The 57,671-nt window shown below is 46.2% G+C and carries 46 protein-coding genes (1 of these 46 running past the window's edge); 31 read left to right on the forward strand and 15 right to left on the reverse strand.

Translation table 11 applies throughout. From position 1 onward, the window contains the following. Positions 1 to 961: 961 nt before the first annotated feature. The 17 genes from V1L65_RS14420 to bglB all read left to right on the forward strand — a co-directional run bounded on the left by V1L65_RS14420 (position 962) and on the right by bglB (position 24,779). Positions 962 to 1,876 carry a cation diffusion facilitator family transporter gene (locus V1L65_RS14420; protein WP_331699887.1) on the forward strand — a complete coding sequence of 305 codons (915 nt, stop codon included), beginning with the start codon at positions 962 to 964 and terminating at the stop codon, positions 1,874 to 1,876. Positions 1,877 to 2,345: 469 nt separating this feature from the next. Next, positions 2,346 to 3,113 (forward strand): NlpC/P60 family protein, encoded by a 768-nt coding sequence (locus V1L65_RS14425; protein ID WP_432501396.1) that lies wholly within the window; start codon positions 2,346 to 2,348, stop codon positions 3,111 to 3,113. 170 nt (positions 3,114 to 3,283) lie between these two features. Next, the gene (locus V1L65_RS14430) at positions 3,284 to 4,402 is read left to right on the forward strand and encodes a Gfo/Idh/MocA family protein (RefSeq protein ID WP_331699889.1); all 1,119 of its coding nucleotides are present in this window, start codon (positions 3,284 to 3,286) and stop codon (positions 4,400 to 4,402) included. A 2-nt stretch (positions 4,403 to 4,404) separates the two neighbouring features. Further along, positions 4,405 to 5,538, forward strand: a complete 1,134-nt coding sequence (locus V1L65_RS14435; protein ID WP_331699890.1) for a mandelate racemase/muconate lactonizing enzyme family protein — start codon at positions 4,405 to 4,407, stop codon at positions 5,536 to 5,538. 1 nt (position 5,539) lies between these two features. Next, positions 5,540 to 6,472 (forward strand): Gfo/Idh/MocA family oxidoreductase, encoded by a 933-nt coding sequence (locus tag V1L65_RS14440; protein WP_331699891.1) that lies wholly within the window; start codon positions 5,540 to 5,542, stop codon positions 6,470 to 6,472. A 72-nt stretch (positions 6,473 to 6,544) separates the two neighbouring features. After that, the gene (locus tag V1L65_RS14445) at positions 6,545 to 8,344 is read left to right on the forward strand and encodes a sensor histidine kinase (RefSeq protein WP_331699892.1); all 1,800 of its coding nucleotides are present in this window, start codon (positions 6,545 to 6,547) and stop codon (positions 8,342 to 8,344) included. After that, entirely contained in the window at positions 8,325 to 9,863 is a 1,539-nt protein-coding gene (locus V1L65_RS14450; RefSeq protein ID WP_331700014.1) for a response regulator, read from the forward strand. Before V1L65_RS14445 ends, V1L65_RS14450 begins: the two co-directional genes overlap by 20 nt. A gap of 153 nt (positions 9,864 to 10,016) precedes the next feature. Further along, positions 10,017 to 10,988: an ABC transporter permease gene (locus V1L65_RS14455; RefSeq protein WP_331699893.1), complete on the forward strand. Its 972-nt coding sequence runs from the start codon at positions 10,017 to 10,019 to the stop codon at positions 10,986 to 10,988. Then, entirely contained in the window at positions 10,982 to 11,902 is a 921-nt protein-coding gene (locus V1L65_RS14460; protein ID WP_331699894.1) for a carbohydrate ABC transporter permease, read from the forward strand. Before V1L65_RS14455 ends, V1L65_RS14460 begins: the two co-directional genes overlap by 7 nt. A 24-nt stretch (positions 11,903 to 11,926) precedes the next feature. Continuing rightward, positions 11,927 to 13,573 (forward strand): extracellular solute-binding protein, encoded by a 1,647-nt coding sequence (locus V1L65_RS14465; protein WP_331699895.1) that lies wholly within the window; start codon positions 11,927 to 11,929, stop codon positions 13,571 to 13,573. Positions 13,574 to 13,722: 149 nt separating this feature from the next. Further along, positions 13,723 to 15,129: a dipeptidase PepV gene (pepV, locus tag V1L65_RS14470; protein WP_331699896.1), complete on the forward strand. Its 1,407-nt coding sequence runs from the start codon at positions 13,723 to 13,725 to the stop codon at positions 15,127 to 15,129. A gap of 1 nt (position 15,130) precedes the next feature. Further along, positions 15,131 to 16,828 carry a hypothetical protein gene (locus V1L65_RS14475; protein ID WP_331699897.1) on the forward strand — a complete coding sequence of 566 codons (1,698 nt, stop codon included), beginning with the start codon at positions 15,131 to 15,133 and terminating at the stop codon, positions 16,826 to 16,828. Between the two features lie 56 nt (positions 16,829 to 16,884). Then, the gene (locus V1L65_RS14480) at positions 16,885 to 19,743 is read left to right on the forward strand and encodes a family 78 glycoside hydrolase catalytic domain (protein ID WP_331699898.1); all 2,859 of its coding nucleotides are present in this window, start codon (positions 16,885 to 16,887) and stop codon (positions 19,741 to 19,743) included. Positions 19,744 to 19,756: 13 nt separating this feature from the next. Beyond that, positions 19,757 to 21,634 carry a heparinase II/III domain-containing protein gene (locus V1L65_RS14485; protein WP_331699899.1) on the forward strand — a complete coding sequence of 626 codons (1,878 nt, stop codon included), beginning with the start codon at positions 19,757 to 19,759 and terminating at the stop codon, positions 21,632 to 21,634. A 23-nt stretch (positions 21,635 to 21,657) separates the two neighbouring features. Further along, the gene (locus V1L65_RS14490; RefSeq protein ID WP_331699900.1) at positions 21,658 to 22,845 is read left to right on the forward strand and encodes a trans-sulfuration enzyme family protein; all 1,188 of its coding nucleotides are present in this window, start codon (positions 21,658 to 21,660) and stop codon (positions 22,843 to 22,845) included. Positions 22,846 to 22,876: 31 nt separating this feature from the next. After that, positions 22,877 to 23,674, forward strand: coding sequence for a sugar phosphate isomerase/epimerase family protein (locus V1L65_RS14495; RefSeq protein WP_331699901.1), 798 nt, complete (start codon positions 22,877 to 22,879; stop codon positions 23,672 to 23,674). 28 nt (positions 23,675 to 23,702) lie between these two features. Then, positions 23,703 to 24,779: a beta-galactosidase BglB gene (gene bglB, locus V1L65_RS14500; protein WP_331699902.1), complete on the forward strand. Its 1,077-nt coding sequence runs from the start codon at positions 23,703 to 23,705 to the stop codon at positions 24,777 to 24,779. A 66-nt stretch (positions 24,780 to 24,845) separates the two neighbouring features. Here the strand turns inward: bglB and V1L65_RS14505 are convergent, their stop codons facing one another. After that, on the reverse strand, positions 24,846 to 25,736 hold the full coding sequence (locus V1L65_RS14505; protein WP_331699903.1) for an AraC family transcriptional regulator: 891 nt from the start codon (positions 25,734 to 25,736) through the stop codon (positions 24,846 to 24,848). Positions 25,737 to 25,876: 140 nt separating this feature from the next. Here V1L65_RS14505 and V1L65_RS14510 point away from each other — a divergent pair, with 140 nt between their 5' ends. Both V1L65_RS14510 and V1L65_RS14515 read left to right on the forward strand, forming a co-directional pair. Then, positions 25,877 to 26,863, forward strand: a complete 987-nt coding sequence (locus tag V1L65_RS14510; RefSeq protein WP_331699904.1) for an aldo/keto reductase — start codon at positions 25,877 to 25,879, stop codon at positions 26,861 to 26,863. Positions 26,864 to 26,904: 41 nt separating this feature from the next. Beyond that, a complete protein-coding gene (locus V1L65_RS14515; RefSeq protein WP_331699905.1) occupies positions 26,905 to 27,813 on the forward strand; it encodes an AraC family transcriptional regulator in 909 nt (302 codons plus the stop codon). Positions 27,814 to 28,257: 444 nt separating this feature from the next. Here the strand turns inward: V1L65_RS14515 and V1L65_RS14520 are convergent, their stop codons facing one another. Continuing rightward, positions 28,258 to 29,040 (reverse strand): phytanoyl-CoA dioxygenase family protein, encoded by a 783-nt coding sequence (locus V1L65_RS14520; protein WP_331699906.1) that lies wholly within the window; start codon positions 29,038 to 29,040, stop codon positions 28,258 to 28,260. A 310-nt stretch (positions 29,041 to 29,350) separates the two neighbouring features. Between V1L65_RS14520 and V1L65_RS14525 the strand changes: the two genes are divergently transcribed. Continuing rightward, a complete protein-coding gene (locus V1L65_RS14525) occupies positions 29,351 to 30,706 on the forward strand; it encodes a DUF455 family protein (protein WP_331699907.1) in 1,356 nt (451 codons plus the stop codon). Positions 30,707 to 30,985: 279 nt separating this feature from the next. On the opposite strand, the gene V1L65_RS14530 is transcribed toward V1L65_RS14525, so the two are convergent. The 4 genes from V1L65_RS14530 to V1L65_RS14545 all read right to left on the reverse strand — a co-directional run bounded on the left by V1L65_RS14530 (position 30,986) and on the right by V1L65_RS14545 (position 35,712). After that, positions 30,986 to 31,984 (reverse strand): NAD(P)/FAD-dependent oxidoreductase, encoded by a 999-nt coding sequence (locus V1L65_RS14530; protein ID WP_331699908.1) that lies wholly within the window; start codon positions 31,982 to 31,984, stop codon positions 30,986 to 30,988. 285 nt (positions 31,985 to 32,269) lie between these two features. After that, a complete protein-coding gene (locus V1L65_RS14535) occupies positions 32,270 to 32,947 on the reverse strand; it encodes a YqaA family protein (protein ID WP_331699909.1) in 678 nt (225 codons plus the stop codon). A gap of 221 nt (positions 32,948 to 33,168) precedes the next feature. Next, complete coding sequence (locus V1L65_RS14540) at positions 33,169 to 34,572, reverse strand: NAD-dependent malic enzyme (RefSeq protein ID WP_331699910.1); 1,404 nt, start codon at positions 34,570 to 34,572, stop codon at positions 33,169 to 33,171. A 24-nt stretch (positions 34,573 to 34,596) separates the two neighbouring features. Then, positions 34,597 to 35,712, reverse strand: a complete 1,116-nt coding sequence (locus tag V1L65_RS14545) for an MGDG synthase family glycosyltransferase (protein WP_331699911.1) — start codon at positions 35,710 to 35,712, stop codon at positions 34,597 to 34,599. Positions 35,713 to 35,990: 278 nt separating this feature from the next. Between V1L65_RS14545 and kapB the strand changes: the two genes are divergently transcribed. Continuing rightward, complete coding sequence (gene kapB / locus V1L65_RS14550) at positions 35,991 to 36,389, forward strand: sporulation phosphorelay system protein KapB (RefSeq protein WP_331699912.1); 399 nt, start codon at positions 35,991 to 35,993, stop codon at positions 36,387 to 36,389. An 86-nt stretch (positions 36,390 to 36,475) separates the two neighbouring features. Here kapB and V1L65_RS14555 read toward each other — a convergent pair whose 3' ends face one another. Continuing rightward, positions 36,476 to 37,795 (reverse strand): stalk domain-containing protein, encoded by a 1,320-nt coding sequence (locus V1L65_RS14555; RefSeq protein WP_331699913.1) that lies wholly within the window; start codon positions 37,793 to 37,795, stop codon positions 36,476 to 36,478. Between the two features lie 144 nt (positions 37,796 to 37,939). On the opposite strand from V1L65_RS14555, the gene gltB reads away from it, so the two are divergent. The 3 genes from gltB (at position 37,940) to V1L65_RS14570 (ending at position 44,385) form a co-directional block, all read left to right on the forward strand. Further along, positions 37,940 to 42,574 (forward strand): glutamate synthase large subunit, encoded by a 4,635-nt coding sequence (gene gltB / locus V1L65_RS14560; protein ID WP_331699914.1) that lies wholly within the window; start codon positions 37,940 to 37,942, stop codon positions 42,572 to 42,574. Between the two features lie 100 nt (positions 42,575 to 42,674). Then, on the forward strand, positions 42,675 to 43,595 hold the full coding sequence (locus V1L65_RS14565; protein ID WP_331699915.1) for an ABC transporter ATP-binding protein: 921 nt from the start codon (positions 42,675 to 42,677) through the stop codon (positions 43,593 to 43,595). Next, positions 43,588 to 44,385: an ABC transporter permease gene (locus V1L65_RS14570; RefSeq protein WP_331699916.1), complete on the forward strand. Its 798-nt coding sequence runs from the start codon at positions 43,588 to 43,590 to the stop codon at positions 44,383 to 44,385. The genes V1L65_RS14565 and V1L65_RS14570 overlap by 8 nt, the downstream gene beginning before the upstream one ends. Before the next feature lie 108 nt (positions 44,386 to 44,493). On the opposite strand, the gene V1L65_RS14575 is transcribed toward V1L65_RS14570, so the two are convergent. Then, positions 44,494 to 45,531 carry an AI-2E family transporter gene (locus V1L65_RS14575; RefSeq protein ID WP_331699917.1) on the reverse strand — a complete coding sequence of 346 codons (1,038 nt, stop codon included), beginning with the start codon at positions 45,529 to 45,531 and terminating at the stop codon, positions 44,494 to 44,496. Positions 45,532 to 45,669: 138 nt separating this feature from the next. Continuing rightward, positions 45,670 to 45,879: a small acid-soluble spore protein Tlp gene (tlp, locus tag V1L65_RS14580; protein WP_331699918.1), complete on the reverse strand. Its 210-nt coding sequence runs from the start codon at positions 45,877 to 45,879 to the stop codon at positions 45,670 to 45,672. Positions 45,880 to 46,015: 136 nt separating this feature from the next. On the opposite strand from tlp, the gene V1L65_RS14585 reads away from it, so the two are divergent. Further along, positions 46,016 to 46,228: a hypothetical protein gene (locus tag V1L65_RS14585; RefSeq protein WP_331700018.1), complete on the forward strand. Its 213-nt coding sequence runs from the start codon at positions 46,016 to 46,018 to the stop codon at positions 46,226 to 46,228. Between the two features lie 123 nt (positions 46,229 to 46,351). Here the strand turns inward: V1L65_RS14585 and V1L65_RS14590 are convergent, their stop codons facing one another. Beyond that, a complete protein-coding gene (locus V1L65_RS14590) occupies positions 46,352 to 47,191 on the reverse strand; it encodes an AraC family transcriptional regulator (RefSeq protein ID WP_331699919.1) in 840 nt (279 codons plus the stop codon). 84 nt (positions 47,192 to 47,275) lie between these two features. Between V1L65_RS14590 and V1L65_RS14595 the strand changes: the two genes are divergently transcribed. Beyond that, complete coding sequence (locus V1L65_RS14595) at positions 47,276 to 48,634, forward strand: alpha-L-fucosidase (RefSeq protein ID WP_331700015.1); 1,359 nt, start codon at positions 47,276 to 47,278, stop codon at positions 48,632 to 48,634. Between the two features lie 352 nt (positions 48,635 to 48,986). On the opposite strand, the gene V1L65_RS14600 is transcribed toward V1L65_RS14595, so the two are convergent. Further along, positions 48,987 to 49,295: a dehydrogenase gene (locus V1L65_RS14600; RefSeq protein WP_331699920.1), complete on the reverse strand. Its 309-nt coding sequence runs from the start codon at positions 49,293 to 49,295 to the stop codon at positions 48,987 to 48,989. A 172-nt stretch (positions 49,296 to 49,467) separates the two neighbouring features. Here V1L65_RS14600 and V1L65_RS14605 point away from each other — a divergent pair, with 172 nt between their 5' ends. The 5 genes from V1L65_RS14605 to V1L65_RS14625 all read left to right on the forward strand — a co-directional run bounded on the left by V1L65_RS14605 (position 49,468) and on the right by V1L65_RS14625 (position 54,846). Further along, a complete protein-coding gene (locus V1L65_RS14605; RefSeq protein ID WP_331699921.1) occupies positions 49,468 to 50,076 on the forward strand; it encodes a DedA family protein in 609 nt (202 codons plus the stop codon). A gap of 72 nt (positions 50,077 to 50,148) precedes the next feature. Then, positions 50,149 to 50,715, forward strand: coding sequence for a thioredoxin family protein (locus V1L65_RS14610; RefSeq protein WP_331699922.1), 567 nt, complete (start codon positions 50,149 to 50,151; stop codon positions 50,713 to 50,715). A gap of 3 nt (positions 50,716 to 50,718) precedes the next feature. Then, entirely contained in the window at positions 50,719 to 51,387 is a 669-nt protein-coding gene (locus V1L65_RS14615; RefSeq protein WP_331699923.1) for an MBL fold metallo-hydrolase, read from the forward strand. Between the two features lie 166 nt (positions 51,388 to 51,553). After that, positions 51,554 to 53,764 (forward strand): Tex family protein, encoded by a 2,211-nt coding sequence (locus V1L65_RS14620; protein WP_331700016.1) that lies wholly within the window; start codon positions 51,554 to 51,556, stop codon positions 53,762 to 53,764. A gap of 401 nt (positions 53,765 to 54,165) precedes the next feature. Continuing rightward, positions 54,166 to 54,846 (forward strand): nitroreductase family protein, encoded by a 681-nt coding sequence (locus V1L65_RS14625; protein ID WP_331699924.1) that lies wholly within the window; start codon positions 54,166 to 54,168, stop codon positions 54,844 to 54,846. A gap of 120 nt (positions 54,847 to 54,966) precedes the next feature. On the opposite strand, the gene cmpA is transcribed toward V1L65_RS14625, so the two are convergent. The 4 genes from cmpA to V1L65_RS14645 form a co-directional block, all read right to left on the reverse strand. After that, positions 54,967 to 55,113: a cortex morphogenetic protein CmpA gene (cmpA, locus tag V1L65_RS14630; RefSeq protein WP_331699925.1), complete on the reverse strand. Its 147-nt coding sequence runs from the start codon at positions 55,111 to 55,113 to the stop codon at positions 54,967 to 54,969. A 79-nt stretch (positions 55,114 to 55,192) separates the two neighbouring features. Then, a complete protein-coding gene (locus V1L65_RS14635; RefSeq protein ID WP_331699926.1) occupies positions 55,193 to 55,909 on the reverse strand; it encodes an N-acetylmuramoyl-L-alanine amidase family protein in 717 nt (238 codons plus the stop codon). 402 nt (positions 55,910 to 56,311) lie between these two features. Further along, on the reverse strand, positions 56,312 to 57,088 hold the full coding sequence (locus V1L65_RS14640; RefSeq protein ID WP_331699927.1) for a hypothetical protein: 777 nt from the start codon (positions 57,086 to 57,088) through the stop codon (positions 56,312 to 56,314). Further along, on the reverse strand, positions 57,085 to 57,671 hold the 3' end of the coding sequence (locus tag V1L65_RS14645) for a sensor histidine kinase (protein WP_331699928.1). It continues 856 nt past the right edge of the window; only the last 587 of its 1,443 coding nucleotides appear in the window; its start codon lies beyond the right edge, outside the window; its stop codon occupies positions 57,085 to 57,087. Before V1L65_RS14645 ends, V1L65_RS14640 begins: the two co-directional genes overlap by 4 nt.

The raw sequence follows: 57,671 nt of genomic DNA on the forward strand, positions 1-57,671 counted from the left end.
GGTTCCGTTATTACGCCTAAAATCGTAGTTTTGAGGTGGCAAAGTGACAGACGATCCGTTATTGACCCATTAATCGCAGAAAGTGACCCATTTGGAGCCGTATAGCGGAATGTGTGACCGCGAAATGAAGAAAATGGCGCTTTTTAGGTAAATAACGGAACGTGTGACCGCGTCCAGTTCATTTTGTGATCTAGCGAAGCTTGCGAGATTGTCAATGCATTGTGGATGATGAAACAAGCATAGAAGAGGTGGCACTGCGATCAAGTTTGGGCTTACGACCGCTGTTGTACGCCAATTTTTTTGCATCTATAAAACCTGTAATGGTTAAAATTGGCCTACAAAGGCGGACGCTACCGCTTCTCCAGTCCCAATCTTGCTCCCCGTTACCCTTTTCTTTGCTTATCAAATGTTGAACATTTTTTCAATAGCCTGAAATGTGTACGGTTTTTTCTTATAAAAGGAGACCGGAAACGTTGGAAGTGAGTCGTTGTGCACGGTTTTTCGTACAAAGGTGCTCAAACGATTCCCCAAAAGTCACAAGCGAGGCTAGAGCATGCAGCAGTGAATAACCTGCACAAAGTAGGTTAAATTACCAATAATAAGCCTGAGCAATGATGAACTTCTAAGGGTTGCCACAAACGCTATTCGTGTAAAAATAATGGTTTAAATTTTCTAATGGTTGCTATTGCGCTTAATTTCCAAAAAAGCACTGATTTTGCTCGATATAAGGTACAATAGCGCTCGTGGCAACCATTACATTCTCAAATGAGCTAAAATAATCGAAATAGCCTCTATGGCAACCGTTAGCCAGTTGCATCATGCATTTATGCCGATTTTTGCTCGCGGAAGTTGAGTTATAAGTTTTTTCATCCTTGAGCGAATCCAACTGTGTTGCACAAGCGCATAAAAGTCGGAATAAGGTCAACACTGTTTCTCTAGACCCACACGGGGTTGTTCGGTTATGATACCGTTATTAAGTAACAGGAGGGCCAAGACACTGAATCAGTATAGTGAAATTAAAGAAGCAGAGAAGGGTGCCTGGGTTAGCATTGGCTCGTATTTGGGGCTGACGGCGATAAAGCTAATTGCAGGCTATTGGTTTGTATCCAGCGCGCTTGTGGCGGACGGCTATAACAATTTGACGGATATCGTAGCATCTGTAGCAGTTCTAATTGGCTTGCGCATATCGCAAAAGCCGCCCGATCAAGATCATCCATACGGTCATTTCCGAGCAGAAACTATTGCAGCACTTATCGCTTCATTTATTATGGCTTCTGTCGGCATACAAGTACTTATTTCCGCAGTTAAGTCATTATTCGATACGGTCGAGCGAACGCCGAATTTACTAGCTGCCGTTGTAGCTGGATTTTCGGCGTTATGTATGGGATTGGTTTATGTTTATAACAGCAGGCTAGCCAAAAAAATCGGCAGTCAAGCGCTGCATGCAGCGGCTAAAGACAATTTATCGGATGCTTTAGTAAGCGTAGGCGCTGCCATTGGCATTATAGGCGCACAGTTCGGCTTGCCTTGGCTGGACCCTGTTGCAGCACTAGCGGTTGGAATTATTATTTGCAAGACAGCATGGGACATCTTTTATAGCTGTACACACGCACTCACGGACGGCTTTAATAAGGAGGAGCTCAGCTCGCTAAGTGTTACTATTGCCAAAACAGAAGGCGTTAAAAAAATTAAAGATATTAAAGCGCGAATTCATGGCAGCAAGGTGCTGCTTGATGTAATTGTACTGGTTGATTCGGATTTGAGCTTGAAGGAAAGCCACCGTATATGCGATGAAATTGAGCGCAGAATGAGACGCAAGCATAATATTATGAGCGTTCATGTGCATGTTGAGCCATTGGAGGAAGGGAAGTCATAGTCTTCGAGAAGTAGAAAACAGCATAATCTCATGAATAAAATGGTAGAAAAGTACAGGGTTTATGCTGGTAAATACAGCCAACCCATTTTTATACAATAACAAAATTGAGTCTTTCGTCCTATACAGTATGAGAAAAATGAGTAGCGCAGGGCCGCCTCCTATATAAGAAAATAAGCCAGCTGTAACAGGCTGGGCTCATATACCAGTAAAGGCATCTCATTGGAAGAGATGCCTTTTTATTAATTTTTTCTTAGCAAAATAATGTAATACCTAACTCCCAAAAGCGGTAATTTGATTTAGGAGGATAGGTCGATGCCTGTCCAATACGTCTAAACTTACAATGAATTTGTCGCCGATGACCGGCTGCAACATTCATCAAGAGGAGGCGTATTCATTGCAACGATCTACGAAGGTAAAGTTATTAGCTACTGCCGTTCTTTCTACAAGTTTAGTATTGGGCTCGTTTGCCATGCCGACAGCTCCATCTGCTTATGCAGCTTCGAGTGTACAGGCAGTACAAACGGCTACAGTTAAATATGGTGTTAATTTCCGCACCTCAGCTTCTACGTCCGGAAAAATTATACGCATGCTTAAAAAAGGCGAAAGCGTAACGATTATAAGTAAGCTGAACAGCAGCTGGTACAAGGTTACAGACAAAAACGGTAAAACAGGCTATGTGTCCACGAACTCCAAATATTTAAGTTTGACAGGACAAGCAGGATCTGGGTCTGGCTCATCAGGCTCCAGCAATAGCGGATCTGGCTCTACCGGTTCCGACCAAGGCTCACAAACAAGCAATGCTTCAGTAGAAAAGGTAATTTCTGCAGGTATGAAATATTGGGGAACTCCTTATGAGTTTGGCTCAAATCGTAATTCAACCAAAACGTTTGATTGCTCGGCCTTTGTACAACGAGCATTCCTTGACGCTGTTGGCGTAAAACTGCCGGGCGATTCACGCAAGCAAGGACAATACGTGAAGGATAAAGGCAATGCAAAAACGAGCATTAGCAGCCTTAAGCGTGGAGACCTGATGTTCTTTATGTCTTACAAAGGTAGCAAATCTTCCTCATACAGCGGTATTAACAAATCATCGCAAAGAATTACTCATGTAGGTATTTACCTCGGCAATAACGAAATTCTTCATACCTACTCAAAAGAAAGCGGCGGTGTACGCACAAGTAAAATCAGCGGCACGCATTGGGAATACCGCTTCTTGTATGGCGGCAGCGCACTATAGTTTGAGAAGCTAGATGTCCTAGAAGAAACGGACACTATGAATATGATATTTTCAATTGTATAATAATCTCCTGTTGAACCTGCCTTAGCTATGAGGCAGGTTTTTTATTGTATGATGAAATGGAAGCTTGAGCTGGATGAATAAGACTGCTTATAGGAGATGAATAGACATTGAATAAAAAAATTGGTATTGGGATTGTAGGCTGCGGAATCATCGCTAAAAGGCATATTCAATCATGCTTGTTACTGAGTGAAATGTGTGAAATAAAAGCAGTATCCGATCTGTCTCTAGAAAAGGCAGAGGAATGTGCAACGCTTGCAGGCGAAGGAACAGCTGTATATACCGATTACCGCGAAATGCTTAAACGGGATGACATTCAAGTCATTTCGCTTTGCACGCCTCCATTTTTTCATAAAGAACCAGCTATCGCAGCGTTTGAGCATGGCAAGCACGTACTATGCGAGAAGCCGCTGGCGCCGTCGCTTCAAGATTGCGATGAAATGATTGCAGCCGCCAAAGCAAATAATTGCAAGCTAGCTACCGTATTCCAATTGCGCTTTATTCAAGACATACAAAAGATTAAGCGTATTTTATCTTCCGATCTTATGGGGCCGATTGTATATGCGCAAATGAGCGGTAATTACTGGCGCGGCAGCAAATATTACGAGGTGCCTTGGCGCGGCAATTTTAAAAGCGAGTGCGGCGGCGTCACGATGAATCATTCGATTCATACTTTGGATTTGTTCCTGTGGCTGATGGATACGCCGCTAGCGAGTGTTCAAGCAGAAATGGAAACGCTTAATCACGATATAGAGGTAGAAGATTTGTCCATGGCCATGTTCCGCTTTGAGAATGGCGCAGTGGCACAGGCCAGCTGCTCATTAAATACGGTTAAGGAAGGGCATACGATGAGCTTCTCATCGAATAATCATTATGTGAGTTATCCCTATTCGGTCCATGCGGTCAAGCAATCGGAGCAGGGCGGCGCAGCATTAGATGCGGATGAGGTGGCAAAAATGGAGGAGCTGGCTGCTGCGGTTGTTCCAGAGCTGGATTTGCCAAAGCCCAACCACGCAGATTCATATTATGATTTGTTTCAAGCGATTTTGCAAAATAAAGAGCCGTTAGTAAGCGGCGCAGAAGGCCGGAAAACGATCGAGGCAATTACAGGGATTTATAAATCGGCTACACTTGGCGAGCGCGTCCGTTTTCCGATCACGCCGGATGATCCTTGGTATACTGCAGAAGGCATTTTAGCGAATGTTAAAAAATCTGTACGGGGGGGATAAGCATGAAAATTATAAAAGCAGAGGTATTCCCTTTTCAGATTCCAATGAAGGGTATTTTCAAAACCTCGCGCGGAGTTATAGGCGGAGCAGCGAGCGGCAGAACGGTCGTATTAGTAAAGCTGACGGATGAAGCGGGCAACGTTGGCTGGGGGGAAGGCTCGCCAAGCCGGCTCTGGTCATCTGAAACGATGGAGACAGTAGTCAGCACGCTGGAGAAGTACCTTATTCCCGCCATTATCGGAAGAACTGCAGATGACTTTGCCGGCTTGCACCATGCGATGAATGCTGTTATCGCGCCAGCATTTTCTGCCGCGCATCCAATTGCAAAAAGTGCGATAGATATAGCTGTCCATGACCTTGTCGGAAAGGCAAGGGGAGTATCTGTCGCCAAGCTTTGGGGCTATGAACCTGCGCAGGAAGCTGTTCTAAGCTGGACAGCAAGCGCAGCAGATTTGGACGCTTTGAAAAGCTCGGTTGCGGAAGGCTTGGATAATGGCTATGAAAACTTTAATTTAAAGCTGGGTGTAAATCCGTCGTTTGATATTATGCAGTGTAATTATGTGAAGGAGAAAGTGCCTGACGGCTACCTATGGGGAGATGCTAACGGCGGATATGCTCTCCATGATATTATGCGCATATTGCCTGAGCTGGAGAGAAGCGGCCTCGATTTTCTGGAGCAGCCGCTTGCTTCCAACCAGCTGAAGGATTTGGCAGCAATTAAGCAGCGTATTCATATTCCATTAGGCGTAGATGAGCCTATTGCAACACCAAGAGATTTGATGGAGTGGATACGCCATGATCTAATTACGGCTTACGTGTCTAAGCCAAGCCGCAACAGCGGTTTGTTTATGTCTCGAATTTGTATGGAAATGGCCCAGTATACACCATTAATGATCATATGCAGCGGATTGACAGAGACAGGAGTCGGATTAGCGGCTAATTTACAGCTGGCATGCGCATTCGGCATTACAAAGCCATGCGCTTGGAACGGGCCGCAATTTTTGGAGGATGATATTTTGGAGCAGCCTTTTGAGGTGAAGGGCGGTAAAATTGCTTTTCCAGCAGGAGCTGGGCTGGGAATTGCAGTAGATGAACAAAAAGTGCGTCATTTGGCCGCTCGGGAACGGGGGAAGTAACATGACTTTAGACGCGGGGAAAGATTCCGGCAATAGCAAGCCGGTATTGAAGCTGGGCATGATCGGGCTGGATACTTCGCATGTTATTAAATTTGCAGAAATACTTAATGATGAGCAGTATGCCTATCCTGTTCCAGGTGCGAAAGTGATTGCCGGTTTTCCTGGAGGCTCGCCTGATTTGGAGGCGAGCTACAGCAGAGTTGACGGCTTCACGAAGCAATTGGCAGAGCAATACAACGTTGCGATTATGAAAACAGCAGAGGAAGTTGCCGAAGCTGCTGACGCCCTTTTCATAACGAGTGTTGACGGCCGAGTGCATAAAAGCCAATTTGAAGCGATAGTCAAATATAAGAAGCCCGTCTTTATAGACAAGCCGTTCACATGCAGCTTGAAGGAGGCACAATCGATCTATACGCTTGCCGCCGAGTACGGCATCCCCGTAATGAGCTGCTCCGTATTGCGTTATCTCGATCAACTGGAGGAAGCAATTGCCGCTGATCCTCTGGTGACGGGTATGGATTGCTACACCCCCATGGGGCTTGAAGCGACGAATCCGGGCTGGTTTTGGTATGGTATACATGGCGTTGAAATGCTATTCCGTACGATGGGCACAGCATGCAAGCAGGTGCAAGTGACGTTCAATGAGCAATTCGAGCATGCAACCGCGCTTTGGGAGGACGGGAGGATCGGCACAATACGCGGCAGCCGTACAGGCAACTATCAGTATGGAGCCACATTGCACTATGCAAATAGAAGCATTCACATAAATTCCGCAGCCAGCAAAAAGCCTATGGCGGTTACTATGCTTGAAAACATAATCGATATGTTCCGAACCGGTAAGCCTGCTGTTGCTCCAGAAGAGACATTGGCTATTATACGCTTCATAGAAGCTTGCAATAAAAGCAGGGAGTATAATCAACTCGTAAAATTATAGTTTTACCAGATGTAAAAATAATAAAGAAAAGTGTATACTATAGAATCAACTTTAGTAAAGGCGAGGGATACTATGAAACGGAAAATCAGATTTCATTTCAAGGATTTGAGGCTGAGGACCAAGTTTCTAGTATCCTTTGTTGGTTTAATATTCCTTTTTTTACTAGTAAATAGCATTCTTAATTATTATGTTTCTATTAATTCCATTCAAAAAATATCAGAGCAGCATTCAACGCTTTTGCTGGATCAGATCGCACAAAACTTCGAGCAAAAAATGCAAGAGCTTGAAGAGTTGTCCTTTGTTGAATATAAAAATGCAGCTTTTTGCAAAGTGATTACAGATAAAAAGGCGGACCAAACGGATGATGTTTTGAAAGCGCAATCTATTAAACAGTTTATATATAAAATGGTGTACGCGAATGATATTATTCCGTATGCAGCTGTCTATGAACCGGATGGAAAAATGTATTCACAGCTGCGCACAGGCTATCCCGTTCAACCGGTGCTTGCAGGACAAACACTTACCTTTAAAGAGATGGAGGCGCTGGATTACAAGCGCGGCAAGCCGGTATGGGAAGGAGGCGACTCTAAATTAATTTTTTTGAAAAGGGCGATGTATGATTTGAACAGCTCTGTTTATTGCGGCTCTTTAGTAATCGGCGTAGAGAGCAGCTATTTCAAATCCATCTACCCAAGCAGCGAGGGAATGGGAGAGATTATGTTTGCCAACCGGGACGACGAGCTCATTATTTATAACAGCAGCTTCTCGCAAGAGTTGTTTGAGGCAGCCTCGGCCAGGGAGGACAATACCTTCTATCACCATAAAAATAAATACATTTTTATTGAGCATACAACAACAGACGAAACTTGGAAGCTACTGAATATTGTCAGCCTGGAGCAATTTACATCGTATATGAAGCCGCTTCGCTTCTGGGCTATTTTAATTTTTGTGGCGGCTTTTGCGGCAGCATTTATTAATATTGCGTTTTTGACTAAATCGATAACGAAGCAGCTGCATGTTTTGGTTAACAGCATGAAGGCACTGTCGGTCGGAGCGCTCGATACGGTCATACAGACTGAGGCCAGGGATGAGATCGGAATTATAGCTGAAAAGTTTAATCAGATGGCGGCTACAATTAAAGAGCTTATCCATACAGCCAGCCAAGAGAAGCTGCAAAAGGAAAGAGCGGTATACAAGCAGCTGGAATCCGAATATAAAGCGCTTCAGGCGCAAATGAATCCGCATTTTCTTTACAACACGCTGGAGACCATTCATAGTGCGGCCAAAATCAATCAGCAGCATGAAATCGGCCAAATGATTTATTTGCTCGGACGGTTAATTCGCGAGAGTATTAGCCGCAAGCAGGATTTTATTCCGCTCGCTGATGAGATCGATTTTATTAGAGATTATTTGACCCTGCAAGGCATCACCTACGAATCCCGTTTGCAGGTTGATTATGAGATTGAAGCGGAGTCGCTGGATTGCATCGTTCCGAAGTTTATACTGCAGCCTATTGTAGAAAATGCCATTATGCATGGCATCGAGATGAAATCTGGAATCGGTACGATTCTAATCCGTTGTTATATCGAAAGCGACATTCTCGTAATGATCGTAGAAGATAATGGCGTCGGCATGTCACAGGAGGTCATTGACGAGCTTCTTAGCTCTGAGCCCGATGAAACCGTTGTTCCTAATCCGGAGCGGACAAGAGTAGGCCTGCGAAGTATTCATAGAAGAGTGCAGCTGCTATTCGGTGAAGCGTATGGCATTACGATTCAAAGTATAGTCAATCAAGGCACATCCATTATGATCAGACAGCCAGTAAAGACAGAGGAGGGGATTAAAGTTGGCAATGAAGGTCGCAGTAGTTGAAGATAAACCATTAATCAGGAGAGCTATAACGGAGACGATAGATTGGCAGGCGATGAATTGCGAGCTGGTTGCAAGCGCCGGCGACGGGCTTGAAGGAAAGAAGATTATAGATGAAATAGGGCCGGATATTATCATTACCGATATTCGAATGCCTGATATGGACGGCTTGCAGCTTGCAGCATATGCAGCTGAGACGCTTGACAGCTGCAAGGTCATCGTTATTACAGGCTATCAGGACTTCGCCTATGCGAAGGAATGCGTTCGTCTTGGCGTGTTTGAATATATTTTGAAGCCGATTAACAATGATGAAATATGCTCGGCGGTGATGAAGGCAGCTGCCGGCTTGAGAAAGGAAAGAGAGACGCTGCAGGTAAACAGGGAGTTGTATTCCTCTGCTTTGCGTCAATTTTTATCCGATCTTGTAAGCGGCCAGCTGCAAGCCTCGGAAGCTCGCGGATTGCTGCAAAGCGGACGGCTGGCAGGGCACCGCTTTGCGCTTGTTTTGCTGCGGGAGGAGACATATACTGAGCAGCCGGAAGGATATGCGGCAGCTTCCCTTGACATGCTGATGGCAGAGCAGCTTTTGCCAGGCAAGGCAGAAATATATCGCTTATTGTTAGATGGAAGCCATTTATTCGTTTATATTTTTTCGCCGGAAGTTCCTGAAGCGGTAATAGAGAGGACACTTCGCAGCCGGACGAATGCGCTTGAAGAAGCGCTAAGCGAGCAGGGAAAAAGGAAATACCGCTACGAAGCGAGCTTTCCGATCCGCCGCTTGGAGCAGCTGCGCCCGCATTATTTGGACATTGCTCACAAGCTTAGCATGTACTTTTTTAATTTGGAGGCTTACAGAGCATCTGATCAGGTTAAGCTGTCTGTTTTGCATGAGCTGGAGCAGTTTCAATCTGATTTAGCAGCTGATGATATTGCGGCTGTGCAGGAGCGGATTAATCCCTATTTGTCCGCTATTTCCGTTTATGCATCGGGCAATGTGTCAGTAGCCAGAGCGCTCGTATCAGAGCTGTGCATGACGATCGCCAAGTTCTATTATCGAAAATCAAATCAAGAGCTCATTGTAGGCAAAAATTTGGATGAGCTTCTCATTGAGGTTAGCCAGATTAGTGATTTGTCGGGGGCGGAATGCTTTTTGCAGATGCTTTTGGAGGAATGCCGAAAGCTGAGCGAAGCAGAGCCTTCCAGCTACAGCTCGCTCGTTAAGAGTGTGCTCCGTTTTATCGATGAAAATTATCCAAAAGATATCGGGCTTGCCAGCGTTGCCTCACAATTTCACATTAGCACCGGCCATTTGAGCCGGCTATTGCGCAAGGAAACAGGCGCCAGCTTTGTCGACATCGTTACGCGGACAAGAATTAAGGCTGCCAAGCGTTTAATGCGCGACTCCTCCAAAAGAATTCAAGAAATAAGTGAATTAACTGGTTTTAAAAATTATATTTACTTCTATCAGGTTTTCAAAAAGTATGAGCATATTTCACCGCAAGAATATAAAAACAAACTTTAAAAGAGCAGTTTTCTGATCGTTCCGTCACAAAAACGAAACATGCGCGAAAAACTAATATAATGTTAAAAATACACAATAGTATACGCTTTCATTACCTGATTAAATAGAGATATCGCATTCGATCTTAATTTGTCAGGGGGGGAGCTGGACGGAATGAAATCAGAAACCATATCAGAAGCTGCGATAAAAGGTGCTGTCACTCCGCCGAAGAAAAGCCGCTGGAGAGCAGTGAAGCGAGAATGGTATAAAAACTATGATTTGTACTTGCTTCTTCTTCCAGGAATTATATTTTTTGCTATATTTCGATATATTCCGATGGCGGGATACATTATAGCGTTCAAAGATTACAACATGTTCAAAGGGTTATGGGAAAGTGAATGGGCCGGCTTTAAGTATTTTAGAGAAATGGTTGATCTGGTCAACTTCTGGCCGATGATCCGGAATACGATTATGCTAAATGTTTGGGCTCTCATTTTCGGCTTTCCGGCACCGATCATTCTTGCCCTTATGTTAAATGAAATTCGTAAGAAATGGTTTAAAAGAGTTTCACAATCTTTGCTGTATATCCCGCATTTCATGTCCTGGATTATTCTAGGGGGAATCGTCTACAATGTGCTTTCTCCGACGTACGGCATTGTCAATGAATTGATGCGTAGGCTCGGCATGGAGGAAATTTACTTCATGATCGACAGCGTATGGTGGGTCATTGCTTATGTTGGCTCCGGTATTTGGGCAAGCGCCGGCTGGGGGACGATTCTGTATCTGGCTGCGATGACAGCCATAGATCCGGCGCTGTATGAATCTGCTGAAATAGACGGAGCCGGACGCTTTAAAAAAGTGCTTCATATTACGATTCCGGGCATTATGCCGACCATACTTATTTTGCTAATCATTAATATCGGTAATTTGACGACAGTTGGTTTCGAGCATATTTTTGCCATGCAAAATGCTGCTGTTCAGGATGTTGCGCAAGTTATTTCCACCTTTATTTACAGCTACGGTATTCAGCAGGGCAATTTCAGCGTAACGACAGCTGTAGACACTGTCCAATCCTTAATTAACCTGGTGTTGATTCTTGGGGCCAACTATACAGTGCGCAAGATGGGGAGGGAAGGCTTGTGGTAGACAAGAGCAAAGCAGCGAAGGTAAAAGTGAGAACAAGAAAGGTGTATCGCCCTGGAGATGTTGTGTTCAACATATTCAATTACGGAATAGTTGCGCTTTTGACTTTTACTTGCGTCTTTCCATTTTTAAATCAGTTCGCAACCGCTTTCAGCGGCGAATATGCGATCAAGACAGGACAGGTATATATTTGGCCGGTTGATTTCCAGCTGGACGGCATAAAAGCCGTTATAATGGATTCGGTTATTTTTAGGGCTCTATTAATTACAATCTTCTTGTCTGTAGTCGGCACGGCAGCAAATCTGCTGTTTACGGTTATTACGGCATACCCGCTGTCACGTAGAGATTTGAAAGGCAGAGTTCCAGTCATTAATTTTATTTTGATTACGATGCTTTTTTCCGGGGGGATGATTCCATCCTTCCTGCTCGTAAAGGAGCTGGGGCTGCTTAACAATTTGGCAGCACTCATTGTTCCCGGCTTGATCAGCGCCTTCTACGTATTTATTATGATGTCCTTTTTCCGCGGCTTGCCGGAGGAGATTCGCGAATCTGCTACGGTGGACGGCTGCAGCAACATGATGTATATTTTGAAATTTGTGCTCCCGCTCTCAAAAGCTACTCTGGCAACGGTTGGCTTGTTCTATGCGGTAGCCCATTGGAACAGTTACTTTTCAGCCGTGCTGTATATCGATAATCCGGACTTGTATCCACTGCAGGTAAAACTGCGCAACATATTGCTGCTATCGCAAATGGATACATCGCTTGAGACGCTCAATAATGAATTTGGTCTTGATTTGATTCAGGAATCTTTAAAAGCAGCGACAATTGTTTATTCCACAGTGCCGATTTTGTTGGTATACCCTTGGCTGCAAAAGTATTTCGTAAAGGGTGTTATGATCGGCTCTGTTAAGGGATAGAAAAAATGATAAGGAGGAAGGTCAATGAAAAAGCAGCAGCTTGTTTTAGCATTAATAATCGCGGCATTACTAGTTTTTGTTGCAGCTGGATGCTCAGGCAGCAGTACGCCTAAAACTCCTGCAAGCAGCAATAATGGCCAAAAGGAACAAAATAACGAGGGGCAAGGAAAAGAAGAGAATGAGCCGCAAAAGATAGAGACGATTAAAGTGGCGATCTGGGAGCGGGGTAATGCTCCTGAGGGACAAAAAATTACCGATACGGTTATGTCGCGCTGGGTAAATGAGCAAATGGCGCCGCTGGGTGTAAAGGTAGAATATGTTCCGCTTCCGCGGTCGGAGGAATCCGCAAAGCTTAGCGCATGGATGGCTTCTGGCACAGCGCCGGATGTAGTGTTGTCGTATGACATCAACACATTTTTGAAATATGCTTCACAAGGCGGCCTTGCTCCGCTTGACGATGCTATTTCCAAATACGGTCAAGATATTATGGTCAACAATAAAGAGGCTATGGAAGCTGTAGGCACATACGATGGCGTGCGTTATGCAGTTATGGCTAGAAAGCCAAGTGTTAACGGACCGACTATGAGTATTCGCAAAGACTGGCTTGATAAGCTGCAGATGGAGATTCCTACTACGCTTGATGAGCTTTACGAAGTGTTGAAGGCATTTAAGGAAAAGGATCCGGGCGGAGTGGGCAAGGATAAAGTGATTCCTTACTCTATGCCGGCTATCGGTCAAGCATCCACTGCATTTATGTATGGTACAACATTTGGGGCGGGAATGGGCAATGATGGTCCTGCCAGCCAAATATACTTTGCAACAGGAAAAATAGTAGACGGCGAGTTTAAATCGGGAGTTGTTTTGCCTGAAGGACGCGAGCATTTTAGATTTATGAACAAGCTGTACAAAGAAGGACTTATTCCTAAGGAATTTATTACGGACGTTAACTCTCAAAAGCATACAGAAAACGTAATGGCAGGCTATGTGGGCTTTATGGATGCCAACAAGCAAGCCTATGCCTTCAATGAGGAAATGGTTAAAGGCGGTATTGCAGACGTAAACTGGATCACACTCGAGCCGCTTAAGGCTCCTAATGGAGAACAAATTATTAATGCAGGCTCGCCATTCGGTATGTTCATTATGGTGCCGAAAACAAGCATCGATAAGACAGAAGCTGTCGTCAAATATTTGAACTGGATGTCTGATCCTGATGTTATTGTGACATTGAACGACGGCTTTGAGAATGAGCATTATAAAGTGGAGGACGGCATTCGGATTCTGCTTGATCCAGAAAAGAAAAAGAATGAAATCAGCTGGTATGCTCCGGACTTGGCTATTATGAGCCTGGGTCTTCCATGGTATCCAACAGATTTGGCGAGAATCCAGTATAAAGATAAAGGCGAGCAATTTGTTGAAGGGGTCATTCAATACCGCGAAATTATGACAAAATACGGTGTATTCCAGCCTACACTAACAAATGAACGCCCTTGGACAGAAAAAAATATGAGCGCGCTGGAAGGTATGCTGTATGAGGAGCTGTCGAAAGTTATTATTGCCGCAGATTTTGATGCCGCATATGATACTCTAATGCAAAAATGGGAAAAACTTGGCGGATCAAAGTACGATGAAGAGGTTACAGCAGGCTTGAAGGAAATCGGCAAAATCAATTAATAGCCATTATCGGTATAGTGATTAGTTGAAAACAGAAGAGATGAATGAACACAAGAAGGCTTAAGGATTTCACAAAGCGGCCGGTGTTTAATTCATCTCTTTCTTTTCTCCTTGAATTTCAATCATTCCTAATAAGCTGGTGATCAGGCATGAGAGTAGGTCAGGCAGTTTTAAAATACGAGACAGACATTATTCGCGAGTTAAGCGCGCTTATCCGTATCCGCAGCGTGAAGGAGCCGGCGCAGCCTGGCATGCCGTATGGGCCTGGTGTTGCCAGAGCGCTTGATTACATGCTGCAGTTGGGCGAAGCGCTAGGATTTAACATATGCAACGCGGATGGCTACGCAGGACATATCGAGTGGAGCGGCGGGGAAGAAATCGCCGCTGTTCTTGTTCATCTTGATACCGTTCCGGAGGGAGACGGCTGGAGCAGTAATCCGTTTACAGCCGAAATCCGCGGTGATTTGCTGATCGGAAGAGGGGCTTCTGATAATAAAGGGCCGGCTGTAGCTGCTGTTTATGCGCTTGCCGCATTAAGAGATGCCATCGGCAGACCGGAGCGAACGATAAGGATTATTTTTGGCACCGACGAAGAAAGCGGCATGACCGATATGGACTATTATTTCTCAAAGCATCCGCTTCCGTTATACGGTTTTACACCGGATGCCTCCTATCCGATTATCCATGCCGAGAAAGGATTTTTAGTTAATACGCTCTATGAAAAAAGAGATGCTGCTTGCCGCACTCCTATCCTTTCAATATCAGGAGGGGAAGCGCCGAATATGGTGCCGGATTATTGCGAAACGATACTGGATGGGGGGCTGCTTTCAGCAGAAGCGATCACCATACTGAAAGAGCATGCTAAAGCTTTAGACAGGGCTGAGCTTGATTGGCGCGACGGTTGCCTGAAGCTAAAGATAAGGGGTAAGTCAGGGCATGGCTCCTATCCGCCATCCGGCATAAATGCGATTGTATTAACACTGCAGCTGCTGAATAAAGCCGGTTTGCTTCACCCGCAACAACATAAACTGCTTTATGATTTGCATAAAAGCATCGGCTCTGAAGCGTTCGGACAATCGCTCGGCATCGCTTGCGAGGACCCTAAACACGGCAAATTGACTGTGAATTTGGCTGCGATCCGAGCAGATCGCGAGCAGGCATCAGCAGTTTTGAATATAAGATATCCTGTAACAAAAAATGGGGAGCAGCTTTTGAAGCAGCTGGAAGCGCGCTTTGCAAAAATCGGGATTGAGTTTTGGACAGAACAGCATATGGAGCCGCTTTACATTTCAGAGGATCAACCGCTCATTAAGAAGCTTGGCCGCGCCTATGAGCTTGTCATGAAGGAGCAGGTCAAGCTGCTTTCGATCGGAGGCGGCACCTATGCCCGGAAGCTGCAAAACAGGGGAGTTGCATTTGGCGCAGGCTTTCCGGGACGCAATCATGGACCTGGCGCGCATCAGCCGGATGAATGCATCTCGATTTCGGATTTAATGCTGCATGCCCAAATCTGTACGCAGGCGTTATACGAATTGCAAAAAAAGGGAGATGAATGAGATGGATAAGCAGTTGAATGCAAGCAGTCACAATGAGCTGCTGCGATTGGCTCGATTGCTGGAACAGCAGTGGGACAATCACCTTGAAAAAATAAACCGGGCACAGGATGAATTGGAGCGGCAAGCGCTTGTCAGCAAAGGGCTGCTTAATCTGACAACGGCTTTGTACTGTTGTTCTGCCTCCCGTTATTACAAGGATGATCAAATGCTTGATTGGGTGAAGACGGCTTGTCATTGCCTGCTGGCGGAACAGCTGGCAAGCGGATGTATTTCGCTGGCTAATTGCAATATCGATTCACCCCCGGATACGGCTTTTCAGGTGCACGGCACTACACTGGCTTATACGGTTATGAAGGAAAGCGGCATAAAGCAGCTGGCAGAGGCGATGGAACTGCTCGAGCTGTTTTTGCAGCGCGCGAAGCAGTGTCTGCTTACAGGCGGCATACATACGCCGAATCATCGCTGGGTCATGTGCGGAGCGCTCGCTAATTTATATGAGCTGTTTCCGGATGAGGCGCTGAAGGAAAGAGCGTTCCAGTTCTTTTCGGAGGAGCTTGATATTACGCCTTACGGGGAATGGACGGAGCGCAGCAATGCGATGTACAACTCGGCGCTGGCCATTCATCTTATCGATGCAGCAGAGATTTTTGAGCATCAGCCAGCCTGGGATGCTGTACGCAGCAACTTGCTCATGATGCGTCATATGTTTCATCCGGATGATACGATCGCAACGGAATATTCGGGCCGTCAAGATCTCGGCCAGCAAGCGAAGATGAATGATTGGTACTATACGGCGCTGCACCTGATGGCAAGCAAGGAGCAAAGCGTGGAGCTTGTTGCGCTTGCCCGTTACGCGGAGCAGACAGCAACGGCAGGCGCTCACGCGCTCATGTACTGGATGCTGAAGCCGGAGCGCATGGCATTGCCAGACATACGCGATGCTGAGATGCCGAAAGCATACACCGTTTTTCTTGGTGAAGGGAATGAAACACTGGTTCCCGCCCATATTCCTTATTTGGGCAAGCTGGTGCAGCATCCGCATGGAGCGCCGCTTGTGCGCCATAGACGGGGAGACTTGAGCATTACGCTTATGTCCGGACAGCAGGATATTTTGTATGTGCAATACAAAAGCACTCGAATGGTTGGATACAGGCTTGGACTAGGCTGGTTCGGCATTGGCTCGGCAGCGTTTCCTTCTATGAAACAGCTGGATCAACATACGTACCGTTTGGAAATTAGCCTTGAGGGCTGTTACTTTGAGCCGCTGCCGCCTGCCAAAACAGAAGGGCTTAAAGGAAGCTATGTAAATATGCCCAACCATGAGCGCGGCAAGACGCATCAATCCCAGCTGGATATCGCGCTTGAGGTCAAGCTGCTTGAGGATGGGGCTGATTTAACGATAATATCGCAATCTGTGCCTAATATTTTGGTGCAGCATATTTTTCAGTTCATGCCGGAAAGCCAGTTCGCGGGCGAAGGGATAAAACCGTCCGGAAATCCGCTGGTCAGCTGGCTGACCCAAGGAACAGCCTGCATCGAGCAGGAAGGCAGCTGCATGACAATCGGTCCTGGCACGCATCGCCATCTGGAGGTTGTGCCGCGTAATGACCGGATAAATCATGAGCTTAATCGGCTAGTTATAAACGGCAAGACGCCGCTTTCGGATACGATATCGATTCGGTGCTTTGACCGGTCCTGAAAGGCGGTTCGCTGAATGGAATACGGAATGGGAGCGGACAAAGGGGGCGCAAGGAGATGGAGTGGAAAGCAAGATGGATTTGGATCGATAGCGAAAAACAGCCGTTGAACAAGCAAGCCTGCTTCCGCAAAACGTTTGAGATTAGCAAGGATGAGCTGGAGGATGCTGTTATTCATATTAGCGCCGATAGCTGCTTTTGGCTGTATGTGAATGGGAAAAGAGCAGGCAGCGGTCCGATTCGTTCCACCTCGGAGCATTGGTATTATGAAAGCTGCTCCGCTGCGCATTTGCTGCGGGAAGGAAGCAATACGATAGCAGTGCAAGTATGGCATTACGGGCATTCCAACTATCAGTATGTTGAAAATAGAGCAGGAATGGCGTTGCAGCTTGATCTGAAATATTCGAACGGCATAACGGAAAGCCGCGGCTCAGACAGCAGCTGGAAGGCGCATGTACATGAGGGCTATAAGCGAAATACGGTGAAGCGGAATGTAAATATCGGGTGGCTGGAAGTATATGATGCCAGAAGCTGGGATGACAGCTGGACCGCTGAAACATTTGATGACAGCAATTGGCCGCAGGCGCATGAAATTTGCCAGGTCGGTGAAGGAGCATGGGGAACGCTCTATCCGCGCGATATCGAACCTTTTGCCTGCAATCGAGTTTTTCCAAGACAGCTTGTATCTGTTTCCGAGGTTAAACCGCTGCAAATGGTTGTATCGCTTAATATGCGAGAAATGTTTTTCCCGGGCAGCCGCGACGCCAACGTCAAAATTTTCAGCGGATTTTTTGGCACCGTGCTGGAGCTCGAGCACGATGCAGCAGGCAAGCTGAGCTTTGCGCATTCTCCATGGAACGGTGTGCAGGGCCGTTTTCGAATAGATGATAAGTGGTATAAAACCGGTGATGAGCTTCGTTTAACGAAAGGCCGCCATTTGTTCATGACGGAGGCTTTCGGTGTATATAACGATGTAATCAGTCATTTGGAGTGGGATTTCAAAGAGCCGATCCGCTTTATTCATCCTTTTAAAGAGCAATTGAATGAAGGAGAATCGCCATTTGTCGTTTGGGGGCCTTTTCAGACGATAACGTCAAGGGCAGACGGGTACAACCCGGTGTATGGCGGTGTAGAGAAGCGAAGCGGTCTTGACCGGGAGCTTCCGGCATTTGCAGAAGCAGGCAAAGCTGACTCGCTTGCAGCTCTCGAAGCTTATAAACACGAGCTGCGCACCTTGCCAGCAGATTGTGTCATTTATAATGAAATGATTTATTCCTTAATGCACCGCAAGGAGGTGTTGGCCTCCAATGCCGTGCGCAAGGAGCACGAGCGCTTGCTCTATGATCATGAGAAGCCTGCCGTTATTGAGCTTCCGGCGCAGGGAGGAGATCAGGAGCTCGTGCTTGACTTCGGCAAGCTGTATGTCGGCGAAGTAGCGCTCGAGCTTCAGGCGGCGGAAGGAACCGTGATCGATGTGTACGGCTTTGAAGCTGTTGTCAACGGCAGTATCCGTTATACTTCTGGTCTTAACAACGCCTTTCGCTATACAGCCCGCGGCGGGCGGCAAACGTTCCGCAGCGTATCCAGAATGGGCTTTCGCTATTTGATGATTGCCATCCGCCAGCAAACAGCGCCTGTGTCGCTGTACCGCGTATTTTTGGAGCAATCCGGCTATCCTGCTGCAGATCAAGCGCAGTTTCGCTGTTCGGACCCGCTTCTAAACGATATTTGGGAAATTAGCCGCCATACTTCAGAGGTTTGTACAGAAGATACATTTGTAGATTGCCCGACCTTTGAGCGTGTATTTTGGGTAGGAGATTGCCGGGTCAGCGCGCTAGTCAACTATTATTTATTCGGTTCTTACGAGCTTGTAAGGCATTGTCTGGAGATGGTGCCGCGCTCGTCAGACAAAAGCCCGCTGCTGCTTTCCAGCTTGCCTACCGACTGGCAGTCCGTTATACCGATGTGGACCTTCAGCTGGATGATTGCGATTAAAGATTATGCAGCATACAGCGGTGACCGCTCATTTGAAGCAAGCATCTATCCAGAGTATGCCAAGGCGCTTGATGAATATTGCAAATTTTTGAATAAGGACGATTTGTTTGATATAAGCTCTTGGAATTTGGTGGATTGGGCGGATATGGATATTCCGTATGTTGGCGTCGGAACAGCGCAGCATGGAGCGCTCGCTTATTGCTGCAGTCTAGGCGCTGATATGGCGGAGCGTCTTGGCAAGCAGGAGGACGCAGCCAAGTACCGGGCGATTGCTGCAAAAATGCGTGCAGCCTTAAAGCAGCATTTGTGGATCGAGAAAGAGCAGGCCTTTATAGACGGACGTTACCGCGACGGAGAGATGTCCAAAACGTACAGCCATCAGACGCATGTCTTGCTGTATTTGTTTGAAGCGCTGGATGGGGAGCTGCAGAGTAAGCTGGAGGAGCGGCTTCTTAATCCGCCAGAGCATTGGATTTCTGTTATTTCACCATTCATGTCCTTTTATTTATTTGATGTCTGGCAGCGAATGGGGAAAATGGATCGCATTATAGAACGGATCAAGCTTGTATGGGGGGCGATGGTGCGCCAGGGCTCCACGACAGCTTGGGAAACGTATCCGAATACGCGCAGCTTTGCCCATGCCTGGTCTGCAGCGCCATGCTATGTGCTGGGCAAGCATCTGCTTGGCGTAAAGCGGCTGGCGGACGGCTTTGCCTCAATTGAACTCGAGCTTCCTGTCTTGGACTCCATAGACTGGGCGGAAGGTTCAATCCCAACGCCATTCGGCAGAATTGATGCAGCCTGGAGCAGGGAGGACGGCAAGCGGCAAATGATCGTGACTGTACCGGAAGCGATTGAGGTGCACCAGCAGGCTGCTGAAAAGGCAGGCTGGCAAATTGAGATTAAACGTGTCAAAGGATAGGGGAGGATGCAGCATGATTAAGCCGTTTGTCGATTGGAAGCAGGTGCAAGATAACATAGACCGTTATGACTGGGCGCGGCATATCCATAGCCAGCTGGCCGATTATACGCACGGCTGGATGGAGCGGTATGCGGATTCAGCTGACAATATTGCAGGCTGGGGACATTATTACTTCTGCAGTGAATGTTATAATAAGCTCCCGTTCGAGCCTGATGCGCCCTGCGTTCATTATTGCGTCTCCTGCGGTCACTACAATGCAGGCACGGATTACGATGAAGCATGGAACTATTTGTACCGGGATGAGGTTGCCAAAACGGTCTTTTATGCAGGCGTATTGTACAGCTTAAATAAAAATAATGCGTATGTGGACTGGATACGCAAGGTGCTCCAATTTTATAGCAGCCATTATGAGTCGCTGCAGGTGCGCGTGCCGAAAGGCTTTATCGGCAAAATAGCCGGAACCGATTTATGCGATGCAGTCAATATAATCTGGCTGCTTCAAGGCATGCAGCTCATAAGAGAAGAGCTGACGGAAGAAGAGCTGCAGGAATATAAAGAAAAGCTGTTTATTCCTGAGGCAGAGCTCTTATATAGCCACAGCCGCAGCATTAACAATATTCCATGCTGGATGATGTGCGCGGTTGCGATGATCGGCATGTATTTCAAGGAAGAGGACTGGGTTGATAAAGCGGTGCTGAGCGATTATGGGCTAATCAATCAGCTGTCCAAAGGCGTGACACGGGAAGGCTTCTGGCTGGAAGGATCGTTCCATTATCATTTCTATTGTGCTGAGCCGTTCGTTTATGTGCTGCAATTCGCGGAGCAATACGGCATTAAGCTTCCGTCCATTTCTGAAACCGTGCTTCGCATGTATCAATACCCGGTCGAGATCGCCTTCCGGAACGGGCGTTTCCCGAATCCGAATGACAGCTGGCCGCTCGCAGCCTTTAGCGCATATGCAGGTCAGTATGAGTGGATGAATGCTTTATATGATGACTCCTGTCTGGAGCATGCGCTGTCGATCAGTTATAACGGCTATTACGTGCCTTCCTTTGCTTTTGGAGGCATGTGCGATACCCATCCTGACGGCTGGGTACAGCGCTTATTGTTCGGCAAGGATCAATATAGCAGGCTGGAGATGGGCATGCTGCCGCCGCGCTGCGATGACCATATCGAATTTTGCATGCTGCGCAACAAACAGGTTGAATTGTTTGTCAAATATGGCTTCCATCAGCGCAATCATTCTCATCCCGACGCGATGAATATAGAGATTTGCGTGGACGAGGACCCCGTATCGTATGACATTGCTAACGCCGGCTACGGCTCGCAGCTGTTCCGCGAATGGCAGCGCAAAAGCGTGGCCCATAATACGGTCGTTATAGACGGACGCGATCAAGAGGAGCGGGTGCGCGGCAAAGTAGAGTTTTTTGATGCGGCGAGCAATGAAGCGCGGTTCCGCGCTGACGGCGTATATGCAGGCGTTAACTTTATAAGAAGCTTGGAGCTGAACGGTTTGCAGCTGAAGGATACTTTCACTGTAGAAAGCAAACAAGCTCGCACGATGGATTGGGTTTTTCACTGCGAAGGAGAGCTGAAAACAGATTTTACCGCAGTCCCTTGTCCGCCGCTTGGCACAGAAGACGGTTATCAGCATTTGCTGGAATTGCAGTGCTATGAGACGAGTGCAGCGTGGGAAGTGCGTTTCGAGCTGGAGGATAAAACGGTTGTGCTTGCAATGGAAGGCGAGCCAGGCACAGAAATCTATTTGTTCAAAGGCTATGAATATACTGCCGAGAAGATAAGACCGGGCGTGCTTGTACGGCGCAAAGGCGCAGGAACGGTATTCCGTTCGGCCTTCACTTTTGTGACGGGCGGCTGGCAGCAACAATAAGAACGGAAGGGAGGCAGGCTTGCATGAACAGAAATGAGGATGTGCGAGGCGGCAATTATGCCGGCCAAAAGCTGAGCAAGGAAAATATTTGCGCGCATTTGGGCGATGATTATGATCGCTATTTGGGAGCGATTGTCCCGCCTATTTTTCAAAACACGCTTTTTACGAGAAAAACGAAAAGCCATGGATATACCTATACAAGGGTATCAAATCCAACATTAGAAACAGCGGAGCAAAAAATTGCAGCGCTGGAGGAAGGAGAGCAGGCGCTTGTTTTCTCCTCCGGCATGAGTGCGATAACGGCAGCGCTTATGTATTTTATGGAGAAGGATTGCCATATTATTTCGCTCAAAAGCGCTTATACGCCGGCTCGTAAATTCATTGATACTTATATGACTAAGTTTGGCGTGGAAAGCACCTTCCTGTCAGGTGAAAACGTAGAGGAATTTGAGCAGGCGATCCGACCGGACACGAAAATCATTTATTTGGAAAGCCCGGTATCCAACGTGTTTTCCATGCAGGATTTGGAGCAAATCGCCAAGCTGGCGAAAAGCCGTGGCATCGCCACTATTGTAGATAACACCTGGGCTACGCCGCTGTTTCAAAATCCGCTTCTCTTCGGCATCGATGTTGTTGTTCATTCCGCTTCCAAGTACTTGGGCGGACATAGCGATATTATCGGCGGAGTATTGATCAGCTCGAAGGAAATTGCCGAATCGATTATGCACAATGAGCGCGGCATGTATGGCGCTGTGATGGACCCGCACCAAGCTTGGCTGCTGACCAGAGGGCTGCGCACGCTTCCGCTGCGAATGGAGAAGCATCAGCAAAGCGGGCTAGAGGTAGCGAAGTTTTTGCAAGAGCATCCGCTGGTCGAGAAGGTATTTTATCCGGGCTTGAAAGAGCATTCGCAGTATAAGCTCGGCCAAAAGCAAATGTCCGGCTACTGCGGGCTGATGAGCTTTATACCCAAAGGTGCCGTTTTGCCGATTACTAGCATGCCGAAGGCGATGGACATATTCGAGGTAGGTCCGAGCTGGGGCGGATTTGAAAGCTTGATGAACTTCCCTGGAGCGGGCATTACGCCCGAGGCTTCTGAACTGACAGGCATACCGGCGGGACTGGTTCGCATATCCGTAGGACTTGAAAATGTGCAGTCGATTATGGAGGATTTGGACCGCGGTCTTCACAGCTTGACAAGAAGCGTATAAAAGGCACAAACAAGGACGGTGACCGTAAAACATGCAGATCAAAATGTTTAAAGCGCTTTGGGGCATGACTGGCGAGTATGAGGAGCAGCTGGAGCGTATTGCAGAGGCCGGCTATGACGGTGTGGAGTGTCTTGTGCCGCCGCCTGAGAAAACCGCTGAGTTTCGTCGTCTCCTTGAGCAGTATAAGCTTGAATACATTCCTATGATCTATACGGATGGCGATCATAAAGCCAGCTTTCGCAACAGGCTGCTGAGAGCTCTTGAATTTCACCCGAAGAAGGTGAATTCGCATAGTGCCAAGGATTGGATGAGTTTCGATGAGCAGAAGCAGTTTTTTGAATTTGCCATGAAAACGGAGCAGGAGCTCAGCATAGTCGTAGCTCACGAAACTCATCGCAGCCGCGCAACATACTCGGCCTGGAACACAGCCAAGCTGCTGCGGGAGTTTCCGGATATGCGGCTGACGGCAGATTTCAGCCATTGGGTCGTCGTATCCGAATCGCTTCTTGAGGATCAGATGGACAATGTGCGGCTGGCGATGGAGCGCACTATACATTTGCATACGAGAGTCGGCTTTCGCCACGGACCGCAGGTGCCTGACCCGAGAGCGCCGGAATATGCGCTGGAGCTGGAGGAGCATGCCAAATGGTGGGATGAGCTGTATCGCATTCATCTTGCGCGGGGCGAAAGCGAAATAACGATTGATCCGGAATTCGGACCGCCCGGTTATATGCATACATTGCCGTATACAAAGCAGCCGATTGCTGATTTATGGAGGGTTTGTTTATGGATGGCTAATTATAACAGAGACCGATTATCGAATTTATAGTCATTTATTTGGAAATGGGGGAGTGGAAATGACGATACACGCAGATTTGCAGCGTGATAAAATTGATAGTCTGATAGGCAAAATTATAGACGGCATGATTCATATAAAAGCTGAGATTAAAGAAGATACGCCTGTCAGCATTATATCGATGGACAAATGGGACTGGTCGCAGGGCGTAGGCTTGTTCTCGCTTTATTTGTACTATAAGGAAACGAATAATAAACAGATATTGAACTATTTGATCCAGTGGTTCGAGCAGCGCATTGAAGAGGGGCTGCCTGAGAAGAACATCAATACGATGTGCCCGATGCTGACGCTTAGCTACTTGTACGAGGAAACAGGCCGCGAGGATTTCTTTGCGCTGTGCAAGGAGTGGGTGCATTATGCGATGACGGGAATTCCGCGAACGCCGGAAATGGGATTGGCGCATGCCACGATTGACGGGCCGAATGAAAACCAGCTGTGGGATGATACGCTTTATATGACGGTGCTGTTTGTAGGCAGAATGGGCGGTCTGATGAACAACGATGACTATTATCAGGAAAGCATCCGCCAGTTTCTTGTGCATCTCAAATATTTGACTGATACATCTACCGGCTTGTTTTTTCATGGCTGGACATTTGACGGCAATCATAACTTTGCCAGAGCGCTGTGGGGCAGGGGGAATGCCTGGTATACGGCAGGTTTGGTAGATTATTTGGATATGGTTACGCTGCCGGACGGCGTGGCGCAATTTCTGATTACATCGCTGGAACGCCAGGTGTTGGCCTTATCCAAACTGCAAGCAGAGGACGGCATGTGGCATACCGTCTTGAATGATCCGTCCTCCTATGTTGAAACGTCGGCAACGAGCGGATTTGCATATGGGATTTTAAAAGCGGTGCGCAAGGGCTATTTGGATGAGAAATACCTTGAGGCCGGCATGAAGGGACTGCAGGCGGTATTATCCCGCATCAGCGAGGACGGAACGGTACGGGACGTTTCCTACGGCACGCGCATGGGCGAAAGCGTAGATTACTATAAAAATATTCCGCTTTGCCCGATGCCCTATGGACAGTCTATGGCGCTCTTAATGCTTGCTGAAAGCTTGAAGCATGTGAAGTAAGCAGCAGTCCGGCTCATCACTGACAATGAACGGACACTCTCATTTTCACCCGTTGATCCAATGATGCTACGGCGTTTCGCCCGGTCTAGCTGCTTTGCGGTACTGGCTTGGCGAAAGGCCGACTGCATTTTTAAATAGCTTGTTAAAAAAGCTAAGGTCGTCGAAGCCTGCTTCAGCAGCAATTTCTACAATTTTTGTATCCGTTTGCGATAGCATTTGCTTAGCGGCTTTTATACGAATTTCGTTGCGGAATTCAATAAAGGTTTTGCCAATATATTGTTTAAATTTGTTAGAGAAACCGGCGGTGCTCATCCGGCACATTTCACTTACCTGCACCAAGGTAAGCGGCTGGGCGTAGTGCTTGCGGATAAACTCGCTTATATGCTGCATAATCTTCTCGTCTGTTGACAGCATCGTAAGCGGGGTATGCTTGCGGTCATGATAACAGCGGCTTAAAAAAATAAACAGTTCGATTAAACGGGTTTTCGTTAAAATTCGGTAGCCCAGCTTTTTCTCCTTAAAATCAAGAATAATGCGGTCGAGAAGCGATTCTATCTCCATCTGTTCAACAGGCTGCAGACGCAAATGTCCTTCAAAATGAACAGTTGACCGCAAAAACGGCTCTACGTAGAAGAAATCTACGAACGAGGTTACATCAGAAAGAGATTCCAGCTCGCGCCTTAGTAGAGTTGGTTGAAATAGAACATTATAAACGAGCGGGGGCTGCTTGCTGCCGCTGCGGTAAGCATGCTCCTCGCCGGGTTCGATCATAAAGACATCACCTTCAGAAATCTTATAATATTCTCCTTTATAAAAATGCTCGCCCTGACCTTTAGCCACGTAGACGAGCTCAAAAAATTCGTGAGAATGCCGTTCTACGATTTCACCTTCGCTAAACCGGTAAGGGGCTATATGAAACTGGAAGCTGTCGCTTTCCAAAAAAGATTTACTGTCCATGAGAGTCATAGCCTTCACTCCTTTTTAGCCTTGATGGATCATTCTGCAGCATAATTATACTTGAAACGCTTACAGGATCATAGTGAAATGATGTAATGATTTGGCATATAACTATATAATAATAACAAAGGATGAAGACTATGAAATACAAAGTATTTGGCAAAACAGGCTGGAAAGTATCAGAAATCGGCTTCGGCGGCTGGCAGCTTGGAGGGGAGTTCGGCCATGTGGAGGATGCTGATTCTATCCGCACCCTGCTTGCTGCGTTTGAGAGAGGCATTAATCTGGTAGATACGGCACAAATGTATGGCAAGGGCCGCTCGGAAGAGGTAATCGGCAAAGCGCTTAAACTGTGGAAGGGCGATCCTATTTATGTTGCTACAAAGGTGCAGCCGATGGCATGGCCGCGCCCGGAAGAGGCGAATCCGGAGATGGCAGGCCGATATTCACGCGAGCATATTCGTACGAACTGCGAGGAAAGCTTGAAAAGGCTTGGCACGGAGACGATAGATTTATACCAATTGCACGGCTGGTTTCCAAAAGGCATCGAGCATACGGATTGGCTGGAAGCGCTCCGTGAGCTGCAGCAGGAAGGCAAAATCCGCGAATTCGGCGTATCGGTTAGAGATTATCGCCCCGAGGACGGCGTTGAAATAGCGAAAACGGGCTGGATTGCCTCCGAGCAGGTTGTTTATAATCTGTTTGAGCAGCGTCCGGGCGGCGAGTTGTTTGGAGCTTGTCAAAAGCATGGCGTAGGCGTGCTTGCGAGAGTGCCTTTTGATGAAGGCTCGCTGATCGGCAACTGGAATGAAAATACGTACGAAACGTTCGGAGAGAAAGATGTTCGCAAGTTCTACTTCCGCGGTGAACGGTTCATGGAAACCTACCGTGCTGTAGAGAAAATGAAAGCGGCTATTTCGGCCTATACAGGCGAAAAGGAAATCAAGCTTCATGAATATGCTTTGAAGTTTTGCTTATCTCATGAAGCAGTAAGCTGTGTTATTCCGGGCATGAAAACGATTAGCGAGATGGAATCCAATATTCGCGTGTCGGACTCCGATAAGCTCGATCAAGGGCTGCTGGACATTTTGAGGCCTTTTAATTGGCCGCGCAATTATCATTCGTAATCCGGCACAACAACCTACTAAAGTGAAGAGGGCGGTTAACGATGGCAATGCCAATGGAGAAATTTGTCGATCACGCATTTAATGAATCTCTGGGCCATTTTCCAGTTTACTGCGAAAACAAAAACGACGATCCGAACATGCACGCTTTGCATTCGCATAACGGCTATGAATTTCATTTTTCATTTTCCAGCAAGGCGTTGATGATGGTTGGAAATCAGGAATTTAAAGTAAAGCCGGGCAATGTGTTTATTATTCGTCCGCTAGTTTATCACGCTGTACAGGTTAATCAGGAGTCAGTATACCGCAGAACGATTTTGTCTGTGGAGGAAAACTATTTCGGTGCACTGCTTGAATCTGACCAGGAAATAGTAGCTATTGTACAATCATGGTTTCCACAGGACGATATCGTTTCTTTGGAAATGACATTAGAAAGCAGGGATTTGCTCAAAATCCAGGATATTCTTCAATCCGCTGAACGCGAGCTAAAGGAAAAGAAGAAGGGCTATGAGCTTTTCGTCAAAACCTTGCTGACGCAACTAATTCTTCTGCTTGGCAGAACGAAGGAGTCATCTGTAAGCGTAGAGCGGGCTTCGACAGAAATGCGGGAAATTACGACGCGGATGATGGAGCATATCGTAGAGCATTGCTGCGATCGGATTGATATGTCTGCTCTGGCGGAGCAATTTCATATTTCCAAATCCTATATGTTTAAAATTTTCAAAATGTTTACCGGCTATACGCCATATCAATATTTAATGCTGGAGCGGATTGCTCGCGCTAAGCAAATGCTCCATGCAGAAAATGTGACAATTACGCAAATTGCTGCGCGCACCGGCTTCAATGACTCTTCACACTTTATACGCACCTTCAAAGAAGCAACGGGCATGACGCCGGGGGATTATAAAAGCGCCTCGAGAGAGCAGGCTATGCTGATTAATGCGACTGGCTGACATTTGCTGTGGTCGACCGACCGCCGTCATGTAGCAATACACCGCGTGCTTGGAGCTGCGCGCGGTACAAAACTATAAAAAAGCCCGCAAGGTTATGCGGACTGGTCTGGGCAAAAATCAATTTCTATTGCATTGCTTGTATTTTTGAATTTTGTGGTCACATTGCTCTCAATGGATCAAGATGGTCACACGTTCCGTTATTTGCCTTAAAACCAGCATTTTTTTAATTTGGCGGTCACACGTTCCGCTATTCGGCTCTACATGTGTCTTTTTCTGAGAATTATAGATCAATAACGGAACGTCTGTCACTTTGCTGCTTCAAAACTGCGATTTTGGGTGTAATAACGGAACGACTGACCAGCTAGGGAATGTAGTTAGCGAGTAGGTAAACGCGCCTGTCTAAAGGACGGCGGAGCCGTTTATCCTTGCTTATCTACAGTTCGTTTATTTCCGGCGCGCGACAAGAGGGAATAATCCGCCGCCGAACGGCTTGCCCGCTTCAAGTCCGGCGTTGTCCGTAACCGGATGGCTTTTACCGCTGTAGACGGTGCCATCCGGCATGAAGATGATCGCGAGCACACGGCGCGGCTTATCACTGTTGTTGGCATGTGCAAAGTGGAACGTCAAGCCGTCATGAAAGGTGCAGCTGCCTTTTTTCAAAGGAATTTTAACCGGCTTTGTTTTCTCCAGCTCCGTACCCTCAATCTGCTCGTAGATGTCCTGCGGGTTAGCTAGATCGATGCCTGTCAGCTTGCCAATTTTGTGCGAGCCAGGGACAAACATCATACAGCCGTTATGCTCATCGACATCATGCATCGGAATCCATACAGACAAAGCGCCCGGCTCTGTCATCGGCCAATAAGGAAAATCCTGATGCCAAGCTGTTGGCTTGGAGTCCTGCGGCATTTTCCACAATCCGTGATCGTGGAACACGCGAATGCCCTTTGCGCCTGTAAGCTCCATGGCAATTTGCGCAAGCTTGGGATGGAAGCTGTAACGGCTCATGCCGCCGTGGTCGCGCCAAACATTAACCTTTTGATTCAATACTTTATAATAGCTTCCGCCCTTTGCAGAAGTAGCGAAAGAATTAGTCCCCTCTTGTGTCATAGCCTCTTCCAGAAATTCAGACAGCTCATCAAGCTCTTCCTCTGTCAAAATGTTATCAACCTGTACAAATCCGTTTTCCTTATAAAATTCGATTTTACTTTGCTCCAAGTAATTTTTCATAAGTTGGACTCCCTTTCGGTTTTAGATATGGTAACTGACTATAATGTAGCAAAAATAGATGTGCCGAAACTTGGCTTTTTTTATAAAATCATAAGGCGATTTTGCAAGATGTGACTTTTTTAACTTATAACCATCTTATAACCATTTAAAAGCTTTGCAGCGAAGCCGTTTCTTTTTAACTTTTCTTTATTTATAAGGGATTGGACGCGCTTTCAAGTTCAAATAGTATTGTGATAAGCCAGAAGATTATTTTGCAATTCAATTTAAAAACGATTCGATACAATGAAATCAGAGGTCAGGAGGGATAATCATGAGTGGAAAAATTGAAGTGGATTTGAATGATTACAGCTTTTTGGAGCAGGATCGCGAGCTGCGCAGGGGAATGCTGCGTCCGATTGATACAGCGGCATTATTAAAAACATTTTACTGGCTGGAGTTTGAGCTGTCGCGTATGACAATGGGCTGGGCACCTTCCTTTGCGGATTGGGATATAAAAGGGAAGCTTGTTAGAATGTCCTATCTTCATACGACGCATATGATGTTTTTGGAGGAGCGGATCAATGAGCTGCCGGGCTCAAATATCGGGCGCAAGGATTGGACGCCGGAAGCAATGCGGGAAGCGTTCGAGCGTATTTCGATCGCCCCGTCTACTGAAGCTTTTGCGGCCGCGTACAATTATGCAGCTGTTCAGCTTTATGACCGTTATGCCAAATTAACGAGATTACTTGATCAAATATTGGATGCCCCAACTTTAGAAAGGCTGAAATATATAGAAACGGATCGTATTGAGCTGACGCAATGGGGAACAGAGCATGCCCAGTTTGCCTTTATGGATGACATGGCCGCGCGCGCTGAATTTTTTAAATGGCAGGATTATGTGCGGGATACCTGGAAGATCATGGAGTTGAAGCTGGATCATCAAAGCAAGGGGAGTGCCTTGCAGTGGCCGGCATTTACAGTGGAAAACCCTGTCGGACCCGTCCCTCCGAAAGCTGCCGTTGATCCGCGTTATCCGCTTGTTGATTTAACAAAATTTAAAAGTGCAATGTTTGATCCAAAGTCACCTACCCATAACAGTGTGAAGCATATGGTATTTATTAACGCTTCTGAAATGTCAGCGGCTGAAACGATGACATATTTGTATTATGGAGTGCAGCGCATGCCTATGGAATTTTACTATGATGTAGCGCGGCATACTTGGGATGAAGTACGCCATAGTCAAATGGGCGTTCGACGTCTGAAGCAAATGGGTTACAAGACGGAAGATTTCTCCTGGCACCCAAGCACAGTCCCGTCCAAAGAAAATATGGATACAGCCTTTCCTGAATTTTATTCCGCGTTGACGATGGTTATGGAGCCCTGCTCCTTTATTAAGAAGCGTAAATCTATTGACGCTTTCCTTGATCATGGAGATCCTATGTCTTCCATTCAATCGGAGTTCGATATTGCCGATGAGCGTCTACATGTCAATTTTGGCAAGAAATGGGGAGCAAAGCTGTTTGAGCATATTGATGACTTTGAAACGGCGCAATCCGTAGAGAAAAAAGCGAAGCAAATGCACTTGCAGCGCATGGGCTACGAGCAGGCGGAGATCGACAGTGTGTTAAATAATTTCCCGGAGTTTTGCGGCTTTGCTACGATGGACTTGAAATATGATCAATACTAAAGCGGATAGATAGAATAGCGGATGACAGCCGTCTAGTGCTCTTTCAAATAGGAGTGTTAGGCGGCTTAATTTATATTTGCGATGGTTGCATAGCTGGAAGCTTGGCGCAAACTTCTAGCTTAGCAATGAGAAAAGGGGAACGGAGAGCAAGAATGGGAATGGAGAAGCGGCAGCGTCCGCCTTTGCAGGCCAATGTCGGTGAAATATAGGAATAGGTATAAGGTGAAAACTTAAAAAGCAGTCCCGGTCATGTTCATGACTTATGGGACTGCTTCTACGCTAAAGCTTCATATTGCTGCTGTGACCGGGACTAAGCTTGGCGCTGGGATCAACATATACTTTTGCGTTGTTGACAGCTGTAGGAGCTTCTCCAAAGCCGACTGCAATCAGCTTTACTTTTCCCGGATACGTCGTTATGTCGCCCGCAGCAAAGATGCCCGGGACGTTTGTCTCCATGCGGCTGTCCACTTTAATCGAACCGCCCTCGATATGTATGCCCCAGTCAGCGATTGGACCTAGAGTGGAAACAAATCCGTAATTGACGATCACGTCATCAACTTCGAATTGCGCTTCCTCCTTTGTCTTTACATTTGTGAGAGTAACACGCTCTATACAATCAGTGCCGTGCACATCAGTAATTTCTGCAGGAGTAACAATGTTTACATTAGATTGGAGCAAATTCTCCACACTATGCTCGTGGGCGCGGAACTTCTCTCTTCTATGAACGAGCGTAACGCTTTTGGCGATGGGCTCAAGCATTAAAGCCCAATCCACTGCAGAATCGCCGCCGCCGCATATAAGTACCCGGCGATTGCGGAAAGCTTGCAGATCATTGATGAAATAATGAAGATTAGCTTTTTCATATTTTTTTGCTTGCTCTAGCTCAAGCCGCCTTGGCTCGAAAGCGCCGACGCCAGCCGTAATAATGATGGCTTTGGCATAATGGCTCCCTTTATCCGTTACGACCTCGAAATCTCTTTCGTCATGCTTGATGACGCTGATCGCCTTTTCTTCCAAGCACGCTTCTGTTGGAAACAAACTGAGCTGCTCGATTAATTGATCGACTAATTGCTGAGCCGTAATCTTAGGAAATCCTGCAACGTCATAAATATATTTTTCAGGATATAAGGCGGCTAGCTGGCCTCCTAGAGCTGGCATGCTTTCAATTATTTTTACCGATGCTTGCCGCATGCCTCCATAAAACGCAGCGAATAATCCAGCTGGACCTCCCCCAATAATAATTAAATCCGATTTGTTTTTTTCCGATTCTGCTATCAAATCGACACCTCCGCTAGTCACTTCCGAAAGATTATAGATTCATTGCGGTTGAGCAGTATTACGAATGGCCGCCTGCAATAAATCAACTCTATACGGTTCCATTATATCAGTGCCTTTCCCTGCCCGGAATAAGCTTTTACAGCAGTCGTTAAATTGAAGATTATAGTTCAATAAAAGAGAATTTCCGCGCATATTTGGCAGAGTTTGCAGGCATAAAATAAATAACACCCGCTCCTAAGCAATGAAATGTTTTAGGCAGCAGGTGTTATGATTTAATTATTTTGCTTATTGATCCACATTCGTTGTTCTTTGTTGTTCCGCAACTAGCGGAAGCGCTGGCGGGGCTGCCGCCTCTTGTTCCTGTTCTTCTGTTTCCTGTACTTCAATGACATTTGCGCTTTTTTTCTTTTTCTTAAGATATCGGCGAACTAATAAAAATATTACGATGACCGGTATCCCGCCCAAGAAAATATAAAGGGAAACATCCTGCACCATATGCTCTGCTGCACGGCCATAAAAGTAGAACAACAAGCCTACAGCATAAAATTTGACCGCCCTGCCTAATGCGGCATAACCGATCAATCTCCAAAGCGGAAAGTTAAGGCAGCCGGAAAGAATAGTGAATACTTTGAATGGAATAGGAGTGAAGGAGCCGATTAATATTGCAGCTTCGCCATTTTCCTGAAACTTTTTTGTGGCGGCATCGATCCATTCTTTTTTTAGAAACTTATACAGAACGGATTTGCCCATTAGTTTGCCCAGAAGATATCCGATTGGCGTCCCAAGCAAACAAGCAATATAACCTAAAGTTGCAAGTAAAAGTGCTGAAGAAGGATTAAGCAAGCTTAATGAAACCTGCAAAAAGAAGGCTGGGATTGGAAAAATAATAGCATCGAAAAAGGAATGGATAAATAGTCCCCAGGGGCCAAAATCTTTTAAAAAATCTACAACGGCTTGAATCATTCGCAGGCTCCTTTATGTTTGACTGACCTGCTCATTATAACATATGAATTAAGCATTAGTCTCCTAGACTTCCGTACAGGAATGACTGTTAATTTGAACAGATTTTATATTAAACTAGCACGCTTTAATACAACTTATGCATAAAAAAGGCTGGAATGACTATGATGTTCATTCCAGCTGCACAAAATTTACAAAAATAAAATAGTAACGGACCAGCCAGATCAAGTATAGCTTCTTCGGGCAACTCCACTAGCTTGAGCTGCTGCGATAACCTTATTTCTGATTACTTCAACGACCTTGCTGTTGAACACGCTTGGAATAATGTACATCGGAGTTAATTCTTCCTCAGGAATAACAGAGGCGATTGCTTCTGCCGCAGCCAGCTTCATTTCTTCGTTAATGACAGCGGAACGGCTGTCCAGCGCCCCTCTGAAAATCCCCGGAAAGCAAAGCACATTATTGATCTGATTCGGATAATCAGACCGGCCCGTGGCGAATACGGCTACCAGGTCAACGGCCTGCTCCGGCAATATTTCGGGCTCCGGGTTCGCCATTGCAAATACGATCGGTTTTTCAGCCATGCTTGCAATATGCTCTCTTGTCAGTATGCCGCCGGCAGATACGCCTATAAATACATCAGCTCCCGCGATAGCTTCCCGTAATCCGCCAGTAAGCCGCTCTTTATTCGTATGCTCTGCATACCAATTCCAGTTGGAGTTGCTGTAGCTGTTGCCAGCAGTTAAAATACCGACGCGATCAACACCAATTATATGTCTGGCGCCTCCTGCAAGCAGCATTTTGGTGCAGGCAGTTCCCGCAGCTCCAATGCCGCAAACAACAATTCGACTATCGGACAGCGTTTTTCCAGTAAGCTTAAGCGCGTTAATCAGACCGGCATAAATAACGACAGCAGTACCATGCTGGTCATCATGGAATACGGGAATATCCAGCTCCTTGCGCAGTCTTTCTTCAATTTCGAAGCAGCGCGGCGCAGAAATATCCTCCAGATTAATGCCGCCAAAGCCGGGAGAAAGCTGCTTGATTGTCCGGACAATTTCATCTGTATCCTGTGTGTCCAGACAGATTGGAATAGCATCCACATCAGCAAATTGCTTGAATAGAACAGCCTTGCCTTCCATAACTGGCATAGCAGCATGAGGCCCTATATTCCCAAGGCCAAGCACAGCACTGCCGTCGGATACAATAGCAACGGAATTACGCTTCATCGTAAGCGTATAGGCTTTTGTCTGATCTTCTTCAATTGCTTTGCATACACGGGCTACATCAGGCGTATACACACGAGATAAATCATCGCGGTTTAGAATCGGCGTTTTGGGCTGCATCGCTATTTTACCGCCTAAATGCAGCAGAAAGGTGCGGTCAGACATATGAATCAGCTTGATGCCCGGAACGGACTGCAGCGCACCATTCAGCCTTTCCATCGCATGCTGTCCGGGAATCGTAACCGTAACATCTCGAATCGTTTTGTCGCGTTCGGAGTGAATCATGTCAATCGCAATAATATCGCCTTGAAGTTGTGCAATTGCTGCAGCAGCATTGCTGAAATTAGCGGTCTGCGTATCAATTTCAAGCCGGACAATAATATTTTGTGCAGCCAATTTCATCGCTCCTTTGTGAAAAGAAAGCCGTCATTGCAAAAGTTGCAGGACGGCTTCTGGACAGCTTTTTGGATTGTAATTGGAATTTCTGATTTCAAGAAGCCGGTCGCGGAAACGCTCAGCCTCGCCTTGCTCATGTATTAATCTAAACCATTTGTCGACAACATGATTGGAGTCAAGCATCTCTCCAAAGCCAGCCGATATGAAATGATCGCAATTTTCTTCCTCTTGCCCTGGAATCGGCTCATAGAACAACATTGGAAGCCCCTTGCTCATTCCTTCGGTGCACGTCATCCCGCCTGGCTTTGTGACGAGCAGATCAGCAATATCCATCAGCTTATTCACTTCTTTTGTGAATCCCAAAACTATAATGTTAGGATGCTGAAAGATCGGATCGGCAAGCATTTTTTCTTTCATCTTTTCATTCGAGCCTACGCAAAAGATAAGCTGAGTCGACTCGCGCCATTTGGTCATGTAGGCTAATGCGTTGTCTTCATATAGAATACCCCAACCTCCGCCCATTATGAGTACCGTTGGCATATTTTTTAAATTAAACTGTTTACGTACCTGCTCCTTGTCATTGTCTTCCCAAAAATTAGGATGAACAGGGATTCCGGTAATTATAATACGATCGGGACTGACCCCTTTAATAACTAGCCGTTCCTTTACAGTGGCCGAGGAGACGAGATATTTGTTCACCTCTTGGCCAATCCATGATCCATGCGCATCATAATCCGTAATTAACGTATATAATGGAACATCTTGTCCAAGCCGCTTTAGTCTGGCTACTACGGCGTTAGGGACAGGATGAGTGCATATAATGACATCAGGCTTTAATTGTGAAATTACTTGTGAAGTATGCGTATAAAATACTCGGTGCAAGGCAAGCTGTGTAAAACGATTCAAAGACCTTTGATAATTGCTGCGGTACATCATGCCTACCATGCGAGGCTGATTGCTTACCGCTTTACGATACGCGGATACGATTAAAGGCCCTACAACCGGATTAAGAAATTTTCCGAGTTCAATTACGCGTGTTTGAATGCCTGGGCATAACTGCTTCAGTCCCATTGCGAGCGCATTAGCGGCCTGTGTATGTCCAGAGCCGAATCCCTCTGATAGCAGAAGCACTCTCTTTTTGCGCATATAGTCACCTACTTTTCTTAAATTATAAGAAGGAATAAGTTTGTTCTTATAATTGTCCGAGAAACTGGACGTCCTCAGAAAAGGACACAGCGTTTCTTCTTGTTCCATATTACTGCTCGTTGAAATACAATACAAGTCAAAAATACAAGTCTTGTTAATACTATCCCGTTAATTTACAGTAAATATTATAAGCTTTCAGATATAATTTTAAGGAAAAATATATGGAGGAACGTTCTAGAAGCGCTTGCATATAAGTAACTATCCTAGGAGGAATTGTAATGAGTGAGCACGCAAAATCAGCAGTCTGCCAAGAAGGAGATCTCGTGTTGGCTGAGGTAAGGACCGGACGTTATATAGGCGAGGTCGTGCAAGTGAACAGTCCGAGGGCCGTCGTGAAGGTGCTTGCCGTGCTGAAGCATCCTGATCAGGGCGATTTGCACCAGCCCTATAATCCCGATGCAGCTATGTTCCATGAGCGGCGCGCGCTTAGCTATACTGAAAAAACAACCGTGCTGCTTAGAGATTTGAAACCATATAGCGGCAGTGTGCCGGATTATCGCCAGTCCTTGCTGCAAGCAGTAGATGCAGAAATAGCAAATTTGGATCGCTTGCAGCGCTGGGCTGTACAAGGGCTTGAAATATTGAAGGAGCTGAAACAAGAATATAAACCGGATTGAAGCTGTACACCGCTTTATGGGCAGCTTATGCCGAACAGAAATTTTAAATAGCGCCTTCCGTTCTAGTATAAGCTGCCTGTCCTTGTTTATTCGTTAATAAATGCGGCTTTCAGTGTATCGCGATATACAACCTGAAGGCCAAGGCCTTCTGACAAGGCTGCCAGAGGCACATACGTTTTGCCTGTATTATTGATTTTGTGCATAAAAGCAGGTACCGCATTCAACGGCATTGTTTCACCGTCAATACGAATCGTGCTTGCTCCGATTGTAATATCGACTGTTCGATTTTCAAGCGTAATTGCGGCCGTTTTTGTAGCTGCATCCCACTCCAAATCAGCCCCAATCGCATCCGTAATGTCGCGCAGAGACAAAAATGTTCTGCCTTTAATAATGACAGGAGCATATTGCGTAGACAACTCCTTGCCATTTACGATGATGGATATCGGTACATCCGCAGCTCTAGGCGCAAGTGTTAAATAGTCACCCCATATCGCCTTGGAGTAAGCCTCGCCGAGCGCTTTGTAGCCGGAAGCATTCGGATGAATATCCTTTGCCATAATGGAAGTCAGCAGAAACTCCTTGCCTTTAATCGCTTTGTCGGCATCGGCAATGACCATTTTATGCCCTTGCTTGTTCCATTGGGATGCGATGCTTTCCAATTCAAGCCTCAGCTGCTTGACGCCCTCTCTTAGCACTTCAGCTTTGTTCGGATCATATTCATGAATAGATCCAGGCGACGGTATTGGCAAATATTGATCGGCTATTGCAATTTGCGCGCTGGGATTGAGCTCCCAGATCTGTTTAAGGATATTGTCCACATTAGCGCTGTATTGCTGGAGAATAGTATTTATGCTGGTAACGACCGAATCTTTTATTTCATCTTTAAACGAGCTGCCCTCAATGTTGTCTAAATCGGCTATCAGCTTAGTAAAATCATTGCCGCCAATTGAAATCAGAATTAAATCGGCTTTGCTGATGGAGGCTGTTAGCTTGCTAGTTTCTTTAATAATTTGCTCCGCACGCGGGTCAGCCAGATTAGCTTGTACTTCATCAGCTGCAATCGTTGTGCCATTGGCAGCAGCAAGCAGCCAGTTATACAATCCTTCGGATCTTAGGCCAAGAATGCCGAAGTTACTGTATTCCGTTCTAAAGCCTTGAAATAATGCCTGCTCGTAGACGTGCTCCGCAAACCCGTAAGGCACGGAAGCTTCAGTAAAGCCCCTTTCGTACCCTGCTGCCAAAGAATCGCCAATCACAACCAGCTCATAATTTTCCTTTTTCAAACCGTCAGTATTTGTTGCAGCTGCCAAAGAGCTGTCGGCCAAAGCAGAAGGAATAGCCAGCAAAAGCCCCGTACATATAAGCAAAAAGGAGCGAAATGCTGATATCTTTTTTAAACTAAACAAAAACGGCACTTCCTTTCTTTTAAAAATAATCTTCATAAATCTATCAACTCTATTCTATGATAAAATAAAAGAGATATGTGAATAATTTTCAATTTAATTGATATAAGTAATTTTAATTTTATACATTGAGAGAGGTCGCTCAATATGGAACAACAAGAGAAAAATAGCCTGTCAGTCCGAAATGCTTATCCTGAAATTTTTGGCAGCAGCTTGATTGATATGGGCTTTGCAGTCCACATCAAAGCAAAGCGATCCGCCAATGTAATAGATCAAGCCATTCAAATGCTGGATGAAATGTCCGCCGCATATTCTGAGGCGTATTTAAGCAGCTTTGGATCGGCTGTTATGCTGCAAATACCGCATAGGCTGCTGGCAAGCGAGCTGCAAAATAGCGGCATTTCGCTGCCGGAGGAAGGAAAATATGCGGTAGCTATGCTGCATTTGCCGCAGGATGCATTCAGGCGCAGGCAAATCGAGCAAGCGATAGAGGAGCGGCTGAACGGCTCGGATAAGCTGGCTGTAATCGGCTGGAGGGACGTACCGGCCGCCGGGGAAGCAGCTGCGGCCGAGATCGACAGAATTAGAGCGGATCAGCCAGTTTATCGGCAGCTGATAGTAGGCAGCAGCCCTCAGCAGACGCAGATCCATGCAACGGAACTGGAACGGGCTGTATTTGCGGCACGCAGGCAAGCGGAGAATATTTGCGCAGAGCATGGATTAAACAAAGGCGCTGTAGCAAGCTTCTCTTCTACCCGTATTCTTTATCAAGCGCCGCTTGCGGGAAGCAAGCTCGCTTCGTTTTTCTCCGACCTGAGCAATGAATTGCTGGAGGCGGCGTTCGCGCTCGTCTTTACTTACCGCTACAGCGATGAGCGCTTCAGCTGGACGTTGCCGCTTGCCTGCCACTACATGCTGCGCAGCGGTAAAATCCATTCCCTGCGCAGCAACCGCAGCATGCTCCAAGTACGGCAGCATGCTTTCGAAGGCTGGTGGCATGAGGGTACAGAAGATAAGCTCGATTTGGGCTATTTGGATACGAATTTGCCGCAAAGCTGCGGAATGTACGGCACGATTTTGGCCGATCGACTAGCCGAGCAATATTACTTGTCGAGCTTGCCGGTCGAGCAATGCGCGCTGCAGATGATGCCTAATCTGGCCTTGTCTGCCTCGCCGCTCAATAAGCAATTAAGCGCATTTTATCAATATTGCAGCACGCAGATGGAGCCTTGGGAGGGGCCTGCTGTTTTGCTGTTTACAGACGGCGAGCGGATAGGAGCGATGATTGATCGCAACAGCTTCCGCTCTGTCCGCTATTTGATTACGAATGACGAGCTTGTTCTCCTCTCTACTAGACCTGCATCCGCCAATATCGATGAAGAGCAGATTGCTGTGAAGAACAGGCTGCGTCCCGGCAGGCAGCTGCTAATTGATACGAGGCTGGGCGCAGTTGTGGCAGATGATCAGATCAAGGATCGTTTATCGGCTCAGCACCCTTACCAGCAATGGATTTCGGAACAGCTGATTCATATTGATGAGCTGCCCGATGCCTTATCCAAAGAGGAGCTGGATGCTCAAGAGCTGTTCAGCACCCATATCCGGTTCGGCTACACGGCTGAGGACGTGCATCGCATGGTGGAACAGATGGCTGGAACAGGCCAGGATCCGATCGTATCGATGGGCTTTGATGCTCCGATCGCATTATTATCGAATCAGCATCAACGCATCTACAATTATTTCAAACAGCAATTCCAGCAGGTGCTAAGCCCTGCGATAGACCCTGTTCGCGAGGAAGCGTCAACGGCTACGCAATTGACGCTGGGCGCGGAACGCAGCCTGCTGCATGCAGAGCCGCAAAGCTGCAGGCATATTAAGCTTGATACGCCGATGCTGCTGAACAATCAGCTGGGCAAGCTGCGCCGCTTGCGCAGGGCAGGGCTCAGAGCGATGACGCTGCCTATTTTATTTTCGATTAATGGCGGTGATGCAGCGCTTGTCGAGGCTCTAAGCAAGCTTGGACAATCCGCTTGCCGTTTAGTTGAAAAGGGGCATGCCCTGCTTATTCTGTCCGACCGGGACACGTCCAAGGAACAGGCGGCCATACCTGCGCTGCTTGCTGTATCTGCGATTCATCAGACTTTGATCGACAATGGCCTGCGAGCGAAGACATCCTTGATCGTGGAATCTGCCGAGCCGCGTGAAACCCATCATTTTGCATTGCTGTTAGGCTATGGAGCGGATGCGGTTAATCCTTATACGGCGCTTGATACGATTGAATCATTAATTGAAAGCGACGCGCTGAAAGGGATATCCGTCGACAAAGCCCTGCGCAATTATATTCAAGCGGCTACAAGAGGCGTCGTGAAGGTGATGTCACGGATCGGCATCGCTACTGTTCAGGCATACCGAGGCTCCGGCAAGTTTGAAACGATCGGCCTGCAGGCGGATTGGGTAAACGAATATTTCAAAGGAACGACATGCCATATAGGCGGGTTGAGCTTGGCCGAGCTTGCGGTAGAAACAGTTCAGACACATCTAAAATCATATGAGCTGAACGATGAGGGCAGCTGTGAGCTGGAAAGCGGGGGGCAATATCAATGGCGCAAGGATGGCGAGGACCATTTGTTCGAGCCGCTCACTATTCATACGCTGCAAAACGCTTCCCGAAAAAATGATTTCAATCTGTACAAAAAGTTTTCTTCGCTTGTGCATGGCGAAGGAAAGCGGCACGTAACTTTGCGCTCGCTATTCGAGCTCAATACCGAGGAAAATGCCAGCATACCGCTGGAGGAGGTTGAGCCGGCTGCAAGCATAGTGAAGCGATTTAAGACTGGCGCAATGTCTTATGGCGCAATTAGCAAGGAAGCGTATGAAAGCTTAGCAATCGCCATGAACAGATTGGGCGCAAAATCGAACAGCGGTGAAGGCGGGGAATGCGCGGCGGCCGGGCATGAGCGCTCAAAGGATGCGCGCAGCAAGGTCAAGCAGCTTGCTTCAGGCCGCTTCGGCGTAACGAGCAGCTACCTGGTGCATGCGGAAGAGATACAAATTAAAATTGCACAAGGGGCAAAGCCGGGAGAAGGAGGCAGGCTGCCTGGATTGAAGGTATATCCTTGGATTGCCGAAGCTCGCGGCACTACGCCTGGCGTTGGTCTTACGTCCCCGCCCTCCCATCATGATATTTATTCAACTAGAGATTTGGCAGGACTGATTTACGATTTGAAGCAAATTAACCCGCAAGCGCGAATTAGTGTAAAGCTGGTTTCGGGAAGCCAGATTGATGCTGCCGCCATACAATCTGTCATATATGGCGCAGAGGGCGTACTGATCAGCGGGTATGAAGGCGGGACGGCAGCCTCTCCCATCGGATCGCTCAGGCATGCTGGGCTGCCTTGGGAGATTGGCCTAATAAAAGCCCATCAAGCGCTGAAGGAAACGGGCTTGCGCCACAAAACTGTGCTGGAAACTGACGGCAAGCTGATGACAGGCCGCGATGTGGCGATTGCCGCGCTGCTTGGGGCAGAGGAATACAGCTTCTCGACAGCGCCGCTTGTTGTGCTCGGCTGCATCATGATGCGCGTATGCCAGCTGGATACTTGTCCGGTCGGCATAGCTGCTCAAAATCCTGATTTGCGCAAAAAGTACAGCGGCGATCCTCAGCATATCGTCAATTATATGACCTTTATTGCAGAGGAACTGCGCGAAATAATGGCCGGGCTTGGCTTTAGAACTGTCGAGGAGATGATAGGCTGCTCCGACAGGCTGAGGCTTCAGCAGCTGTCAGGAAAGCACAAGCTTGCTGCGCTGCAGCTGGAGGAGCTTATTCAGAGAACCGATAAGATTGACTGCTCGGCTGACAGTGAATTAGCAGCTTCATTACTGGCGATTGAAGACTGCGGGTCTTCAATTGACCGTGAAGAGCTGATTCCAAAAGCTGCGGCTGCGTTTGAAACAGGCAGCAAAGTCGAAGCGGAATTCAAGCTGTATCCTCATATGCGTGCGGTAGGCACTGGGTTGGCGGGTGAAGTGACGAGAAGAAGCACGGATGCAGCCCTTACAGAGGATATGATTCATTATCGCTTTAATGGAAGAGGAGGTGACAGCTTTGGCTCCTTCCTTCCAGCAGGCGTCACACTGACAGTAGACGGGGATTGCAATGATTTTTACGGTAAAGGCCTATCGGGCGGCAAGCTAGTTATAGCGCCGCCTGGCGCAGCCAAATACGATGCCAAGCAGCAAATTATAGTCGGCAATTCAGCTTTATACGGTGCTACAAGCGGAGAGGCCTATATTAGCGGCGTTGCAGGAGCCCGGTTTGCTGTTCGCAACAGCGGCGCTGTGATCGTTGCCGAAGGCGCCGGCGATCATGCCTGCGAGTATATGACGGGCGGCTGTACGGTTATTTTAGGCGAAACGGGACGCAATTTCGGCTCAGGCATGACAGGCGGAATTGCCTATATGTACGATGAGCTGGGCGACTTCTTTTATCGCTGCAACTTGAAATCGATCGTGCTCGAGCGAGTGGAAGAGGATGATGATATTGATATGCTGCAATCAATCGTTCAAAAGCATTTCAAATATACGGGAAGCCAAGCGGCTGAACGCATACTTGAGGGATGGGATGAGGCGATCGATAAGTTTGTCAAAATAATTCCAAAGGATTACAAGCGCCTGCTGGAGCACACAGCCCGAATGGAGCGGCGCGGCATGGCAGCGGATGTCGCTAGATACGCCGCATTTGAAGCAAATCGGCGTGAGGTTGCCCGCATGCTGAATAAGTAATGTAAAAAGATTGCGACCTTTCTTGTTACGCTCCGTATGATTACTAGCTGCAATGTTTAGGATAAGATTAATGATTAAATGCGTTCAGGGAGGATAAGGAATGGAACAGGTTTTAGTCCAGCTGCAAAACGTAACCAAGCGTATTGGCAAACGAACGATTATTGATTCGTTGACACTTGACTTGCCGCCAGGCGAGGTATTCGGATTTCTGGGACCGAACGGTTCTGGAAAAACAACTACGATCCGCATGATGGTCGGCTTAATGTCGATTACTTCAGGAGAAATAAAAATTGACGGTTATAGCGTAAAGAACGAATATGAGAAGGCCATTCGTCATGTAGGCGCTATAGTTGAAAATCCGGAAATGTATAAATATTTGACCGGCTATCAAAATTTGATTCATTTTGCCCGGATGGTTCCGGATGTAACGAAGGAAAGAGTACAGGAAGTAATCAGCCTCGTAGGGCTTAATGCGCGAATTCATGATAAAGTGAAGACATATTCGCTTGGGATGCGGCAGCGCCTTGGTGTTGCGCAGGCACTATTGCATCGGCCAAAGCTGCTTATTCTTGATGAGCCGACGAACGGGCTTGATCCTGCCGGCATTCGCGAGCTGAGAGATTATTTGCGCCGTCTAAGCAAACAGGAAGGAATCGCAGTGTTTGTATCCAGCCACTTGCTGTCTGAGATGGAGCTGATGTGTGATCGGGTTGCCATAATTCAAAACGGAAAGCTGATCGATATTCGCGTTATTCAAGGGGAGCAAGGCAAAGCGGCGAGCCATGCGATTCAAATAGAAACCGATAATCCTCAGCGCGCGGCAGAGGTGCTGACTGCGCTGGGCGCAACTGTTCAAATTAACGATAATGGCATGCTGCTCACTGCGGGAGACCGCCAGAAACGGGCGGAGTATAATGCTGCGCTAGTGCATGCAGGACTGCTTGTATTCAGTATTAGAGAAGAATCGAAATCGCTTGAGGATCAATTCTTGGAGGTTACAGGAGGTGAGATGATTGGGTAATTTTTTGGCGCTAGTGAAAAATGAAAATATGAAAATATACCGCAGGCCTAGAACATATGTGATGATGGGCATTATTGTTGGACTAGTCCTGCTTATTTCGATTTTATGGCTAAGCTTTGGCGGATCGGATACATCGATGTGGGAGGTAGCTTACTTAGAAACAACTATTTTGTATATGCTCGTCACAATATTTGCTGTAATTATTGCGGCAAGCATAGTTGCGGAGGAATTTTCAACGGGCACAATCAAGCTGTTGTTAATTAGACCGTGGTCCCGCTCCAAAATATTATTGTCTAAATATATTGCGGTGCTCCTGTTTACGCTTTTATTCGCGGTATTGCTGCTTGCCGCCACATTGCTCGTTAACTGGCTGTGCTTCTCATTGTTCTCGTCTACCAGCACAAGTTCTGATATTATGGGGCTTGCCAAGGATGAGTCGCCGATCAGCTACCTGCTTAAAACCTACGGGCTTACGTTTATATCTACGATCATGACAGTGACAATGGCATTTATGCTGTCAACGATATTCCGCAGCAGCGCGCTTGCGATCGGAATGGCGCTATTCCTGCTGCTCGTTGTTAATAATCTTTTGATGCTGTTGGCTGCCCTGAAATATAAGTGGATTGATTACGTATTGTTCATACATTTGAACTTAACGCAGTATTTGTCAGATTTCCCAATGCGCGAAGGAATGACACTGCAATTTTCACTTATTGTGCTGGCTTGCTACTGGGTCGTATTTGTCGCTCTTACTTGGTATATATTTAACAAAAGAGATGTTGCTGCTTAATTTTACTTTTTTAAATAGGACAAAAGAAAGGGGCTGTCCAGAAAGTCAGTGAAAACCGACTTCTGGTCTGCCCCGTTTCTTATTGTTTAACGTAAATGACGATGCCGATCAATTTTCAATTTGTTCACTTTGTTCACTTTTTTCACTTTTTGAATGTCCTACATCCAGCACATCCATTAGGAACATAAAGATCGGAATCCCAATAATCAATCCCCATATGCCCATGTAGTATTGAGAAAATATAAGAATAATAAAAGTATAGAACATAGGCAGCTTTGTTTTTTGCGCATAAAGCTTCGGATTAAGGAAATAGGTTTCAAGCGCGTGAATGATTAAAATCATAATAACAGCCCATAGCACCATTTTCAGACCGCCGATTTGATAGCCGATAATGCCAATCGGTATGAACGAAATGATAACGCCGGCTACTGGAATTAGGCTGAGCAGGAAAACCAATATCGTAAGTGCAAACAAATAAGGGAAGCCTAAAATCCATAATCCAATAATCGTAAAGACAGTGTTGAACAGTGCGATCATGAGCTGAACTTCAATAACCTTGCCGAAGGAGGAAGTAAACTTTTGGCCAAAGTATTTGAATTCATTGTAGAGCCAGCTGATTTTGCTGTCCCCAAGCTTTTCAGTAAATTCAACGACCTTGTTTCTCTGCAGTAAATAGAAAAAGCTGAGCACAATAACAAAAATAATAATTTCAAGCCATTTGCCGAATTTCAAAATATAATTAACGATATTGCCCCAATATTTCTGGAACTCCAGCTTGCCAAGAGCAGAGGAAATGATTTCGGCAACTTCGTCTGATTGCGATGTGTTTAGAAATCGCAGTATAATATTGTACATTTCGACCACTTGATTAATTAGTTTAGGTATGTAATTGGTAAGGCCATAAACTAAAGAAGAAACGAGCAGTGCATACAATACCGTGTTGACGATAATGGGAGAAATGGGGAATAATTTTGAAATTTGCTTCGTAAAAAATCGTTCCAGCCTGCCCATGACAAAGGTAACTAAAAATAAGAGCAGCAGCAGATTGAGCATATGCCTTAAACTGTATAAAAGCACGACGACAATTAAAAGAAAGTTAATTCGTTTTACAATAGGATGCGCAAAAAATTCTCGCAAAAAATTCATAGGTTCCCCCCACTTGACTATATAATAATCTGTCTGTTCTTTCTATTATAGAATACTATGAATCCTTATTCCACATGGGAGGAAGCAGCATCCTGCTTAGAGGATGCTGCTTTATAGATGTCTTTTTTCTTTGCTGCACTACGATTCATCTTGCTTTTCTGCTTTGAAGCTTTCAACGCTATCCTTGCGTCGCTCATTTTTAGCTTTAATGATTTGCTTCTCGGTTGCTGAAATCTCATCAGCATGCTCAGCAAGATAGTTTTCAGCTTCGTGAAGATTAGCAATTGTATGGTTAATATGTGACTGCAGATGCGTCGGATTGTCTTTGCGGTTATCAGGCTTTGCCAACTTTATCCCTCCTGTCTGTATATGATGAGTTATTAGCTTCACCTGATTACTGGCATGTTATGCGGGCTGTCTGTATGAATAACTTCACTTCATATATGTCATCATAACCGTATTGTGAATGAAGGAGGGATGCCCGATGGGCAAGTCTGCAAATAAGCCGCGGCATGCTGAAAAAAATAAAGAGCAGCCCACAGCCGGCTTTACGGAGGATACTGTATTTGAAGGCAGGGATAGTGCGGATATGGATATTGACCGGATGGTCAATGAAGGGCTAGGTGGAGGCAATATTACGCTGCATAATGGTTTTATCGATCACTCCACAACAGATACGATGACTGAGGAAGAATAGTGAACGTGATTTGACCAGATGATGCAAAGGGACAGTCCAATAAGTCATGTATATGACGAAGGATTGTCCTTTTTGAAATTATAAGACCTTATAAGTTTTTACTTGTGAGGCAGCAAGGAGCTCCTATTTGACTTGCGCGCGAAATTCTGTCGGGCTGCAGCTGTTTTCTTTGCGAAAGGCTTTGGAGAAATGATTCGTATCGGGAAAACCGACTTGCTCGGATACTTGTTTAACGGTTAGCGAAGTGGTGCTGAGTAAAGATTTGGCTTTTTGCATTCGCTTGCGATTCAAATATTTAAGAGGTGATACGTTAAAATGCTTGTTGAAGTAGCGTACCAGATAGTTTGGATGCAGATGGACATGCTTGGCAATTTGCTCCAAAGTAACAGGCTCCGAAAGGTGATCGGTTATGAATTGCTCAATCGCTTGAAGCCTTTCTAAATCCTGCGCGCGTCCGGATACGAATTGAATTTTTGAATCCGCCTCTGTCAAGAAAGCAGCGATAATCTCAAATAAAATAGCCTTTTCTCTTATCCGTGATGTAAGAGAAGGATCAGCGTGAAGTGTTGCAAGCTCCCCGAACAGCTGCTGTATTTGCCCAAAGTTATGTTGAACATCCAGAAAATAAGGAACATCGAGCCATTGAAATAAATCAAGCCCTCCCATTGTTGCTGTGAAGTGGCACCAATATTTGCGATACGTATTTTCATTTATGGCAGAGTAGGATTGCTTAATATGAGCCGGCATTAAACATAGCTGACCAGCTGTCGGATAGAATTGCTTGTCTTGAATTTTTAGCCAGCCCTCGCCATCGCAAATGAGATAAAATTTATTGTATGCAGGCACATAGTCAAGCTCCTGCCACTCCGGATAGCAGTGAGTATAATGAGCGCTTGCCAAATGAACCTGCAGATTTTGCAATAACTCGGTAATGAAGCTGGATTCCGTGTTTAATGTGATCACAAGCTCACCTCAAGAAGTTAATCTAATCCCCAAACAAGCTAATTGCTTGCCTATTGATTATATCAAAACGTTGCTACACTGTGGATATCTCAAAAAAAGGAGGCAAAAACAGTGGCATCATTGATAGAGCAAAGATTAGAAAGAACAAAGTGGTTTCTAGAGGACCGTTTCGGGATGTTTATACATTGGGGATTATATGCGATCCCGGCAAGAGGAGAGTGGGTAAGGAGCATTGAAAAAATTAGTGTAGAGGATTATCAGGTTTATTTTGACCAGTTCGATCCACAGCGCTATAATCCGCGGGAGTGGGCCAAGGCGGCTAAAGACGCCGGCATGAAATATGCGGTGCTGACAGCTAAGCATCATGACGGCTTTTGTTTATTCGACAGCCAGCTAACGGATTATAAATCCACCAATACGAAGGCAGGACGAGATCTGGTACGTGAATTTTTGGAAGCCTTCAGATCAGAGGGCTTGAAAGTGGGCTTGTATTACTCATTAATTGATTGGCATCATCCTGATTATCCGGCATATGGCGATCAAATACATCCTATGCGGGAGAACGAGAAGTATAAGCGCGATCCGCTGCATTTCGATCGCTATTTGACTTATATGCACGGGCAAGTAAGGGAATTGCTTACGAATTATGGCAAGCTGGATATGATGTGGTTTGATTTTTCCTATGGTGAAATGTCTGGTGAGAAATGGCAGGCAACGAAGCTGATTGAAATGATGCGCTCGCTGCAGCCGCATATAGTAATTGATAACCGATTGGAAGTTAATGGAGAGCGGAGCAGCAGTGTTTATTCCAGCAATCCACAGCTATATGCAGGCGACTTTGCATCTCCTGAACAGATCATTCCGCCGCAAGGCATAACGGATGAAGCTGGCAATTCCATTCCGTGGGAAGCTTGTGTGACACTAAACAATAACTGGGGCTATGTCGCAGCTGATGCAACTTATAAATCGGCTCGCACCATTATCCGAAAGCTGGTCGAATGCGTCAGCAAGAATGGCAATCTTCTTTTAAATGTCGGACCCGATGCCCAAGGGGAAATACCACGGCCATCGCTGCAAATCCTTGAAGAGGTCGGCAGATGGATGCAGCGTAACGGAGAAAGCATCTATGGCTGCGGACAAGCAGATTTGCCAAAGCCTGATTGGGGACGTTATACACGCAAAGGCAATACGCTATATGCTCATATTTTTGAAGAGTCGATTGGCCCGATCAATTTGTCCGGTCTGGCAGGCAAAGTCAAGCAGGCTCGTACACTCGCGGATGGTGCGGAATTATTCGTATCGCTTCCATGGAATGCAAAGCTGTACCCGAATGATGCGTTTATTAATTTTGCAAAGCCGGAGAGCTACAGCTATCCGTTGCCGGATTCGAACGATACGGTAGTGGAACTGATACTGGAGGACAACGCCGGAAGAGAACAATAGCTCATTAATCGACAAGCAAGGGCTGCCGGCATATCGATCCGGCAGCCCTTGTGATCTGGAATGGCTGCCCACAATGAAATTACTGTCTCAATAACTGTAACGATTGTGAGAAGTGCTATTTAGCGAAAAATCGGTGTCTTAAAATTTTAACGGTTGTAAGGAGCGCTATATGTGTATTTTTACCCGTTTATGCTGGGAATTTAGGCAAATAAGGCCTCCTGCAACCGTTAAATTTTTAAATGAGCTGAATTCCTTACAATAGCGCTTTTGACAACCGTTAGCGTATGACACTAACTAAGTCGGTAAATGCACTTGCTGCCTAGACAGCCAGCCTGGTTGTCCTTGCATTGATTTATCCCCCGTAAGCATCGCGAAAAGCACTGCAAAGCTGCGCTTTGTCCACCTCCCACAATTGTGCAATTTCTTCGCTGACGTGCTCCTCCCACCAGTCGGACTGCGCTTTTTTATTGCTTTGATTTTCTACAATCCATAATAGATTGGCTGCGACCTTTTGCACATACAGCTTTTCAGCGGCTTCAATTTTGTCTGGGCTTACCCATTTATTCAAACGCTTTAAAGTACGGTATAGCTCTTTGCTGCAAGCTCTTCTAATCTTCCTTACGGATGGCAGCGGGTTTTCTTGTTTTTGATTATGATTCATGCTGTACCGACTCCTTTCTGCTACATTCTTATGCAATGTGCAGCAGGATGGTCACAACGCCTATAGCCTAAGTGTGTAATCTTTATTATGCCAGGCTTGTCATATCTAAATGAGACATGCATAGGATGGGAGAGATAATATATGCTTGCAGCCTAAGGTGGAGGGTTCAAAAATGGAAAATTGGATTGCGGACTTAATAGAGCAATACGGTTATTTTGGCATTTTACTTTTGATTACGCTAGAAAATATATTCCCGCCTATACCTTCGGAAATTATATTGATGTTTGGCGGCTTTATGACAACAAAAACCTCACTTAGCGTACTGGGCGTTGCAGTCGTTGCTACAACGGGCTCCATTGCGGGTTCACTTGTACTGTATGGAATAGGACGCATGTTCAACATGGAACGAATGGAAAAGCTGGTCGAACGAAAAGGCAGTTGGATGCGTCTGAAAAAAGAAGATATACAAAAAGCAACCAAGTGGATAAAATCATACGGCTACTGGGCTGTTGTTATTTGCAGAATGATTCCGCTTATCAGAAGCTTGATTTCCATACCTGCAGGCATGGCGAAGCTGCGTTTAACACCTTTTTTATTATTTACTTGTATTGGAACGTTCATTTGGAATATAACAATGGTTGGCATCGGGGCGCTTGTCGGGGAAAACTGGTCCTTTGTCATGCAGTTGCTATCGGTATATTCAACGATTACTTATGTGCTTATTGCTGCAATCGGATTGCTGGTCTTTTTTTTCTTTTTGCGCAGAGCAAGGAGAAAGTAAGTGTAGTATAATAAAGAAGATGAGCTATAAAGCACATTTGTAGGAAAAAATGTATGAAATGAGGGATACATAATGTCAACAAATTTGCTGGATAAAATAAACAAAGGTATTACACCTGGGCAGTTTATCGAAGGAATGACTAAAAATAAAGAGCAGTTTGAACAGTGGAAGACAGCTTTTGCATGGAAAAACGAAGAGGACCGTCAGTTTTTTCAAGCATTGAGCAAACGCGATGATTTGCTTTGTTTTATTCTAATGGCGGATTGGTGCGGTGATGTCGTTCGCAATGTGCCTGTTATTTTTAATGCGTTGGAGATAAGCAATATTCCCGTAGAAGTGTTGATAATAGAAGAGCATATGGAGACGATGGATCAATTCCTAACCTTGGGAGGCCGCTCCATACCGATCGTTATTTTCACAAATAAGAAAGGCGCGGTGCTTGGTCAATGGGGCCCACGGCCACAGTACGTGCAAGAGCCTATGATAGCTTTCAAAAAGGCAAATCCGGACCGTGAGGCAGCTGATTATCAGACGAATTTGGCTGAAACACGCAAAGAAATTATTCGCCGCTATGGCGAGGGTACAGGCTATCAGGCCGATATTATAACAGAGCTGCGCGCTTTATTGGAGACGATTTAACGAATGCACACAACCTTTACAGTCGAATCTTTTGCACTAGGACCCATTCAAACAAATGCCTATCTTATTGTAGTCAAAGAGGAGCAGTCTTCTGCTGAACAGGCAGCCCAAGCTAAGGAACGGGCGATTATTATTGATCCAGGCATGAATCCTAAAGCACTGCTGCAGCGCATCCGTGACGTTGAGGTGGAAGCCATATTGCTGACGCACGCGCATTTTGATCATATGGGCGGACTTGAAGAAGTGCGCAAAGCAGCTGGCTGTCCTGTATATATTCATGATTTGGAGGCAGACTGGCTAACAGATGCCCGTAAAAACGGTTCCATGAGATGGTCCGACATCACGCCGCCAATTGTGGCGGAGCCAGCTGAATATGCTCTTGCAGAAGGGCAGAAGCTTCAGCTGCTTGACCATACGTTTACTGTCATGCATACGCCTGGCCATTCGCCGGGAAGTGTTAGCTTCCTATGCGGCAATCATCTGTTTTCGGGCGATGTGCTGTTCCGTATGTCAGTAGGCAGAACGGACTTGCCAGGCGGGAAAGAAAGTGATTTATACAATTCGATTCAGTCAAAGCTTTATCCGCTTCCAGAAACAACGATTGTGTATCCTGGCCACGGCGGAAGAACGACGATCGGATTTGAAAAAGCGAATAACCCATATGTAAGATAAAGAGGAGAGCATTCCTGCTTCGCTTATGCAAGGAATGCTTGATCACTTTCATAGTTTGATAGCATGCTGATGTTACCGCATGTATGCATAGTTTATTAAGGACGGTGCTTTAATATTGACGAATGAAACGATCCAGCATACACAAGCTGACGGGGAAGAAGTAAAAATGGATGTGAAGCTGACGCCTGAACAACGCTCGGCAGAAACGATAAAAATTACGGATGTCATCGCCTCGCAGCTAAGTCTTCCTAAAACAAAAGTAAAAGCTGCAGTAGAATTGCTAGATGAAGGCAATACGATTCCTTTTATTGCGCGTTATCGCAAGGAAGCAACTGGAGAGCTTGACGAGAACGAGCTGCGCTCTATTGAAGAGAAGCTTCAGTATATGCGCAATTTGGAGGAGCGCAAGCGTGAAGTTATACGGCTCATTCATGAGCAGGACAAGCTGACCGAGCAGCTGCAGCAGCAAATCGAGGCGGCAGTCAAGCTGCAGGAGGTAGAGGATTTATATCGTCCTTACCGCCAAAAAAGGAAAACACGTGCCAGCGTGGCAAAGGAAAAAGGCTTGGAGCCGCTGGCGCAGTGGCTATGGTCGCAGCCGCGTCAGGGCGAGCCGCTGGCGGAGGCGGAGCGCTACATATCCGAGGAGCTGGGAGTGGCAACAAGCGAAGAGGCTCTGCAGGGGGCAATGGATATTATTGCAGAGAACATTGCAGATGACGCCGCGATTCGTTCGTGGATTAGAAAATTTACAATGGATCAAGGTATTTTATGCACCGTTGCAAAGGATGATAGCGCGGAATCCGTCTATGAAATGTACTACAGCTACCAAGAGCCGCTTCGCAAGCTTCCGCCGCATCGTATTTTAGCGATCAATCGCGGCGAGCGCGAAGAAATATTGCGCGTTACGCTGGATATTCCAGTTGAGCGAATTCACGATTATATAACGAGAAGATTGCTTCGAAACGGAACAGCCGATGCAGTGAAGCGAGTGTTCACCGTTATTATCGAGGATGCTTATAAGCGCTTGCTCGCTCCATCGATTGAACGCGAGGTAAGGGGAGAGCTGACTGAGAAGGCGGAGGAGCATGCCATTTCCATTTTCTCAGAAAATCTGCGTAATTTATTACTTCAGCCTCCTGTTCGCAGCCAAATGGTGCTTGGAGTAGACCCTGCTTTTCGAACTGGCTGCAAGCTTGCGGCGATTGATGATACAGGCAAGCTGCTTGAAGTAGCTGTCAGCTATCCGACGCCTCCTAACAACAAGGTCGCAGAAGCGGAAAAAATAATTAATGGCTTGATCGATAAATACGGCTTGAATTTAATCGTAATCGGCAATGGTACTGCTTCTCGTGAAACAGAGCAGTTTATTGCAGATCTCATTGCAAAGCGCAAGGAGCGAGGGCAGCAGCCGGAGCTGAAATATATTATTGTCAACGAAGCGGGAGCGAGTGTCTATTCAGCTTCGAAACTAGCTCAAGAGGAGTTTCCTGAGCTCGACGTAGCTGAGCGAAGCGCTGTCTCCATTGCGCGCAGATTGCAGGATCCGCTTGCTGAGCTCGTCAAAATCGAGCCTAAAGCGATCGGAGTTGGACAGTATCAGCATGATGTGAGCCAAAAAAGGCTTGGCGAGACGCTTGGCGGCGTCGTTGAATCCGCTGTTAACCATGTAGGTGTCGATGTCAATACCGCATCTGCCTCGCTGCTTTCTTACGTGGCGGGAGTGAATGCTACGATAGCGCGCAACATAGTAAAGCACCGGGAAGATAACGGACGCTTTACAGACCGCAAGGAGCTGAAAAAGGTAGCCCGTTTAGGGGCGAAATCCTATGAGCAATGCGTAGGTTTTCTAAGGATACCGGAAGCTTCCAATCCGCTTGACCGCACTCCGATCCATCCGGAATCTTATGCGGTAGTAGATCAGCTGTTCAAGCAGCTGCAGCTGAAGCTGGGGCAGATCGGTTCAGACGAGCTGAAGGGCAGTCTGGAGCATATTAATATTGAGCAGCTAGCTGCTGACCTTGGCGTAGGGGTTCCTACCTTGCGCGATATCGTAGAAAGCTTGCTTCGCCCTGGGCGAGACCCGCGTGAGGAGCTGCCAGCTCCGATATTTCATACCGATGTATTGCAGCTGGAAGATTTGACGCCAGGCATGGAGCTGCAGGGAACAGTGCGCAATGTGATTGACTTCGGTGCGTTCGTCGATATTGGCGTGAAAAACGACGGACTTGTTCATATTTCTCAGCTAAGCAATAAATTTGTAAAGCATCCGATGGATGTTGTGTCGGTAGGCGATACTGTAACAGTATGGGTTATGAGCGTAGACTTAAAGCGCGGTCGTGTCAGCCTGACGATGCGACAGCCGCAGCAGGGATAAATAGTATACTGCAAATAACGCAGCTAAAGAGACTGTCGATTCATTGTGGGCAACTATTGATAAGCAATGAGAAAGTGGAAACGGAGAGCAAGAATGGGAATGGAGAAGCGGTAGCGTCCGCCTTTGTAGGCTAATTTTTTCCTTTACAGGGGTTAGTTATTCATAAAAATTAGACTACAACAGCGGTCGGAATCCCAATCTTGATCGCAGTGGCACCCCTTTCTATTGCTTGTTGCAACTATCCAAAATTACTCGACAGTCTCCTAAAAGTAATTAATTCAAGCAGGGAGGTGGAGCAGCGCAGCTCCACCTTTTGCATTGACAAATGGTATATGCCTCTTTATACTGTAAATATTATTAATACAGTTATGAAGGTTTGTAGAGAAAGAGGAGTGAAAGAGATGTCAGTTACAGAGCAGCAAAGGGAAGAGCAAGCAAGAGTGGTAAACGCGGATGAGCAAGGCTTGCTTACTATTATGAATGGCCGCCGTGCGGTAAGACATTATGATACAAGTGCAGTTATTTCCGAGGAAGAAATTGCGGATATCCTTAAGCAGGCGACTAGAGCCCCGTCATCTTCCAATATGCAGCCATGGAGATTTATTGTTGTCACCGATCCAGAACTGAAACAAAAGCTAGTTCCAATTGCAAATAATCAGAAGCAGGTTGGCGAAGCTTCTGCTATTATATTGATCATTGCCGATACAGAAATGTATAAAAAAACAGAGCAGATTTTTGGAACAGCGCTTGATGCAGGCTTTATTACAGAGGAAGTAAAGGAAAAAATGTCTGCCAATTCGATTAAGCTGTACAGCTCGATTCCTTATGACAGATTAAAGGAAATTGTATTATTCGATGCTGGTCTGGTGTCAATGAACATTATGCTGCTTGCTCATGCTCGCGGCTATGACACAGTGCCAATGGGCGGCTATAATCGCGATCAAGTGAAAGCTTTGTTTGAGCTGTCTGATCGCTATATTCCAGCGCTTATGCTGCCAATCGGCAAAGCGGCAGCCGCTGGCCATCCGTCCGCTCGCTTGCCCATCCAAGAGGTGCTGGCATTCAACAAAATGCCCGAATAAAGACAGGCAAAGAACCTTCGCCAAGCCGCGCGATTATGGAGCTGAAACGTTCCATTATGGGCTTTGGTGAAGGTTCTTTTTTTAGAAGCTTACGTTTCATTATGTTTGTCAGGTCATGCTCTATCGAAAAGTTGAGGATGTTTTATCCTCTTGATCGTCTCCCAGTTTGTTGCGGTAAAAATACCAGCAATCATTTAACATTTTTATTTGTCTGCGATCACGTTTGAAATACGCTCGCTGCAATTGGTTGCATAGCCATTGCGGCATGCACACCCCTCCCTCCAGGCAAAACAAGATGTATTACTATACTATGGGGATGGGTGTTTGTACGTGCAGGTCCATTGCGTTATTTGCTTTGAAAATAGTTTTTTAAACCATCTACAATCGCTTGGGCGATTTGGTTCTGCCCCTTTTCTCCTAGCAAAAAGGCCTCTTCCCGGGCATTGGTCAGAAAGCCGACCTCGAGCAATGCGGCAGGCACTTCGCTATACCGGAGCACCTTCCAGTCCTCTTGCTTGATGCCCCGATCCCTAAATCCGGTTGCCTTCACAATGGCCTGCTGCATGGCTTGAGCTAGCTTAGCGCTGCCTAGTTCGTAGTAATAGGTTTCTGTTCCTGAAACGCTTGTATCGCTGGTGAATGTGTTTCCATGAATAGATAAAAATGCATCCGCTTGCTGTGAATTGGCGATTGCTGCCCGATCCTCCAGTTCGATGAAGGTATCATCTGTGCGTGTCATATAAGGCTTGAACTCCGGTTCTTTTAAAAGCAGCTGATATACTTTTTCGGTTAGTGCTAGCGTAAAATTTTTTTCATATTTGCCGCTTGCACCGTCTGCGCCAGGGTCGTGCCCGCCATGACCTGCGTCAAGAACGATGACCAAGGGAGCGGTATCGGATGGTACTGCGGGTGTAGCTGACTCATCGGGTGTTTGCTGCGCGCCATACAACAGTTTGTTCGGTGCTGATTGCGACTTGATAGCCCAGAGCAAGCCGAACAGGAGTGCAAGACTCATAAGTAAAAATAATTTGCGGCGCTGTGATCGTCTTCGTATTAATCTCATATTTCGAACCTCCGTCTCTAAGCATCAAGTGTAAGGCTCGAATATATGAGAAGTTTTATTAAGTTGTAAAGAAGCTGTAAAGTTGCCCAGTCCTTTGCTTGTGAATGGTTGCCTGCAATGTATCGGTACGGTCACACGTTCCGTTATTTGCCTCGAAAACGCGTTTTTTAAATTTTTGCGGACACATGTTCCGTTATTCGGCTCAAAATGGAGCTTTATTTACTGTAAACGGATCAATAACGGAACGTCTGTCACATTGCCGCCTCAAAACTGCTCTTTTGGGTGTAATAGCGGAACGACTGACCAGTTAGCAAGGGAAGCCGTGATTCATTGTGGATAGGGCAACAAGCAACCAGAAGAGGATGGCACTGCGAAGTGCCACGCGTTATAAGTTATATGTCATTAGCCGTATTTCAGCTTATAATCAAAATACCTTGAGTCAAAGTGGGCGATCTGAATAGCTGCCAAAACATCTTTGGAAAAATCGACCACTTCGTTTTTTACATAGTTGATCATGAAATAAAACATCACCTTCCTGTCATCGCTAATATAATACAGCTCGCTCAGCCCGTTCATGGTTTGGTAAACTCTTATTTGGCTTGCATCAATCGCAGTGTTTATGAGCTCCTTCTCATCGGCAAATTGTTTGGCAAGCTGTACCAGCTTTTCATCGTCAACATGCGCGTCTTCTTCCGATACCTTTACTTCAGCGAAGTTTTTAGCCTTGGTCGCTCTCAAAATCTCACCATTACTCGGATTGATCGTAATGCCATAGATATCGTATTCATTGAAAACATTCGTAATCGTAATAAAATATAAACCGCTTGATACCTTGTTCAACTGCTCAATATATGAATCCAATATGTCCTGATCTAAATTCAAATAGCTGGTTGCGCTAGCCAGCAATTTTTTAATATCGTTGTAGTCTATGCTCTGCAGCTCGAACTCCACATTATCTTTACTTAGATGATTATTGAAATATTTATTAATCGCATTTATGCCTAGCGACTTTATCGTCTCTTCCGATAGCAGGGCGTCGTCCTGCACCTTGAACTGCTCTTTGGCTTCCAAGTTCTTTATCATCACTGTATTTTTGGGATATGGGTTATACAGGCTTGAGCATCCGGCTAGCAGCGGGAAAATAAAGCAGACTACCAGCAATAGAATGAATTTTTTCATTGTTTTTCCTCCTCGTTTTCCATATGAGGATCAAATATGACGCGTATCGTAGTACCTTGCTTCTCTATGCTTTCAGCTTCAATTATTCCTTGATGCAAGCTTGCTACGTTTTGGCAGATTGATAAGCCGAGGCCTGCGCCATTATGTTTTCTTGTACGGGCTTTATCAACCATGTAGAAAGGCTCGAAAATTTTGTCGAGATGCTCTTTCGGTATGCCTGCACCCCGGTCGATCACTTCAAGATATATTTTTTCTTGATGGTTAAATGCTCGAATCATAATCGTACTATGCTCCGGCGATGCTTTAATCGCATTATCCACTAAGTTTGCAATTAATATTTTTATTAAATCTATTTCCAGCTCGAGCTCGCAGCTTTCGCATTCGGTTATAATTTCAATTTGCTTCTGCTTTGCCTTGATGCTAAGTGAAGGTGTAATTTCGTCAACAACCTTTTTTAAATTCCCTGCCGCCATTTCAAAATGATCATCTCTCAGCATAATTAAATCCATAAGCTTGAAGGAGAGCGATTCAAGATGCTTGGCCTCACTGCTAATTACGTTCAAGCCGTCGACCAACGTTTCCT

Origin of the sequence: Paenibacillus sp. IITD108 (genome assembly GCF_036541265.1) — a bacterium.
Lineage (GTDB): Bacteria > Bacillota > Bacilli > Paenibacillales > Paenibacillaceae > Pristimantibacillus.

Coding starts and splice junctions, on each gene's coding strand:
- V1L65_RS14420 (WP_331699887.1), top strand. CDS start 962: ATGATACCGTTATTAAGTAACAGGAGGGCCAAGACACTGAATCAGTAT.
- V1L65_RS14425 (WP_432501396.1), top strand. CDS start 2,346: ATGCCGACAGCTCCATCTGCTTATGCAGCTTCGAGTGTACAGGCAGTA.
- V1L65_RS14435 (WP_331699890.1), top strand. CDS start 4,405: ATGAAAATTATAAAAGCAGAGGTATTCCCTTTTCAGATTCCAATGAAG.
- V1L65_RS14440 (WP_331699891.1), top strand. CDS start 5,540: ATGACTTTAGACGCGGGGAAAGATTCCGGCAATAGCAAGCCGGTATTG.
- V1L65_RS14445 (WP_331699892.1), top strand. CDS start 6,545: ATGAAACGGAAAATCAGATTTCATTTCAAGGATTTGAGGCTGAGGACC.
- V1L65_RS14450 (WP_331700014.1), top strand. CDS start 8,325: ATGAAGGTCGCAGTAGTTGAAGATAAACCATTAATCAGGAGAGCTATA.
- V1L65_RS14455 (WP_331699893.1), top strand. CDS start 10,017: ATGAAATCAGAAACCATATCAGAAGCTGCGATAAAAGGTGCTGTCACT.
- V1L65_RS14465 (WP_331699895.1), top strand. CDS start 11,927: ATGAAAAAGCAGCAGCTTGTTTTAGCATTAATAATCGCGGCATTACTA.
- pepV (WP_331699896.1), top strand. CDS start 13,723: ATGAGAGTAGGTCAGGCAGTTTTAAAATACGAGACAGACATTATTCGC.
- V1L65_RS14475 (WP_331699897.1), top strand. CDS start 15,131: ATGGATAAGCAGTTGAATGCAAGCAGTCACAATGAGCTGCTGCGATTG.
- V1L65_RS14480 (WP_331699898.1), top strand. CDS start 16,885: ATGGAGTGGAAAGCAAGATGGATTTGGATCGATAGCGAAAAACAGCCG.
- V1L65_RS14485 (WP_331699899.1), top strand. CDS start 19,757: ATGATTAAGCCGTTTGTCGATTGGAAGCAGGTGCAAGATAACATAGAC.
- V1L65_RS14490 (WP_331699900.1), top strand. CDS start 21,658: ATGAACAGAAATGAGGATGTGCGAGGCGGCAATTATGCCGGCCAAAAG.
- V1L65_RS14495 (WP_331699901.1), top strand. CDS start 22,877: ATGCAGATCAAAATGTTTAAAGCGCTTTGGGGCATGACTGGCGAGTAT.
- bglB (WP_331699902.1), top strand. CDS start 23,703: ATGACGATACACGCAGATTTGCAGCGTGATAAAATTGATAGTCTGATA.
- V1L65_RS14505 (WP_331699903.1), bottom strand. CDS start 25,736: ATGGACAGTAAATCTTTTTTGGAAAGCGACAGCTTCCAGTTTCATATA.
- V1L65_RS14510 (WP_331699904.1), top strand. CDS start 25,877: ATGAAATACAAAGTATTTGGCAAAACAGGCTGGAAAGTATCAGAAATC.
- V1L65_RS14515 (WP_331699905.1), top strand. CDS start 26,905: ATGGCAATGCCAATGGAGAAATTTGTCGATCACGCATTTAATGAATCT.
- V1L65_RS14520 (WP_331699906.1), bottom strand. CDS start 29,040: ATGAAAAATTACTTGGAGCAAAGTAAAATCGAATTTTATAAGGAAAAC.
- V1L65_RS14525 (WP_331699907.1), top strand. CDS start 29,351: ATGAGTGGAAAAATTGAAGTGGATTTGAATGATTACAGCTTTTTGGAG.
- V1L65_RS14535 (WP_331699909.1), bottom strand. CDS start 32,947: ATGATTCAAGCCGTTGTAGATTTTTTAAAAGATTTTGGCCCCTGGGGA.
- V1L65_RS14540 (WP_331699910.1), bottom strand. CDS start 34,572: ATGAAATTGGCTGCACAAAATATTATTGTCCGGCTTGAAATTGATACG.
- V1L65_RS14545 (WP_331699911.1), bottom strand. CDS start 35,712: ATGCGCAAAAAGAGAGTGCTTCTGCTATCAGAGGGATTCGGCTCTGGA.
- kapB (WP_331699912.1), top strand. CDS start 35,991: ATGAGTGAGCACGCAAAATCAGCAGTCTGCCAAGAAGGAGATCTCGTG.
- gltB (WP_331699914.1), top strand. CDS start 37,940: ATGGAACAACAAGAGAAAAATAGCCTGTCAGTCCGAAATGCTTATCCT.
- V1L65_RS14565 (WP_331699915.1), top strand. CDS start 42,675: ATGGAACAGGTTTTAGTCCAGCTGCAAAACGTAACCAAGCGTATTGGC.
- V1L65_RS14575 (WP_331699917.1), bottom strand. CDS start 45,531: ATGAATTTTTTGCGAGAATTTTTTGCGCATCCTATTGTAAAACGAATT.
- V1L65_RS14585 (WP_331700018.1), top strand. CDS start 46,016: ATGGGCAAGTCTGCAAATAAGCCGCGGCATGCTGAAAAAAATAAAGAG.
- V1L65_RS14600 (WP_331699920.1), bottom strand. CDS start 49,295: ATGAATCATAATCAAAAACAAGAAAACCCGCTGCCATCCGTAAGGAAG.
- V1L65_RS14605 (WP_331699921.1), top strand. CDS start 49,468: ATGGAAAATTGGATTGCGGACTTAATAGAGCAATACGGTTATTTTGGC.
- V1L65_RS14610 (WP_331699922.1), top strand. CDS start 50,149: ATGTCAACAAATTTGCTGGATAAAATAAACAAAGGTATTACACCTGGG.
- V1L65_RS14615 (WP_331699923.1), top strand. CDS start 50,719: ATGCACACAACCTTTACAGTCGAATCTTTTGCACTAGGACCCATTCAA.
- V1L65_RS14620 (WP_331700016.1), top strand. CDS start 51,554: ATGGATGTGAAGCTGACGCCTGAACAACGCTCGGCAGAAACGATAAAA.
- V1L65_RS14625 (WP_331699924.1), top strand. CDS start 54,166: ATGTCAGTTACAGAGCAGCAAAGGGAAGAGCAAGCAAGAGTGGTAAAC.
- cmpA (WP_331699925.1), bottom strand. CDS start 55,113: ATGCCGCAATGGCTATGCAACCAATTGCAGCGAGCGTATTTCAAACGT.
- V1L65_RS14635 (WP_331699926.1), bottom strand. CDS start 55,909: ATGAGATTAATACGAAGACGATCACAGCGCCGCAAATTATTTTTACTT.
- V1L65_RS14640 (WP_331699927.1), bottom strand. CDS start 57,088: ATGAAAAAATTCATTCTATTGCTGGTAGTCTGCTTTATTTTCCCGCTG.